61 protein-coding genes and 1 other RNA gene (2 of these 62 running past the window's edge) are annotated in these 55,915 nt (G+C 58.7%); 38 read left to right on the top strand and 24 right to left on the bottom strand.

The genetic code is table 11. The annotated features are described in order from the left end of the window. A protein-coding gene (gene uxaC, locus WA302_RS16740; RefSeq protein ID WP_336064589.1) for a glucuronate isomerase crosses the window boundary here: on the bottom strand, positions 1-1,081 show its 5' portion. 332 nt of this gene lie to the left of the window's left edge; only the first 1,081 of its 1,413 coding nucleotides appear in the window; it begins with the start codon at positions 1,079-1,081; the stop codon falls past the left edge of the window. A 284-nt stretch (positions 1,082-1,365) separates the two neighbouring features. Between uxaC and WA302_RS16735 the strand changes: the two genes are divergently transcribed. From WA302_RS16735 to WA302_RS16685, 11 genes are all read left to right on the top strand, one after another. Further along, on the top strand, positions 1,366-2,664 hold the full coding sequence (locus tag WA302_RS16735; RefSeq protein ID WP_336064588.1) for an MFS transporter: 1,299 nt from the start codon (positions 1,366-1,368) through the stop codon (positions 2,662-2,664). A 118-nt stretch (positions 2,665-2,782) separates the two neighbouring features. Continuing rightward, positions 2,783-3,559: a transcriptional regulator ExuR gene (gene exuR, locus WA302_RS16730; protein ID WP_025304350.1), complete on the top strand. Its 777-nt coding sequence runs from the start codon at positions 2,783-2,785 to the stop codon at positions 3,557-3,559. Between the two features lie 186 nt (positions 3,560-3,745). After that, positions 3,746-4,192, top strand: a complete 447-nt coding sequence (locus WA302_RS16725; RefSeq protein ID WP_336064587.1) for a hypothetical protein — start codon at positions 3,746-3,748, stop codon at positions 4,190-4,192. A gap of 136 nt (positions 4,193-4,328) precedes the next feature. After that, a complete protein-coding gene (locus WA302_RS16720) occupies positions 4,329-5,009 on the top strand; it encodes a DedA family protein (RefSeq protein WP_025304352.1) in 681 nt (226 codons plus the stop codon). Beyond that, complete coding sequence (gene mzrA / locus WA302_RS16715; RefSeq protein WP_004937130.1) at positions 5,006-5,380, top strand: EnvZ/OmpR regulon moderator MzrA; 375 nt, start codon at positions 5,006-5,008, stop codon at positions 5,378-5,380. Before WA302_RS16720 ends, mzrA begins: the two co-directional genes overlap by 4 nt. A gap of 242 nt (positions 5,381-5,622) precedes the next feature. Further along, positions 5,623-5,994 (top strand): DUF1090 domain-containing protein, encoded by a 372-nt coding sequence (locus WA302_RS16710; protein ID WP_025304353.1) that lies wholly within the window; start codon positions 5,623-5,625, stop codon positions 5,992-5,994. Positions 5,995-6,158: 164 nt separating this feature from the next. Next, positions 6,159-6,464 (top strand): DUF883 family protein, encoded by a 306-nt coding sequence (locus tag WA302_RS16705; protein WP_004937125.1) that lies wholly within the window; start codon positions 6,159-6,161, stop codon positions 6,462-6,464. Between the two features lie 2 nt (positions 6,465-6,466). Next, positions 6,467-6,868: a phage holin family protein gene (locus tag WA302_RS16700; RefSeq protein ID WP_015379160.1), complete on the top strand. Its 402-nt coding sequence runs from the start codon at positions 6,467-6,469 to the stop codon at positions 6,866-6,868. Then, a complete protein-coding gene (locus WA302_RS16695; RefSeq protein ID WP_004937121.1) occupies positions 6,865-7,152 on the top strand; it encodes a YqjK-like family protein in 288 nt (95 codons plus the stop codon). Before WA302_RS16700 ends, WA302_RS16695 begins: the two co-directional genes overlap by 4 nt. A gap of 295 nt (positions 7,153-7,447) precedes the next feature. Continuing rightward, the gene (locus WA302_RS16690; protein ID WP_004937119.1) at positions 7,448-7,843 is read left to right on the top strand and encodes a DoxX family protein; all 396 of its coding nucleotides are present in this window, start codon (positions 7,448-7,450) and stop codon (positions 7,841-7,843) included. A gap of 71 nt (positions 7,844-7,914) precedes the next feature. Continuing rightward, positions 7,915-8,901, top strand: coding sequence for a glutathione S-transferase family protein (locus WA302_RS16685; protein WP_049204378.1), 987 nt, complete (start codon positions 7,915-7,917; stop codon positions 8,899-8,901). Between the two features lie 51 nt (positions 8,902-8,952). Here WA302_RS16685 and WA302_RS16680 read toward each other — a convergent pair whose 3' ends face one another. Beyond that, on the bottom strand, positions 8,953-9,849 hold the full coding sequence (locus tag WA302_RS16680) for a LysR family transcriptional regulator (protein ID WP_025304355.1): 897 nt from the start codon (positions 9,847-9,849) through the stop codon (positions 8,953-8,955). 107 nt (positions 9,850-9,956) lie between these two features. Here WA302_RS16680 and WA302_RS16675 point away from each other — a divergent pair, with 107 nt between their 5' ends. From WA302_RS16675 to WA302_RS16660, 4 genes are all read left to right on the top strand, one after another. Beyond that, complete coding sequence (locus WA302_RS16675) at positions 9,957-10,658, top strand: pirin family protein (RefSeq protein WP_049204376.1); 702 nt, start codon at positions 9,957-9,959, stop codon at positions 10,656-10,658. Between the two features lie 355 nt (positions 10,659-11,013). Continuing rightward, positions 11,014-11,838 (top strand): abortive infection family protein, encoded by an 825-nt coding sequence (locus tag WA302_RS16670; protein WP_142591202.1) that lies wholly within the window; start codon positions 11,014-11,016, stop codon positions 11,836-11,838. A 33-nt stretch (positions 11,839-11,871) separates the two neighbouring features. Further along, positions 11,872-12,312 carry a hypothetical protein gene (locus WA302_RS16665; protein ID WP_238476091.1) on the top strand — a complete coding sequence of 147 codons (441 nt, stop codon included), beginning with the start codon at positions 11,872-11,874 and terminating at the stop codon, positions 12,310-12,312. Between the two features lie 128 nt (positions 12,313-12,440). Beyond that, positions 12,441-13,469 carry a hypothetical protein gene (locus WA302_RS16660; protein WP_142591204.1) on the top strand — a complete coding sequence of 343 codons (1,029 nt, stop codon included), beginning with the start codon at positions 12,441-12,443 and terminating at the stop codon, positions 13,467-13,469. A 31-nt stretch (positions 13,470-13,500) separates the two neighbouring features. Here WA302_RS16660 and WA302_RS16655 read toward each other — a convergent pair whose 3' ends face one another. The 4 genes from WA302_RS16655 to rsmI form a co-directional block, all read right to left on the bottom strand. After that, on the bottom strand, positions 13,501-13,734 hold the full coding sequence (locus tag WA302_RS16655) for a hypothetical protein (RefSeq protein ID WP_238476090.1): 234 nt from the start codon (positions 13,732-13,734) through the stop codon (positions 13,501-13,503). 63 nt (positions 13,735-13,797) lie between these two features. Next, positions 13,798-14,076, bottom strand: coding sequence for a hypothetical protein (locus WA302_RS16650; protein WP_238476089.1), 279 nt, complete (start codon positions 14,074-14,076; stop codon positions 13,798-13,800). Positions 14,077-14,391: 315 nt separating this feature from the next. Further along, an RNA gene (rnpB, locus tag WA302_RS16645) (RNase P RNA component class A) lies at positions 14,392-14,769 on the bottom strand. A 41-nt stretch (positions 14,770-14,810) separates the two neighbouring features. After that, positions 14,811-15,674 (bottom strand): 16S rRNA (cytidine(1402)-2'-O)-methyltransferase, encoded by an 864-nt coding sequence (rsmI, locus tag WA302_RS16640; RefSeq protein WP_004937108.1) that lies wholly within the window; start codon positions 15,672-15,674, stop codon positions 14,811-14,813. Positions 15,675-15,736: 62 nt separating this feature from the next. Here rsmI and WA302_RS16635 point away from each other — a divergent pair, with 62 nt between their 5' ends. From WA302_RS16635 to dolP, 4 genes are read left to right on the top strand one after another with little or no spacing between them, the layout of a single operon-like run. Then, positions 15,737-17,776, top strand: a complete 2,040-nt coding sequence (locus tag WA302_RS16635; protein WP_043141990.1) for a penicillin-binding protein activator — start codon at positions 15,737-15,739, stop codon at positions 17,774-17,776. Continuing rightward, complete coding sequence (locus WA302_RS16630) at positions 17,773-18,126, top strand: YraN family protein (RefSeq protein WP_015379164.1); 354 nt, start codon at positions 17,773-17,775, stop codon at positions 18,124-18,126. Before WA302_RS16635 ends, WA302_RS16630 begins: the two co-directional genes overlap by 4 nt. Positions 18,127-18,177: 51 nt before the next feature. Further along, entirely contained in the window at positions 18,178-18,768 is a 591-nt protein-coding gene (diaA, locus tag WA302_RS16625) for a DnaA initiator-associating protein DiaA (RefSeq protein ID WP_004937103.1), read from the top strand. 9 nt (positions 18,769-18,777) lie between these two features. After that, entirely contained in the window at positions 18,778-19,353 is a 576-nt protein-coding gene (dolP, locus tag WA302_RS16620) for a division/outer membrane stress-associated lipid-binding lipoprotein (RefSeq protein WP_004937101.1), read from the top strand. Positions 19,354-19,392: 39 nt separating this feature from the next. Here the strand turns inward: dolP and mtgA are convergent, their stop codons facing one another. From mtgA to WA302_RS16600, 4 genes are all read right to left on the bottom strand, one after another. Continuing rightward, complete coding sequence (mtgA, locus tag WA302_RS16615) at positions 19,393-20,124, bottom strand: monofunctional biosynthetic peptidoglycan transglycosylase (protein ID WP_197822540.1); 732 nt, start codon at positions 20,122-20,124, stop codon at positions 19,393-19,395. Beyond that, entirely contained in the window at positions 20,121-20,774 is a 654-nt protein-coding gene (elbB, locus tag WA302_RS16610; RefSeq protein WP_060448034.1) for an isoprenoid biosynthesis glyoxalase ElbB, read from the bottom strand. Before elbB ends, mtgA begins: the two co-directional genes overlap by 4 nt. Positions 20,775-21,011: 237 nt before the next feature. After that, on the bottom strand, positions 21,012-23,351 hold the full coding sequence (gene arcB / locus WA302_RS16605; protein ID WP_025304360.1) for an aerobic respiration two-component sensor histidine kinase ArcB: 2,340 nt from the start codon (positions 23,349-23,351) through the stop codon (positions 21,012-21,014). A gap of 92 nt (positions 23,352-23,443) precedes the next feature. Then, positions 23,444-24,382 (bottom strand): TIGR01212 family radical SAM protein, encoded by a 939-nt coding sequence (locus tag WA302_RS16600; protein ID WP_261456609.1) that lies wholly within the window; start codon positions 24,380-24,382, stop codon positions 23,444-23,446. A gap of 691 nt (positions 24,383-25,073) precedes the next feature. Between WA302_RS16600 and gltB the strand changes: the two genes are divergently transcribed. The 3 genes from gltB (at position 25,074) to WA302_RS16585 (ending at position 31,611) form a co-directional block, all read left to right on the top strand. Then, positions 25,074-29,534, top strand: coding sequence for a glutamate synthase large subunit (gene gltB, locus WA302_RS16595; RefSeq protein WP_049208322.1), 4,461 nt, complete (start codon positions 25,074-25,076; stop codon positions 29,532-29,534). A 14-nt stretch (positions 29,535-29,548) separates the two neighbouring features. Then, positions 29,549-30,967: a glutamate synthase small subunit gene (locus WA302_RS16590; protein WP_043141970.1), complete on the top strand. Its 1,419-nt coding sequence runs from the start codon at positions 29,549-29,551 to the stop codon at positions 30,965-30,967. 164 nt (positions 30,968-31,131) lie between these two features. Continuing rightward, the gene (locus tag WA302_RS16585) at positions 31,132-31,611 is read left to right on the top strand and encodes a hypothetical protein (RefSeq protein WP_049204372.1); all 480 of its coding nucleotides are present in this window, start codon (positions 31,132-31,134) and stop codon (positions 31,609-31,611) included. Between the two features lie 62 nt (positions 31,612-31,673). On the opposite strand, the gene sspB is transcribed toward WA302_RS16585, so the two are convergent. From sspB to zapE, 5 genes are all read right to left on the bottom strand, one after another. Continuing rightward, positions 31,674-32,174 carry a ClpXP protease specificity-enhancing factor gene (sspB, locus tag WA302_RS16580; RefSeq protein ID WP_025304365.1) on the bottom strand — a complete coding sequence of 167 codons (501 nt, stop codon included), beginning with the start codon at positions 32,172-32,174 and terminating at the stop codon, positions 31,674-31,676. 5 nt (positions 32,175-32,179) lie between these two features. Beyond that, positions 32,180-32,821, bottom strand: a complete 642-nt coding sequence (gene sspA, locus WA302_RS16575; protein WP_025304366.1) for a stringent starvation protein SspA — start codon at positions 32,819-32,821, stop codon at positions 32,180-32,182. A gap of 325 nt (positions 32,822-33,146) precedes the next feature. Beyond that, positions 33,147-33,539 (bottom strand): 30S ribosomal protein S9, encoded by a 393-nt coding sequence (gene rpsI, locus WA302_RS16570; protein ID WP_004937080.1) that lies wholly within the window; start codon positions 33,537-33,539, stop codon positions 33,147-33,149. A 15-nt stretch (positions 33,540-33,554) separates the two neighbouring features. Then, the gene (gene rplM, locus WA302_RS16565) at positions 33,555-33,983 is read right to left on the bottom strand and encodes a 50S ribosomal protein L13 (RefSeq protein WP_004937079.1); all 429 of its coding nucleotides are present in this window, start codon (positions 33,981-33,983) and stop codon (positions 33,555-33,557) included. 275 nt (positions 33,984-34,258) lie between these two features. Then, positions 34,259-35,386 carry a cell division protein ZapE gene (gene zapE / locus WA302_RS16560; protein ID WP_033644501.1) on the bottom strand — a complete coding sequence of 376 codons (1,128 nt, stop codon included), beginning with the start codon at positions 35,384-35,386 and terminating at the stop codon, positions 34,259-34,261. A gap of 231 nt (positions 35,387-35,617) precedes the next feature. Here zapE and zapG point away from each other — a divergent pair, with 231 nt between their 5' ends. The 3 genes from zapG to degS all read left to right on the top strand — a co-directional run bounded on the left by zapG (position 35,618) and on the right by degS (position 38,711). Then, positions 35,618-36,019, top strand: a complete 402-nt coding sequence (zapG, locus tag WA302_RS16555; RefSeq protein ID WP_004937074.1) for a Z-ring associated protein ZapG — start codon at positions 35,618-35,620, stop codon at positions 36,017-36,019. Positions 36,020-36,193: 174 nt separating this feature from the next. Next, complete coding sequence (gene degQ / locus WA302_RS16550) at positions 36,194-37,564, top strand: serine endoprotease DegQ (protein WP_025304368.1); 1,371 nt, start codon at positions 36,194-36,196, stop codon at positions 37,562-37,564. Between the two features lie 88 nt (positions 37,565-37,652). Continuing rightward, a complete protein-coding gene (degS, locus tag WA302_RS16545; protein WP_025304369.1) occupies positions 37,653-38,711 on the top strand; it encodes an outer membrane-stress sensor serine endopeptidase DegS in 1,059 nt (352 codons plus the stop codon). Between the two features lie 71 nt (positions 38,712-38,782). On the opposite strand, the gene murA is transcribed toward degS, so the two are convergent. The 7 genes from murA to mlaF all read right to left on the bottom strand — a co-directional run bounded on the left by murA (position 38,783) and on the right by mlaF (position 43,594). Further along, positions 38,783-40,042, bottom strand: a complete 1,260-nt coding sequence (gene murA, locus WA302_RS16540) for a UDP-N-acetylglucosamine 1-carboxyvinyltransferase (protein ID WP_004937068.1) — start codon at positions 40,040-40,042, stop codon at positions 38,783-38,785. A 55-nt stretch (positions 40,043-40,097) separates the two neighbouring features. Next, on the bottom strand, positions 40,098-40,352 hold the full coding sequence (gene ibaG, locus WA302_RS16535; protein ID WP_025304370.1) for a BolA family iron metabolism protein IbaG: 255 nt from the start codon (positions 40,350-40,352) through the stop codon (positions 40,098-40,100). 140 nt (positions 40,353-40,492) lie between these two features. Beyond that, a complete protein-coding gene (gene mlaB, locus WA302_RS16530; RefSeq protein WP_025304371.1) occupies positions 40,493-40,795 on the bottom strand; it encodes a lipid asymmetry maintenance protein MlaB in 303 nt (100 codons plus the stop codon). After that, positions 40,795-41,424: a phospholipid-binding protein MlaC gene (gene mlaC / locus WA302_RS16525; RefSeq protein ID WP_025304372.1), complete on the bottom strand. Its 630-nt coding sequence runs from the start codon at positions 41,422-41,424 to the stop codon at positions 40,795-40,797. The genes mlaB and mlaC overlap by 1 nt, the downstream gene beginning before the upstream one ends. A gap of 14 nt (positions 41,425-41,438) precedes the next feature. Then, entirely contained in the window at positions 41,439-41,987 is a 549-nt protein-coding gene (mlaD, locus tag WA302_RS16520) for an outer membrane lipid asymmetry maintenance protein MlaD (RefSeq protein WP_025304373.1), read from the bottom strand. A 4-nt stretch (positions 41,988-41,991) separates the two neighbouring features. After that, positions 41,992-42,774 (bottom strand): lipid asymmetry maintenance ABC transporter permease subunit MlaE, encoded by a 783-nt coding sequence (gene mlaE, locus WA302_RS16515; protein ID WP_004937059.1) that lies wholly within the window; start codon positions 42,772-42,774, stop codon positions 41,992-41,994. 4 nt (positions 42,775-42,778) lie between these two features. After that, positions 42,779-43,594 (bottom strand): phospholipid ABC transporter ATP-binding protein MlaF, encoded by an 816-nt coding sequence (gene mlaF / locus WA302_RS16510; protein ID WP_043141965.1) that lies wholly within the window; start codon positions 43,592-43,594, stop codon positions 42,779-42,781. Positions 43,595-43,897: 303 nt separating this feature from the next. Here mlaF and WA302_RS16505 point away from each other — a divergent pair, with 303 nt between their 5' ends. The 13 genes from WA302_RS16505 to WA302_RS16445 all read left to right on the top strand — a co-directional run bounded on the left by WA302_RS16505 (position 43,898) and on the right by WA302_RS16445 (position 52,957). Then, positions 43,898-44,875, top strand: a complete 978-nt coding sequence (locus tag WA302_RS16505) for a calcium/sodium antiporter (RefSeq protein WP_033644493.1) — start codon at positions 43,898-43,900, stop codon at positions 44,873-44,875. Between the two features lie 16 nt (positions 44,876-44,891). Further along, entirely contained in the window at positions 44,892-45,878 is a 987-nt protein-coding gene (gene kdsD / locus WA302_RS16500; RefSeq protein ID WP_025304376.1) for an arabinose-5-phosphate isomerase KdsD, read from the top strand. A gap of 17 nt (positions 45,879-45,895) precedes the next feature. After that, positions 45,896-46,450 (top strand): 3-deoxy-manno-octulosonate-8-phosphatase KdsC, encoded by a 555-nt coding sequence (gene kdsC, locus WA302_RS16495; protein WP_021505108.1) that lies wholly within the window; start codon positions 45,896-45,898, stop codon positions 46,448-46,450. Then, entirely contained in the window at positions 46,447-47,025 is a 579-nt protein-coding gene (lptC, locus tag WA302_RS16490) for an LPS export ABC transporter periplasmic protein LptC (protein WP_004937047.1), read from the top strand. The genes kdsC and lptC overlap by 4 nt, the downstream gene beginning before the upstream one ends. Continuing rightward, positions 46,994-47,533: a lipopolysaccharide ABC transporter substrate-binding protein LptA gene (lptA, locus tag WA302_RS16485; RefSeq protein WP_025304377.1), complete on the top strand. Its 540-nt coding sequence runs from the start codon at positions 46,994-46,996 to the stop codon at positions 47,531-47,533. Before lptC ends, lptA begins: the two co-directional genes overlap by 32 nt. A gap of 6 nt (positions 47,534-47,539) precedes the next feature. Then, positions 47,540-48,265, top strand: a complete 726-nt coding sequence (gene lptB / locus WA302_RS16480; protein ID WP_004937040.1) for an LPS export ABC transporter ATP-binding protein — start codon at positions 47,540-47,542, stop codon at positions 48,263-48,265. A 52-nt stretch (positions 48,266-48,317) separates the two neighbouring features. Beyond that, positions 48,318-49,751 carry an RNA polymerase factor sigma-54 gene (gene rpoN / locus WA302_RS16475; protein WP_004937039.1) on the top strand — a complete coding sequence of 478 codons (1,434 nt, stop codon included), beginning with the start codon at positions 48,318-48,320 and terminating at the stop codon, positions 49,749-49,751. A gap of 23 nt (positions 49,752-49,774) precedes the next feature. Continuing rightward, positions 49,775-50,062 (top strand): ribosome hibernation promoting factor, encoded by a 288-nt coding sequence (gene hpf / locus WA302_RS16470; RefSeq protein WP_004937038.1) that lies wholly within the window; start codon positions 49,775-49,777, stop codon positions 50,060-50,062. A gap of 155 nt (positions 50,063-50,217) precedes the next feature. Beyond that, positions 50,218-50,679, top strand: a complete 462-nt coding sequence (ptsN, locus tag WA302_RS16465; protein ID WP_016930212.1) for a PTS IIA-like nitrogen regulatory protein PtsN — start codon at positions 50,218-50,220, stop codon at positions 50,677-50,679. Positions 50,680-50,808: 129 nt separating this feature from the next. After that, positions 50,809-51,663, top strand: a complete 855-nt coding sequence (gene rapZ, locus WA302_RS16460) for an RNase adapter RapZ (RefSeq protein ID WP_015379177.1) — start codon at positions 50,809-50,811, stop codon at positions 51,661-51,663. Then, positions 51,660-51,932 carry a PTS phosphocarrier protein NPr gene (npr, locus tag WA302_RS16455; protein WP_043141958.1) on the top strand — a complete coding sequence of 91 codons (273 nt, stop codon included), beginning with the start codon at positions 51,660-51,662 and terminating at the stop codon, positions 51,930-51,932. The genes rapZ and npr overlap by 4 nt, the downstream gene beginning before the upstream one ends. A 294-nt stretch (positions 51,933-52,226) precedes the next feature. Next, a complete protein-coding gene (locus tag WA302_RS16450) occupies positions 52,227-52,538 on the top strand; it encodes a type II toxin-antitoxin system HigB family toxin (RefSeq protein WP_004937033.1) in 312 nt (103 codons plus the stop codon). Continuing rightward, a complete protein-coding gene (locus WA302_RS16445) occupies positions 52,535-52,957 on the top strand; it encodes a helix-turn-helix domain-containing protein (protein ID WP_049208318.1) in 423 nt (140 codons plus the stop codon). The genes WA302_RS16450 and WA302_RS16445 overlap by 4 nt, the downstream gene beginning before the upstream one ends. Positions 52,958-52,961: 4 nt before the next feature. Here the strand turns inward: WA302_RS16445 and WA302_RS16440 are convergent, their stop codons facing one another. Together WA302_RS16440 and WA302_RS16435 are read right to left on the bottom strand one after the other, a co-directional pair. Next, positions 52,962-54,878, bottom strand: coding sequence for a BglG family transcription antiterminator (locus WA302_RS16440; protein ID WP_049208316.1), 1,917 nt, complete (start codon positions 54,876-54,878; stop codon positions 52,962-52,964). Between the two features lie 51 nt (positions 54,879-54,929). Further along, on the bottom strand, positions 54,930-55,915 hold the 3' portion of the coding sequence (locus WA302_RS16435; protein ID WP_089181374.1) for a lactonase family protein. It continues 229 nt past the right edge of the window; 986 of the gene's 1,215 nt are visible here — the last part of the coding sequence; its start codon lies off the right edge, out of view; the stop codon is at positions 54,930-54,932.

Below are 55,915 nucleotides of genomic sequence, written 5' to 3'. Positions count from 1 at the left end.
TGCCGATCACTTCGTTATCGCGCGGATTGAGGCAATAGAGAATGGTTTTTGGCAGACCGCCCTGCCGCGCCTGAGCATCCAGCAGCCGCGACAGCGGTTCCGCCAGCGGCCGGTCGTTGATCGAGTCGAAGCCGATATCCGGCCCGACGGCGGCCAACATGCGGCTGTTGTTATTGCGCAGCGCGCCGATGTGATACTGCTGCACCCAGCCTCGGCGCCGGTATTCGCCGGCCAAAAACAGCAGCACAGCGCTTTTGAACTGGGCGCTCTGTTCCGGCGTCGGCAGCTCGCCGTTCAGGCGGCGCAGCAGGATCGCATCCAGCGCCGCTTCATCGGCCTCGCCAAACACCACCACGTCCAGCGCATGATCGGCCACTTTGCAACCGTGAGCGGCGAAGTGATCCATGCGCTTGTACAGGGCGTCGCACAGCGCGCTGAAGCGGCCGATGGCGGTGTCCGCCGCCGCCTCCAGCTGCCGCAGATAGTCGTTGAAGCCGGACGCATCGATAGTGAAAGCTTTGTCCGGCCGCCAGCTCGGCAGCACCTTGATATCGAAGCTATGATCCTCGGCGATCGCCCGATGATGGCGCAGATCGTCGATCGGATCGTCGGTGGTGCCGACCATTTTCACGTTCATTTGCTGCATGATGCCACGTGCGCGAAACGCATCCTGCGCCAGCAGCGCATTGCCGCGCTGCCAGATTTCATCCGCCGTGGCCGGCGACAACAGCGTATCCGTGATGCCGAACGGCCGGCGCAGCTCCAGATGCGTCCAGTGATAGAGCGGGTTGCCGATGGTGTGCGGCACCGTGGCGGCCCAGGCGTCGAATTTCTCGCGATCGCCCGCATCGCCGGTGCACAACCGCTCCGCCACGCCGTTGGTGCGCATCGCCCGCCATTTGTAGTGATCGCCCCGCAGCCAGATATCGTACAGGTTGCTGAAGCGGGTATTCTCCGCGATCTGCTGCGGCGGCAAATGACAGTGATAATCAAAAATCGGCTGCTGCGCCGCGTAATCGTGATACAAGCGCCGGGCAAATTCGCTGTCCAGCAGGAAATCTTCGCTCAAAAACGTCGCCATCTCGGGCTCCTTACTTGCCGTGCGGCACGGGGTTCGAATCACAAAAGTTATCACACCAATTTTTACTAACGTCCAGCAGATTTTTCCCGAGGTCTGCCGTTCATCCTCTCTCTACGCCCTTTTTCGCTCAATTTACCGGCAAAAATGCCCTGTTTCACCGGCAACAGTATTGCTCAGGCGAATAATTCCTTTTGTGATATCACTCAACTTTTAAACCTGTATGACAGGTTATTGTCTCGCCAGCCGCATCGACGGCCACACCTTCAAACGGGGAGACACTTCGGATGCGTAAAATTAAAGGGTTACGCTGGTACATGATCGGACTGGTGACCATCGGCACCGTGCTGGGTTACCTGACCCGCAACGCCATTGCCGTGGCGGCGCCGACGCTGGAAGATACGCTGCACATCACCACCCAACAGTATTCCTATATCGTCGCCGCCTACTCCGCGTGCTACACCGTGATGCAACCGGTGGCGGGCTACGTGCTGGACGTGCTGGGCACCAAGGTCGGCTACGCCATGTTCGCCATTCTGTGGGCGCTGTTCTGCATGGGCACCGCACTGGCCAACAGTTGGGGCGGGCTGGCGTTGGCGCGCGGCGCGGTCGGTATGGCGGAAGCGGCAATGATCCCCGCCGGGCTGAAGGCCAGCAGCGAATGGTTTCCGGCCAAAGAGCGTTCGATCGCCGTCGGCTATTTCAACGTGGGCTCGTCGATCGGCGGCATGATCGCCCCGCCGCTGGTGGTATGGGCCATCGTCGCGCACAGCTGGGAGATGGCGTTCATCATCACCGGCGTGCTGAGCCTGATCTGGGCCATCTGCTGGCTGCTGTTCTACAAACACCCGAAAGATCAGAAGAAACTGAGCCTGGAAGAACGCCGTTACATCCTCGAAGGCCAGGAAGCGCAGCACCAGACCTCTAACGCCAAAAAGATGTCCGCCTGGCAGATCGTGCGCAATCGCCAGTTCTGGGGCATCGCGTTGCCGCGCTTTCTCGCGGAGCCGGCGTGGGGCACCTTCAACGCCTGGATCCCGCTGTTCATGTTCAAGGCCTACGGTTTTAATCTGAAAGAGATCGCCATGTTCGCCTGGATGCCGATGCTGTTCGCCGATCTCGGCTGCATCGTCGGCGGTTATCTGCCGCCGCTGTTCCAGAAGTATTTCAAGGTCAACCTGATCGTCTCGCGCAAGCTGGTGGTGACGATGGGGGCGGTGTTGATGATCGGCCCCGGCATGATCGGCCTGTTCACCAGCCCTTACGCGGCTATCGCGCTGCTGTGCGTCGGGGGCTTCGCCCATCAGGCGCTGTCCGGCGCGTTGATCACCCTCTCTTCCGACGTGTTCGGCCGCAATGAGGTGGCGACCGCCAACGGGCTGACCGGCATGGCGGCCTGGACCGCCAGCACGCTGTTCGCCCTGGTGGTCGGCGCCCTGGCGGACACCCTCGGCTTCAGCCCACTGTTCGCCGCGCTGTCGGTCTTTGACATTCTCGGCGCCATCGTCATCTGGACGGTGTTGCAAAACCGCCCGGCCGCCGAACCGCAACCCGCCGCGCTGCAGCCCACCCCGGCGCGCAGCTGATCCCCCGCCCGGCCGCTGCGCCGGGCCCCTTGCTCCTCTGGCAGCGGTGCCGAATAAGTGGTATAACAAATCCGATGGCCACGCGCCCCTTCCCACCGCACCGTATAGAGCATTCACTATGGAATTCACTGAAACCAGACGCCTGTATCAGCAACTGGCCGCCGAGCTGAAGCAACGCATCGAAAGCGGCCGTTATCCGGTAGGCGACAAGCTGCCGGCCGAGCGATACATCGCCGAAGAGATGAATGTCAGCCGCACCGTGGTGCGCGAAGCGATCATCATGCTGGAAGTCGAAGGCTATGTGGACGTGCGCAAGGGATCCGGGATCCACGTGGTGTCCAACCAGCAAAAACACCTGGTGGTGCCGGGCGACAGCATCGAGTTCGCCACCGCCGGCCCGTTTGAGCTGCTGCAGGCGCGCCAGCTGATAGAAAGCAACATCGCCGAATTTGCCGCCACCCAGGTGACCAAGCAGGATATCGTGCAACTAATGGAGATCCAGGAGCATGCCCGCAAAGAGGATCGTTTCCGCGACTCGCAGTGGGATCTGAAGTTCCACGTGCAGGTGGCGCTGGCCACCCAGAACACCGCCATGGCCACCATCGTGGAAAAAATGTGGGTGCAGCGGGTCAACAACCCTTACTGGAAGAAACTGCACGAGCATATCGACGAACGTTCGATCGCCAGCTGGTGCGACGATCACGATCAGATCCTCAAGGCGCTGATGCGCAAAGATCCTTACGCCGCCAAACTGGCGATGTGGCAGCACCTGGAAAACACCAAGCAGATGCTGTTCAACGCCACCAGCGACGACTTCGAATACAACGCCGATCGCTACCTGTTCGCCGAGAATCCGGTGGTGCATCTGGATGGCGTGGGCCACGAGCCGAAATAGCCACGGCGGTCAAAAACCGTCGGCTTATGTCAGGTAATGTAAAATCCGCTGAATCGATGCCGGAACCGCCGTTTGCCGTGTACTATTTCACCGTCGGCAACGTAGATTTCCCTGTTGCCAATCGTGCTATTTTGGTAGAGTTAGCCCACTTTTTTACCCATTGCTGCGGGGGCGGGACGCGAATAAATGCGCTGGTTGTTTGCCATGCTGATTGCTGTTTTCTGCTGGACCGGTTCGGTCTCCGGCCCACAGCTATGCGTGGCGTCACCCAAGCCCACCCCCAGCGCGCTGAGCAGCCTGCCGCTGTTGGCGGAGCCGGCGCTTTCCCCCTATGATCAGGTGTATCGGACGCCGGCCGAAGCGCGCCGCAAAGCCCCCGGCAAGTTGCCGCTGCTGCTGCCCAGAGCGCACTCTTTCTCCGGCTCGCTGCTCGCCTCCTCCCTGCCGGTGCCGGTCTATACCCTGGCCGCAGAGCCAGGCTACCGAATTCGCTTCCCCCGCCAGGACACGCCGGCTCCCAACCGGCTTGCCCAGGTCGACGGGATGCTGGACGCCTCCAGGCAACAGAGTCGGCAGGCCGGCTGGAAAGAAAGTAACATGCAGTACCGTGGCACGCTGACTTACCACCTATGACCGGTGTCGCACCGCTTAGAAACCTTAAAGCAACGCCGTTTCATCGTTATCAGCATTCAGGATCGCCGCGCGTTTTCAGCCCACGCCCGTTCCACCGCTGAGATAAAAATAAACAATGACGTTTTAGGAACACCGGATGGATATCATTAAAGAACTGATACATGCCTTATGGCAGCAGGATTTTGAGACGCTGGCGAACCCTTCGCTGGTGTGGACCCTCTACATCCTGCTGTTCATGATCCTGTTTTTGGAAAACGGGCTGCTGCCGGCCGCTTTCCTGCCGGGCGACAGCCTGCTGATCCTGGTCGGCGTGCTGATCGCCAAAGGCACCATGGGCTTCCCATTGACCATCGTTATCCTGACCGTCGCCGCCAGCCTGGGCTGCTGGGTCAGCTATATACAGGGCCGGTGGCTCGGCAATACGCGAACGGTGCAAGGCTGGCTTTCGCATCTGCCGGCCCACTACCATCAGCGTGCGCATAACCTGTTCCACCGCCACGGCCTTTCCGCCCTGCTGGTCGGCCGCTTCCTGGCCTTCGTGCGCACCCTGCTGCCAACCATCGCTGGCCTGTCCGGCCTGAACAACGCGCGCTTCCAGTTCTTCAACTGGATGAGCGGCCTGCTGTGGGTCTTGATCCTGACGACGCTGGGCTTCGCCCTCGGGAAAACCCCGGTGTTCCGCAAGTATGAAGATCAACTGATGTTCTGCCTGATGATGTTGCCGCTGGTATTGCTGGTGGTTGGGCTGGTCGGCTCACTGATCGTGCTGTGGCGCAAGAAACGCGCCAGCGGCCAGAACCCGGGGAAAGGGGCGTGACAGCAAAGCGCCCGCGCTGGCAATACGTCTTGATGATCGCGCTCGCCCTACTGGCGTTGGCGACGCTGCTGGTGCCCTGTATGGTGCGCACCGAGAGCGAGCTGCGCATTCGCGCCAGCCAGCAAGGGCTGTCGCTGCCCGACGGCTTTTACGTCTACCAGCGCCTGGATGAGCGCGGCATCCGCATCAAAAGCATCACGCCGGAAGGTGATGGCCTGGTCATCCGTCTGGATTCGCCGGAGCAGCAGTTGCTGGCGCGCGAAGCGCTGCAAACCATCCTGCCGCCCGGTTACCACATCGCGTTGAGCGAATCCCCCGTGCCATCGCATTGGGTGCGCGAATTTGCGCGTTCCCCACTCAATCTGGGATAATCCCCCTTCAGATGAAGGGGTTTCCTTTCACTGCCATTATCTTCATTTTCATTCGCACCGATTAGCTCAAGAATTAATCAGTCAGCACTGAGTCACGGCTGATTCTTTGGGGGCACGCCGGTTTCATGACTATGCTGAAGGATAACTTCAGCCGGCGATGAACGCCCTCCTCTCGCGCTGCCGCCTTCGGCAGCCAGGAAAGCGGGTGCCTGTTCAGGTACCCCATGAAAAGGAACTGAAAGATGAAATTACGCCACTCCCTGTTACTGCTGTTGCCTCTCTGCACACTGCCGGCCCTCGCTGCGGCCGCTGAGGGCGGTTGTGCCGCCAAAGCGCAAAACATCCAACAGCAAATCGACTACGCCACCCAGCACGGTAACACCCACCGCGTGGACGGGCTAAAAAAAGCGCTGAGCGAAGTGCAGACTCACTGCACCGAAGCCGGCCTGCAAGCCGAACGCCAAAAAAACATCGCAGAGAAACAGCGCAAGGTCGACGAGCGCCGGCAGGAACTGAAAGAAACGCAGCAAACCGGCAAGCTGGACAAGGTCGCCAAGAAGCAGCAAAAGCTGGCGGAAGCGCAAGCTGAGTTGAAACGCGCCCAGGCGGAATAATTTTTTCACACCAGCGGATTTATCGATGAGAGCCCCATCATACGGGATTTCTTAAGCATATGAAATTGATGTCTGGTGTTATCTGCTGGCCATCACCCCTTTGCTCCGGCGAAAAAATCCGCTATGTTAAAAGTCTGTCGAAATAAACGTTAAGGAATAATCACATGGCACATGATTCAAATGCAGAAAACTTACGCGCTGAACTGAAGTCCTTAGCCGATACGCTGGAGGAAGTGCTGAACTCCTCCACCGACAAGCCGAAAGCCGAGCTGGAGAAGCTGCGCTCGAAAGCGGAAGGCGCGCTGAAAGAGACCCGCGCTCGCCTGAGCGACGCCGGTGACAAGCTGGCTTCGCAAACCAAGCAGATCGCCGGCCAGGCCGACGACTACGTGCGCGACAACCCGTGGACCGGCATCGGTATCGGCGCGGCGGTCGGCGTCGTGTTGGGCGTGCTGCTCGCGCGTCGTTAATCATGGCTGAACAACCGCAAGTGCGCGCGCAGGGCCCCGCTAAAGGGGTCCTGGATATCGGTCAGCGCATCATCACGATCCTGGTCGGCATGGTGGAAACCCGCGTCCGGCTGGCAGTGGTCGAGCTGGAAGAGGAGAAAGCCAACCTCATTCAGCTGCTGATCATGGCCGGCATGACGCTGCTGTTCACCGCCTTCGGTTTGATGAGCCTGCTGATCCTGATCTTCTGGGCCATCGATCCGGTCTACCGGCTGGTGGCGCTGGGCGCGACAACCGGCGTGCTGCTGTTCCTCGCCGTGGTCGGCACCATCTGGACGCTGGTCAAGGCCCGTCGCACCACACTGCTCGGTGCCACGCGCAAACAGCTGGAACTCGACCGCGCCGAACTGGAGCGCGAGCCATGAGCCGCCGCCGCTATCTGGAATGGAAAAAAGAGAGGCTGATTCGGCAGATCCAGCAACAGCGTCTGGATCTGGCCGAACACAAGTCTCTGTGGCTGGAAAAGACCGAACGCATCGACCGCGGCTGGCAAACGGTGTTTGGCCTGCGCCGCTATCTGGTGCTCGGTTCCAGCGTCATGGCGCTGTACGGCATCCGCCATCCCAGCAAGATGATCCGCTGGTCGCGTCGCGCTTTCGGCGCATGGAGCGCTATCCGTCTGTTTAAAAAGACGTTTTCCGCCAAGTAAGCCGCTTAGTCTTTCCTTCAAACCTCCTGTTGCTCTGCCCGCATTTTCTCCCTTGATACAACGCGTCCAACCCCGGGGCCGGGCAACCTGCTGATCGGCGGCATTTTATTAGCACGCTAAAGATTCAGATTTTTTGAAAAATTACGACAGTTTTACTTGCTAACAACCTGAGCACTTCCCGCTTAACATTCACTCCATCAATACGATACGGAGCGGACAGGGTCAGAGACCCGCTACGCCGCCCGTTGATATGACTACCGCCGAACAGGCGCACAAAAACACTTTGGAGTAGATGATGAAAAAATTAGAAGATACAGGTTTGTTGGTTGCTCGTATTCTGATGCCAATCCTGTTTATCGTGGCAGGCTACGGCAAAATGGGTGACGCATATGCCGGTACCCAACAGTACATGCAATCGATGGGCGTGCCTGGCTTCTTGCTGCCGCTGACCATCCTGCTGGAATTTGGCGGCGGTCTGGCGATCCTGTTCGGTTTCCTGACCCGCACCGTGGCGCTGTTCACTGCCGGTTTCACCATCCTGACCGCGCTGCTGTTCCACACTGACTTTGCGGAAGGCGTAAACCAGCTGATGTTCATGAAAAACCTGACCATTGCCGGCGGCTTCATCGTGTTGGCGGTCGCAGGCCCGGGCGGCTTCAGCATCGACCGTCTTCTGAACAAGAAATGGTAATCTAAACTGTCATTCAGGGCCCGGCATGCCGGGCTCTGTCGTTTTTTAACTCGGACACCAAGGAGATTCCCATGGGACAACTCGTCGATGGCGTTTGGCAAGACATCTGGTATGACACCAAATCTACCGGCGGCCGTTTCAAACGTTCAACCGCTCAGTTTCGCAATTGGGTGACCGCCGACGGTCAGCCGGGCGAACACGGCGTGGGCGGCTTCCAGGCCGAAGCGGGCCGTTATCACCTTTATGTTTCTCTCGCCTGCCCCTGGGCGCATCGCACGCTGCTGATGCGCAAACTGAAAGGGCTGGAGCAGATCATTCCGGTCTCGGTGGTGCACCCGCTGATGCTGGAAAACGGCTGGACCTTCGGCCAGGATTTTCCGGAAACCACCGGCGATCCGCTGTATCACGCCGACTTCCTGTACCAGATCTACCTGCGGGCCGATCCGCACTACAGCGGACGCGTGACCGTGCCGGTGCTGTGGGATAAACAGCGGCAAACCATCGTCAGCAACGAATCCGCCGACATCATTCGCATGTTCAACAGCGCATTTGACGGCGTCGGCGCTCGGGCAGGCGACTACTACCCGACCGCGCTGCGCGGCAAGATCGATGAGCTGAACGGTTGGATTTACGATCAAGTGAACAACGGCGTGTACAAAGCCGGTTTTGCCACCAGCCAGGAAGCCTATGACGAAGCAGTCAACGGGGTATTCAACGCGCTGGAGCGCCTGGAGCAGCTCCTGGGGCAGCATCGCTACCTGACCGGCGATCGGCTGACCGAAGCCGACCTGCGTCTGTGGACCACGCTGGTGCGTTTCGATCCGGTGTACGTCACCCACTTCAAGTGCGATAAACACCGCATCAGCGACTACCTCAACCTGTACGGCTTCCTGCGCGACATCTACCAGATGCCGGGCATCGCCGAGACGGTCAGCCTGCCGCACATTCGCAACCACTACTACCGCAGCCACGCCACCATCAACCCGCACGGCATCATTTCCATCGGGCCGGCGCAGGATCTGGACGAGCCGCACGGCCGCGACCAGCGCTTCGGTTAAGGCGAAAAAAATCCCCTTGCCGCCCGGCAAGGGGATGTCATCCCACCAACGTTAACGCTGTGCGAACAGGCGCGGAATTTCGCGCAGGAACCAGGCTTTCGCCTCCCCCATGCTGTCGCGCCGCCAGGCCATGATGATATCGGCTTCGCGGCTGTATTCCGGCCCCACCACGCGCAGCCGCCCGGCCTCGATATCTTTCTCCACCATCGGATACGGCATGGTCGCCACCCCCAACCCGGCCAGCAGCGCCAGACGTTTATCTTCAATGGTGCTCACCGTCAGACGCTGCTGCTTATCCAGCAGCTGTACGGTCAACACCGGGCGCTCACGAGCGGTATCCGCCACCGCGATGCCGCGGTATTTCACGCGGGTCACTTCGGAAAGCGGCTCCGGCTCCAGGTGGATAGGATGATCCGGCGCGGCGACATAAACGCTCATCACCTTATACAGTTTGCGGGTGTTGATCTCGGACGACGCGCGAAAATGCATGTCCGGCGCGATCACGATGTCGGCGCGCCCCTGCTCCAGCCGCTCCCAGGCGCCCGCCAGCACCTCGGTGAAAATCGACACCTGGGTGTTGGCCTTCAGCGCCAGCTTGTCCACCAGCGGGAACAGCAGGCTCGGCGGCGACAGCGCTTCGCTGACGATGGTCAGGTGAGTTTCCCAACCGCGCGCCAGCGCCTCGGCGTCGGTGGTCAGCTTGTCGGCCGCTTCCAGCAGCACCCGCCCGCGTTCCAGCAACATGCGCCCCACGTTGGTGAACTTGGTGCGGTGGCCCGAACGGTCGAACAGCACCACGTCCAATTCTTCTTCCAATTTTTGCATGGTGTAGCTGAGTGCCGACGGCACCCGGCCCAATTCGTCGGCGGCCGCGGCGAAACTGCCGCGCCGGTCGATTGCATCCATCACCCTTAGTGCCTCAAGCGTGAGCGCCCGATCTCTGGCCATCGCATCCCTCTGTCAGGAAATTTGAATATGCCGACCAGATTAACTGGCTAACAATCCGACGTCCAGATGCTTACCATTTGGATAATGAATTTAGAGAGCCGATTGCCATGATTACATGCAGAACAGCACAACAATGCGGGCAAGCTGACTTTGGTTGGCTGCAGGCTCGCTACACCTTTTCCTTTGGTCACTACTTCGATCCCAAACTGATGGGCTACGCGTCGCTGCGCGTGCTGAATCAGGAGGTGCTGGCGCCGGGCGCGTCGTTCCAGCCGCGCACCTATCCCAGCGTCGATATCCTGAACCTGATCCTGCAAGGCGAGGCGGAATACCGCGACAGCGACGGCAACACCGCACGCGCCAAAGCCGGCGAAGCGCTGCTGTTGGCCACCCAGCCAAGCCTGAGCTACAGCGAACAGAACGTCAGCAGCGATACGCCACTGACTCGTCTGCAGCTGTGGCTGGATGCCTGCCCGGAACGCAACAACGAGCGGGTGCAGCGTCTGACGCTGCCGGCGGCAGGCAACCTGCTGCTGGCCTCGCCTGACGGCGCGCAGGGCAGCCTGCAGCTGCGCCAGCAGGTCTGGATCCATCATCTCGATCTGCAGCCGGGCGAAGAACACACGCTGACGATTAATGGGCCGCGCGCTTATCTGCAGTCGATACACGGTACCATCGCCGCCACCGGCGAGCGCCACGAGGAACAGCGCCTGACCTGCGGCGACGGCGCCTTCGTGCGTGAGGAGAATCGCCTGACGATCCGCGCCGAGACGCCGCTGCGCGCGCTGCTGATTGACCTGCCGGTGTAAGCCGGGCCGAAAAACGAAAAACCCCGCGCAACGCCAGTTGCGCGGGGTTTTCTTTTGTCGAGGGAGTTGACCGGTAAGGCAACTAGCCAAATCCAAGAGGCTGATTCCCACCGCATTTACATGTGGTTAAACATTCATATGTATCTCGGTTTGTATCCCATTCTATCAGCTTTGGCTGTGTTATTAACACCTGAACTTTTTCTCTCTAATAGCGCGGAACTCTCACTTATGGGGAGTAATTTGTTATGGACTACTGGTTGTTGATCACAGTGCTAGGAGATAAAGTTAGTATCATTAACAGCCTCTAGCATTCCCCCGCCCGGTTTACAGGATGGTTACGCAAGGAAGAAAAGTAATGAAAGTACCTTTGACTGAAATGACCATAGCCGCCATTACCAAAATGATAGACGATGCACAGGCAGATAATCGAAGGGAGCCAAGCCATTCGGATTTAGAATTCGCAATAGCTCGAGCAGGGCTTGCAATAGCTGATCCTAAGTCTCAAGGGCAAACAGTCGGGAAAGCGAAGCGAGTTCGGGCTGTACTCTATTGGGCTTTAGAGCATGATCTTATGGCCGGTGAGAAGCTTTTCGAAACCATCTTCACCAAAGTCAAAGTTTTGGGTGGCTTTCGTGAACATTCACCCAATTATGTTGGACAAGATGCTATCAAAGGCGCTATCGAAGCCTTCAAAGTAGAAGGTTTAATCTTAGCAATAGATGGGAGCATACAAACCCAGAGCTTGGATTCGTTACACGGGCGAGCGTTAACGGATGCTCTTCGCATCTATTCGAACAGAGCAAGAAAGGGGGCTGAAGATGCCGCATTACTATCAGGGACTAGCAAAGACCTCCTAGAAGCAACCGCAGCCCATGTTTTAACTCAAAAGTATGGCTCTTACCCACAACAATCCAACTTTCAAGCGCTTATGGGACAAGCATTCATTGCACTCGGTCTAGCAACCCCGGAAGAAGAGTATAAATCTTCTGAGGCTCCTCAAAGAAGCATGGAGCGGGGATTGTATCACTCAGCGATAGGGATAAATCGGTTAAGGAATAAACAAGGCACTGGACATGGAAGACCATGGATTCCCTCAATAACCGAGACAGAAGCAAAAGCTGCAATTGAAATGGCAGGTATCATCGCTGGGTATATGCTGGATAAACTTGAAAACAAATAGCGACTTCGTGACTAGATGCTTCGGAGAATAAAAATGAGCAGTGTTAGTGTGTTAGCTAGTACAGCAGCAGCTGTTGGCATCATTGATAAAGCTGTAGGGATAGCGAAAAAGCTTGCAAACGATAGCGAGGATCTTGATAAGGCGACACTCAAACTTGAGCTTGTCGAGTTGATGAGTGAACTTGCTAGCGCCAAAATGGAAGTGATAACAACGCAAGCTTTGCTCTTTGCTTCAGAGCAAAAGAATAAGCAACTTGAAGAACAGTTAAAAGATAAAGCTGCTTTCTCCTTTAATTCAGGTGTTTATTGGAAAGCAGGTGATGATATTGCCTTTTGTCCTAAGTGTTTCGAAGGTTTAGGGAAAGCGGTTCATATGCGTTCACAATTTTACGAAGCCGAACCTGAATATGGCATACAATCCAGAACTTGCTGGCAATGTTTCCACTGCCATTTTGAAGAAAAAAGAGTGGTATAGAACTGGCTGCTTATCAATCGTGTGAAAACTGAAATATCATACATTTTGCTAGTTAATGGTTGAAATTCAAACAACCATAACCATTAGCGCCTTAATCATTAAAATGCAATGTACGGGGAAATTTGCTTATGCCTAATCTGTTGGAAACAAAAAGTGCTCGTGATTGGGTAAGCAGCGCCATTGAGCGCCACTCAAAAGGTCTTTATGGAAAACTTGTACCGGCAGTGCTTTGGACAGACGCTAGAGGTGATGATGGTGAACTCATCGTGCCAGCAGATCCTACTGAGCTTGTAGCAAAAATCAATCGAAATCCCTTCATCCTCTTGCATAACCATGATCCGGGAAGACCAAAAGGGCAAACTATTGAAAGTGCAAACTTCGTACATGAAGATGGCTCAAAATTCGTTGTTGCTATTTTAGGGTTTTATGCTGGTGGAGATATTTTAGAATTCAATCAATTAGGTATCGACACTCGTAAATTAGAGCCATCCCCCGAGGAACTTCCAGAGATACCAGATAGCGCTTGGATTGAATTTGCAACTGATCCGAGAGAAGTTGATTCGAAGTGGTTAGAACAGGTTACCGACAGTGCCCCAATACAAATAAAATACGCAGAGCTTTCACATAACACAGCGGAAGTCACACAGGAACTGATCAGAATCGGCATTAGTTTTCTGGCGATAGTATGGAATCCATTCACAACATCAATTGCTTCTGAAGCTGGCAAACGTACCTATATAGCACTTCATGAATGGGTTCGTAAGTTACTCACAAAGTTAGCTGATAGAAAGAATCCATTGCTCGACATCAGCTCATATCAAGACGGTTGTCAGGTTTCTTTCCTGTTTAGGGGAAAAAATGTGAAGCTTCTCTATGCAGCTCATGACGCCCTCCCAGAAGCCGCTGCACAAGCAAAACAGCTAATTGGAACGTTGAGAACTAGAGGTAATCCACCACGACAGCTAACATATGAATGGGATCAAGAGTCCCTTCGATGGTATCCCACTTATACAGTTTTGGATGACAAAAGGATCATTGTAGACAGTGGGACATTGATTGCTCTCGAGAAACTTCCATCAGGATTAAGTCTTGGCATACGTAAAGGGAAAACAACAACGCCTGTATTAAAGTCTGCTCCTGATGAGGAAGAAAAGTAACTATATGGCAGGATCGTCTACCGGGGCGAGGTCAGTCCATATCTAGTTTAGACACATCTACAATAGGGGTGTCTTTCCATAGAACTATTGAGATTGCCTCAAAGTACTTTTCATTTATCTGACGGGTTTTATCCGTCCAACTTGATTTATATTTTACGAAATCAGACCACGTATCAGTTAAAGTAACTTGCTTACCAACTTGAAATTCATCTTCAGGAGAAACCGTAGTCAGCAAAGCATTAGTGTTTTTTTGAATAGGTTTCAAATACTCAACTATATCGCCATAATCTTTAAAACGTTTACTAAAGAAAGCTTTTCTGGCATCTTGTCATAGCTTAGGAAAGTAATCATACTGAATCGAAGCCTCCATAAGTTGATTTTCCATTCCAACAACATCAAATTGGGAGCTTAGGCATGTTGTTATATAATCCTCAGAGAATGGTCTGGCACCATTGTAAAATCCCTCATCGAGATGCTGCCCAATAAACTCAGAAAATAGCAAACCTTCATTGATAGAAATAGCCTTACTTCCTGAAATTACTGCCGTCCTTGATTCCGATTTTTTCTTGTATGCCTCTTCGTAAATTTCCTGCTGAAGTTCTAGCAAAAAAAATATCAATATCGTTTTGAGTTAACCGTCTTATTTTTCTCACAATCATTTTAGCTGATTGCTATCTATCCTACCAAGTTTCAGCAACGAAACGTAAAACATTAATCTGGTGATTAAGAACTTAGCTCGCTTAGCATCATGGCAACCTAAAGAAGACTTGAAAAAGTGTTTATCAGATAATCGAAAGTAAAGGTAGAACGTACCGTTCCGACGAAGAGTACAAGGAAGTGAACAACGGTTGGTGTATCCCATAATGTATCTCACTCTAACGTGAAATGCAGGCGGGACACACCAACCCATGTTTTTGAAGAGGAGTGGAGTTGACCGGTAAGCCGGGTTCTGTCGTGGACAGTCATTCCTCTAGGCCAGCAATCGCTCACTGGCTCAAGCAGCCTACCCGGGTTCAGTACGGGCCGTACCATGTGAACCCCTATTTGGCCTTGCTCCGGGTGGAGTTTACCGTGCCACGAACTGTTGCCAGCCGCGCGGTGCGCTCTTACCGCACCCTTTCACCCTTACCTGATCCCGCTTGCGCGGGCCATCGGCGGTTTGCTCTCTGTTGCACTAGTCGTAGGCTTGCGCCTCCCAGGCGTTACCTGGCACCCTGCCCTATGGAGCCCGGACTTTCCTCCCCTCCATCTGTCTCCCCGAAGAGGACGGCAATGAAGCGGCGACTGTCTGGTCAACTCCGGCGCGGATAGTAGCGTCGCGGCGGCAGCAGGTCAACCGCTTTACGGCTGTTGTTGCTCCAGCGCGTGCTTATACAGCGCATTTTTCTTCACGCCGTGGATTTCCGCCGCCAGCGCCGCCGCCTTTTTCAGCGGCAGCTCTTTTTGCAGCAGCGCCAGCGTGCGCAGCGCCTCGAGCGGCAGCGCATCCTCCTGCGCCTTGTGGCCTTCGACGATCAGCACCATCTCACCGCGGCGGCGCACTTCATCTTCCTGCACCCACGCCAGCAGCTCGCCCACCGGCGCGCCGTGGATAGATTCCCAGGTTTTGGTCAGCTCGCGCGCCAGCACGACATAACGCTGCGGGCCCCAAACGGTGACCATGTCCTGCAGACTTTCCAGCAGACGGTGAGTGGATTCGTAGAAAATCAGCGTGCGCGGTTCCTCCGCCAGCGCCATCAGCGTATCCTTGCGCCCCTTGGTTTTCGCCGGCAGGAAGCCTTCGTAGCAGAAGCGGTCGGAAGCGACACCCGCAGCGCACAGCGCGGTGGTGGCGGCGCAGGCGCCCGGCAGCGGCACCACGCGAATGCCGGCCTCGCGGCAGCGGCGCACCAGGTGATAACCGGGATCGTTGATCAGCGGCGTGCCGGCGTCGGACACCAGCGCGATGCTCTGGCCTTCCTGCAGTTTCGCCAGCAGCTGATCGGCCTTTTGCTGTTCGTTGTGGTCATGCAGCGCGAACAGACGCGCGTTGATCGCGAAGTGTTGCAACAGCAATCCGGTATGGCGCGTGTCTTCCGCCGCGATCAGATCAACGCTTTTCAGTACCTCTAACGCACGGTGGGTAATATCGCCCAGATTGCCGATGGGGGTGGGCACCACATACAGCGTTGATGCAGAAATGACTGATTGTTGGTGTTGATTCATTGTTTCATCCGGGTTGCCGATTTAATATTGAGCATCTTGAAAAAAACATCACTGGATACAGTATGCTTTCCTCAACATTCGTTCGTACCAAAGCAGGGCGTTCCAAGCCTGTCCGACTTACCGCAGTCATCGCGGCCGCCCTTTTCCTGGCAGGCTGTCCAAGTCGGGCCCCGCAAACGCCGCCCGCCAATATACAGGACGAAGCGAGCGCCAGCTCCGATTACTACCTGCAGCAGTTGCAGCAAAGCAGCGATGATAACAAGGCTGACTGGCAATTACTTGCTATTCGCGCCTTGCTGCGCGAAGGAAAACTGCCGCAGGCCGGCGACCAGTTGAATCAGTTGCCGAAAAACCTCAGCGGCGCACAGCAGACTGAGCGCCAGTTGCTGACCGCCGAACTGCAGATCGCCAACAAGAGCTACGTCAGCGCCCGCAGCACGCTGGGCCACCTGGACAGCGGTGCGCTGTCGCCAAATCAGAAGGTGCGCTACTACCAGGCGCAGATCGCCGCCAATCAAGGCAAAGCGTCGCTGCCATTGATCCGCGCCTATATCGCTCAGGAGCCGTTGCTGACCGGCAAACCGCACCAGGACAATCTGGATCAAACCTGGCAGGCCCTGCTGCAGCTGACGCCGCAGGAGATGAACAGCCTGGTGATCAACGCCGACGAGAACGTGCTGCAAGGCTGGCTGGATCTGCTGCGCGTCTATCAGGACAACAAGCAGGATCCCGATCTGCTGAAGGCCGGCATCAAAGATTGGCAGAACCGTTATCCGAAGAACCCGGCAGCCAAAACGCTGCCGGCTCGCCTGAACCAGGTGCTGAACTTCACTCAGGCCTCCACCTCGAAAATCGCCCTGCTGCTGCCGTTGAACGGCCAGGCGAAAGTGTTCGCCGACGCCATCCAGCAAGGCTTCGAAGCGGCGAAAAACGGCGGTTCCATGCCGGCGCCGCAACCTCAAGCCGCGCAACCTGCCAGCGCACCGGCCCAAACGGCGCCGGCCGATCAGGCCGCAGCGGGTGACATCAACGCCAACGGCGCCGTCAGCCCTTCGGCGCAAGAGAGCCAGCCGGCCGTGACCGCCGCGCAACCCGCTGCACCGTCCAGCGCGCCGATAACGCCGCTGCAGGCCGCTAATGCGCAGGTCAAAGTGTACGACACCACCAGCCAGCCGCTGGCCGCCTTGCTGAGCCAGGCGCAGCAGGATGGCGCTACTCTGGTGGTCGGGCCGCTGCTCAAAGAGAACGTCGATCAGCTGTCCGCCAGCACCACCACGCTGAACGTGCTGGCGCTCAACCAGCCGGAAACGCCGAAGGACAACCTGAACATCTGTTACTTCGCCCTGTCGCCGGAAGATGAAGCGCGCGACGCCGCCCGCCACATCTGGGAACAGCAGAAGCGTCAACCGCTGCTGCTGGTACCGCGCGGCGCCTTCGGCGATCGCGTCGCCAAGGCCTTTAACCAGGAATGGCAGAAACAAGGCGGGCAAACCGTGCTGCGTCAGGACATCGGCTCTGCCGGCGAGCTGCGCCAGATGGTGAACAGCGGCGGCATCCGCATGACCGGCACGCCGATGTCGAGCGCCCCGGCGCCGCAGAGCGTCACCATCGCCGGGCTGACCATTCCTGCGCCGCCGAGCGACGTGCCCGCCGCCACCGGCGGCAGCGTCGACGCGGTGTATATCGTCGCTACCCAGTCCCAACTGACGCTGATCAAACCGATGATCGACATGGCCACCAGCTCGCGCGGCAAACCGGCGATGTACGCCAGCTCGCGCAGCTACCAGGCCGGCGCCGGCCCGGACTTCCGTCTGGAAATGGAAGGCCTGCAGTTCAGCGATATCCCGCTGCTGGCCGGCTCAAACCCTCAGCTGCTGCAGCAGGCCAGCGCGCGCTTCCGCAACGATTACTCGCTGGTGCGCCTGTATGCAATGGGGATGGATGCCTGGACATTGGCCAACCACTTTGCTGAAATGCGCCAGCTGCCGGGTTTCCAGGTTTCCGGCACCACCGGTACGCTGAGCGCATCGCCGAACTGCGTGATCAACCGCAAGCTGCCTTGGCTGCAATACCGTCAGGGTACGGTCGTTCCGGTCTCTTGAACCCACGCGCCTCCGGGGCGGGCTACGAGTTACTGGCCCGCCGTCACCTGGAACACGCCGGGCTCACCTTCTGCGCCGCCAACGTCGCGGTGCGCGGCGGTGAGCTCGACCTCATCATGCGCGACGGCACTACCTGGGTATTCGTCGAAGTGCGCTACCGCCGCAACGACGCCTTCGGCGGCGCGGCCGCCAGCGTCACCTTTCGCAAACAACAGCGGTTGCTGCACGCCGCCGCCGTCTGGCTGGCGGGGCGCGGAGCCAGTTTTGACACATCATCTTGCCGTTTTGATGTTTTGGCCATTACCGGTAGCCAGTTAGAATGGATACCCAACGCCTTCAATGCGGATTAATTGGGGTTTTGCGGCGCAGACCGGCCCTTTGACTTAGTGGATTAATACAACGTGCTGGATAGAATTAAAGTCTGTTTTACCGAAAGCATCCAAACCCAGATCGCGGCGGCGGAAGCACTGCCGGACGCCATTTCCCGCGCTGCGATGACGCTGGTTCAATCCTTACTCAACGGCAACAAAATCCTGTGCTGCGGCAACGGCACCTCGGCGGCCAACGCGCAGCACTTCGCCGCCAGCATGATCAACCGTTTTGAAACCGAGCGCCCCAGCCTGCCAGCCATCGCCCTCAACGCCGACAACGTGGTGCTGACGGCGATCAGCAACGATCGGTTGCACGACGAAGTGTACGCCAAGCAGGTGCGCGCACTTGGGCACACCGGTGACGTGCTGCTGGCGATTTCCACCCGCGGCAACAGCCGTGATATTGTGAAAGCGGTCGAGGCGGCCGTGACCCGCGATATGACCATCGTCGCGCTCACCGGCTACGACGGTGGCGAACTGGCCGGGTTGCTCGGCCAGCAGGATGTCGAGATCCGCATCCCGTCGCACCGCAGCTCGCGCATTCAGGAAATGCATATGCTGACCGTAAACTGCCTGTGCGACCTGATAGACAATACGTTATTCCCCCACCAGGACGATTAAGGAACTGAGATGAAGCTAAAAGCCACATTTGCAGTGCTGTCCAGCGCCCTGCTGTTGCAAGGCTGTATCGCCGGCGTCGTCGTCGGCAGTGCGGCCGTCGCGACCAAAACCGCCACCGACCCGCGCAGCGTCGGGACCCAGGTGGATGACGGCACGCTGGAAGCCAGGGTCGAAAGCGCCCTGAGCAAAGACCAGCAGTTGAAGAAAGATGCCCGGGTGGTCGCCACCGCCTATCAGGGCAAGGTGCTGTTGACCGGCCAGTCGCCTAACGCCGATCTCACCGCGCGCGCCAAGCAGATCGCCATGGGCGTGGAAGGCACGACCGAAGTGTATAACGAGATCCGTCAGGGCACGCCAGTCAGCCTGAGCACCGCGTCCTCCGACACCTGGATCACCACCAAGGTGCGTTCGCAGCTGCTCACCAGCGATACGGTGAAATCGTCCAACGTGAAGGTTACTACCGAAAACGGCGAAGTGTTCTTGCTGGGCCTGGTCACGCAGCAGGAAGGGCAGTCAGCGGCGCAGATTGCTAGCCAGGTCAGCGGCGTGAAGCACGTCACGACCGCCTTTACCTATGTGAAATAAACCGCTTGGCGGGAGCGGCACCGTGCCGCTCCCGCCCGTTTAATCCAGCTTGTTCTCGCGTAAAAACGCTTCCCCGCCCAGTTGCCGCATTTGGCGCATAATCCATTGTTGACGCTGCACCACATAGCCGGACGGCGCATCGGCCCTGAAGCGATGCGGATTCGGCAATACCGCCGCCAGCAGCGCCGCTTCGGCCGCGCTCAGACGTTTGGCCGGCTTATGGAAAAAGCGCTGTGAAGCCTCTTCCACGCCGAACACCCCGTCGCCGAACTCGACGATGTTCAGATACACCGTCAGAATACGTCGCTTGGTCCACACCAGCTCGATGCCCGACGTCAACCCGGCCTCCAGCCCTTTGCGCAGCCAGCTGCGGCCATCCCACAGAAACAGGTTTTTAGCGGTCTGCTGCGACAGCGTGGACGCGCCGCGGATGCGCGTCGGGCGCTTCTCGTTGTGGCTGAGCGCCTTTTCAATGGCCGCCACATCGAAGCCCCAATGGTCTGGAAACTTCTGATCCTCCGCCGCCATCACCGCCAGCGCCATTTGCGGCGAGATATCGTCCATCGACACCCAGTCCGAATGGGCGACGTAGCCGAAGTCGCCGCTCAGCCAGGCGCTGACTTTCCTCTCCACCATCACGGCGGAAAACGGCACCGGCAGGAAGGCAAAGAGCACAATGCCCAACACCCACAGGCCGATAATCGCGATGACGCCGCGCTTCAGCCAATACCACGGGCGCAGCCGCCGCCATCCGCCGAGCGATTTTCTCATTCAGCCAGTTCCAGCACCCGCGCCACCAGCTTATCGATGCCGAGGGCCGCCTGCGCGATCGACGGCGCCAGCATATAGGCTGGCGTAGTCACGATCTTGTGCTCGCTGTCCACCACGATGTCGTCCACCGGACAAATCACCGGCTCGCCGCCCATGGCGTCAATCACTTCCCCTAGGTCCGGATCGTTGCCAATGGTGAGCCGCGCTTGTTGATCCAGCAGTTTCGGCAACAGCGCCGGCGCGATGCACATCAGGCCAATTGGTTTGTTGGCCTTATGCATCTCGCGCGTCAGACGCGCCAAATCTTCATCGACCCAACATTCCGCGCCGGCTTCGGCGAAATTGCTAAGATTCTTGGCGGCGCCAAAGCCACCGGGCACGATCAGCGCATCCAACTGGGCGGCTTCCGCCAGCGCCAGCGGCTGCACGGCCCCGCGGGCAATGCGCGCCGATTCAATCAGGACATTGCGCGACTCCGCCATCTCCTCACCCGATAAGTGATTAATAACATGGCATTGTGGTTTATCAGGCGCAAAGCACACCGCCTGGGCGCCGGCACGGTCCAACGCCAGCAGCGTCAGCACCGCTTCATGGATCTCCGTACCGTCATAAACGCCGCTGCCGCTGAGGACTACACCCACCTTTTTCATCACTCTTACTCCTGTCGCTGCTGTCAACTGGTTCGTGCTCTGAGTTGACAAACACTAATCTACATCACACATTTTAATGAATCTTCTAACAAGAGCGCTTACATTTGCTATGTTGTTGGCTGTATGATGTTTAGGAATTCGCAACAACCTGCTCGACCAGAACACTGAAACCAATACGCAGGTTCACAATTTCCCTGGTGTTGGCGCAATATTCGCGCACCCCGGCTTAGGTCGGGGTCATTTTTTTTCAGCGTTCTCAACCCAAGCCCGCAGTACCTGCACATCGTTGCGCCACTCTTGCTTCAACTCATCCACCCAATCCTGCACGTTATCCCACCAGGCCGGCAGCGTCGGCGTTTGAATCTGCTGCGCCAGCTGCTGCAGATGGCGCAGACCGACCGAACCGGCGGCGCCCTTGATCTTGTGCCCTTCCTCGGTGATGCCTTTCTGATCGCGCGCCGTCATGTTGGAGTCCAGCACCGCCAGGTAGCCCGGCATCATCTGTTCGAACATCTCCAGGCTTTGGTGGATCAGCTGCGGGCCAACCAGATCCATGTACTGTTCCAGCATCGCGGTATCGAGTAACGACTCATTAATCTGCATCGCCTTGTGCTCCGTTTTCTTTGAAGTGTGAGAAGGTTGATGATCCCAATAGTGTTTGATGACCTGGGTCAGCGCCGGCACCGACAACGGCTTGCTCAGCACATCGTCCATGCCCGCCTCGAGATACTCTTTTTTGTCTTTCAGCACGTTGGCGGTCAAAGCCACCAGCGGCGGCAGCGCCTGCCCGGCATAGCGTTCGCGCAGCGCCCGGGCGATATCCAGCCCGGTCATGTCCGGCAGTTGGATGTCCAGCAGTACCAGATCGAACTCGTCCGGGTCGAACATCGCCAGCGCATCGTGGCCGTTCATCGCCACATCGACGCTGTTGCCCAATTTCTCCAGCACCGATCGCGCCACGATCACGTTCAGTTCGATATCCTCCACCAGCAGGATGTGCAGCGCCGGCAACGGCAGCTCCTCTTCCTCCGATACCTCGCTGACGGCTTCCTGCACCGCCGGCGCCTGGATGGTCAGAGTGAAGCAAGAACCGTGCCCCTGTTCGCTGCGCACGGTGATGTCACCCCCCATGCTCTGCGCCAACCGCTTGGAGACCGCCAGCCCGATACCGGTGCCGGTGGCCGGACGGCCGCCGCGCTGATCTTTCACCTGGTAATACATGGCGAAGATCTTGTCCTGCTCGTCCTGCGGGATGCCCATGCCCGAATCTTCCACCTCGAACACCAACTTCTCCTGCGCCTCGCGCCGCACGCGCACCACGATTTTCCCCTGCTGGGTAAATTTCACCGCGTTGCCGATCAGGTTCCACAAGATCTGCCGCAGGCGCGTGCCGTCGGTCACGATCTGCTGCGGCAGCGGCGTCTGCGGATCCATGATGAACTGCAGCCCTTTCGGCTGCGCCAGCAGGCCGGAGAGGTTCTCCAGATCTGCCAGGAAACCGGTGAAGTCCACCGGCTGGTTGTCGAGCTGCACCTTGCGCCGCTCGAGCTTATCCATTTCGATAATGTCGTTGAAGATATTGCCGAGGGTGATGGCGCTGACGTGGATGGTCTTCAGGTATTTCAGTTGCTCGTCATTCAGCTCGGTATCGAGCAGGATGCGGCTCAGGCCGACGATGCCGTTAAGCGGCGTACGCAGCTCGTGGCTGATGGTGGAGATAAAGGTGGTCTTCTCCCTGCTGGCGTTCTCCAGCGCGTCCTGGTAGCGCTTACGTTCGGTAATATCGCGGCCGAAACCCATCAGCCCGTGGCGTTTGCCCACCCGGTCGTAAAACGGGACCTTGCGCAGCTCGAAACAGGCTTTGCGGCCGTCGGGATACACCAGCCACTGTTCGTAGGTCAGCGAGACGTTGTGGCGGAACACCTTCTCGTCGGTCTCAATGACCTTTTCGGCGATCTCCTGGCCGTAGACGTCGAACGGCGTCAGGCCGATCAGCTGCTTCTCGCTTTTGCCGGTCAGCAGCTCCATCGCGCGGTTGCAGCCGGAGAACTCTTTGTCTTCGTTGCGGTAGTAGACCAGATCCGGCGAGGCATCGAGGAAGGAACGCAACAGCGCCGATTGCTGGCCCAGCTCAATCTGCGCCAGCTCGCGCTGTTCCATCTCTTCGGTCAGCTTTTCCATCACCTGCAGGCGCTCTTCTTCCGCCTTGATACGGTCGGCAATCTCCTGATTCAGCTGGCTGATATTGTCTTTGAGCTGCTGATTGAGCTCCAGATCGCGGTGGCGCATCTCTTCGAGCTTGTCCACCAGCCGCGCCAGCCGTTGGCGCGACTCTTCCAACTGTTCCACCACCACCGAGAGAAAATAGACCGCCCACGGGGTGATCAACAGGCCGAAGAAGATCGAACGCACCACGTCGATGCTTTCCACTTCGCCGCGCAGCAGCATGGTCACCGCCATCTGCACCACCATCGCCAGCACCACCAGCGCCGAGGCCAGCAGCAGCGAGAAGCGTACCAACCCCAGTTTCACCATTAAATCAACGTAGTACTGGGCCAACACCCGGATTTGCTTCATAGCGGCTCCCATCAGACACAATCTTTTGAATCATACCGTAAAACCGCGGTGAGATAAGGCGGCAAACGCCGAAGTGTGGCAAAGATTGCACTTCAGAACGGCATTCCAGGGCGGTAGCGCCACTTTTCATCCAGCGCGCTGCCCTGCCCACCGCGCTGTTGCAGATAAGCACCGACCGCCTGCATGCCACTCCAGCGGTTTTCGCACCACAGCGGCGCCAGCAGCGTCGGCCGACGGGCGCTGGCGGAAAGACGGTGATACACCACCTCGCCCGGCGTGTGGCGGATCATCTCCCCGGCGCTGACGGCGTAGTCCTCCAACGCCAGTTCGAACAAGCGCCCGGCGCGCCACGCTCGTGCCAGGGTACTGCCGGTCACGACGTGCAGCGGATGCAGTTTGATGCCATCCACGCCAGTCTCCACCACCCGCTGCAGCGTGAGCAGATGATCGCGCTGAGTTTCTCCCGGCAGCCCGACGATCAGATGGCAGCACACCTTCAGCCCGCGTTGCCGGGCCAGCCGCGCCGTCTGCTGATAACAGCGAAAATCATGGCCGCGATTGATGCGCTTCAGCGTTTTATCGTGCGCCGTCTGCAGCCCCAGCTCCAGCCACACTTCATAGCCTTGCTCGCGGTATCCCGCCAGCAGATCCAGCGCGGCGGGCGGCACGCAGTCCGGCCGGGTGCCGACGCACAGGCCGACCATGGCGCTCTGCGCCAACGCCTGCCGATACATCGACGCCAGCCGTTCGATCTGCGCATAGGTGCTGGTATAGGCCTGGAAATAGGCCAGATAGCGCCGCGCCCGATCGACCCGCGCGGCCTGCTGCGCCAGCTGTTCGTCGATGCTCTGGCGCTGCATCGCTTCATCGGCGAACGAGGCGACATTGCAGAACGTACAGCCGCCGCGCCCCAACGTGCCGTCGCGGTTAGGGCAGCTGAATCCGCCGTGCAGCGTGAGTTTATGGATCTTTTCGCCATAGCGGCGCTGGAGATCTGCGCCAAACATATTGACTAATTGCGGCAACTGCATAATCTTGGTGATTCTCTGTGTTCAAAGCCGCGATGCTAATAAGAAACGGCTTTTCCCGCGATGACAGAGATCAACGCTTTCCCCGCAAGGCGCCGCCAGGCATAACTATTCATCATAAACGCAAATCAATTCACTATAATTCTGATGAATTATTCTAATCGTCACGCAACCGTTAACGGCAATATGACAACACGGTGAAAAATAGTCATAAACATCAGCCAAGCAATATCTTATAGAATAAAATTCTGGCATTAACCCCCGCACTAGCATGGTGCAGAGATTAAGGGGTTGCACTATAGTGAGACAGCTCACACTTCTGCGGGGATCGGTGTTGCCCCACGACAGTGCAAAAATGCATTAAATTACTTATTTATCAAATAAATAAACATCATTAATTCGATAAGAATCTATCTTAAGCCCACATTTGACCTGCGAATTCTTTCTCGCTAAGTTGGAAGTCCGCTGGAAGCTTTCTGGACGGGCAAACGTCTCGTCATATTTATGCAGTAATTGAAGACTCCCTCTTAAAACAAGTCCTATACCACTTGTGAGACCGTCACGAGAGGCCATTGATGGAGGGCGGAAAAGCAGATTGGCGGGGTTAACTTGCTGATTGGACTTCTGCCTGAAATTGGGAAGCCCCCTCGCAGTAGGTTGTGAGAGTCACGCAGAGCCTGGGGAGGTTCACGATATGTTGTACGATAAATCCCAAGAGAGGGACAACTGTGGTTTCGGCCTGATCGCCCACATAGAAGGCGAACCTAGCCACAAGGTGGTGCGCACCGCCATTCACGCGCTGGCCCGCATGCAGCACCGCGGCGCGATCCTGGCCGACGGCAAGACCGGCGACGGCTGCGGCCTGTTGCTGCAAAAACCCGATCGCTTCTTCCGCATGGTGGCGGAAGAGCGCGGCTGGCGTTTGGCCAAGAACTACGCCGTCGGCATGATGTTCCTCAGCCAGAATGAAGAGGAAGCGCGCCTCAGCCGCCGCATCGTGGAAGAAGAGCTGCAAAACGAAACGCTGTCGATCGTCGGCTGGCGTGAAGTGCCGACTAACCCGGACGTGCTGGGTGAAATCGCCCTCTCCTCCCTGCCGCGCATCGAGCAAATCTTCGTTAATGCCCCGGCCGGCTGGCGCCCGCGCGATATGGAGCGCCGCCTGTTCGTGGCGCGTCGCCGCATCGAGAAACGCGTGCAGGACAACAGCTTCTACGTCTGCAGCTTCTCCAACCTGGTGACGATCTATAAAGGCCTGTGCATGCCTGCGGATCTGCCGCGCTTCTATCTCGATCTGGCGGACCTGCGCCTGGAGTCGGCCATTTGCCTGTTCCACCAGCGCTTCTCCACCAACACCGTGCCGCGCTGGCCGCTGGCGCAGCCGTTCCGCTACCTGGCGCACAACGGCGAAATCAATACCATCACCGGCAACCGCCAATGGGCGCGTGCCCGTACCTACAAATTCCAAACGCCACTGATCCCGGATCTGCAGGCCGCCGCGCCGTTCGTCAACGAAACCGGCTCCGACTCCAGTTCGCTGGACAACATGCTGGAGCTGCTGCTGGCGGGCGGGATGGATCTCATCCGCGCCATGCGCCTGCTGGTGCCGCCGGCCTGGCAAAACAACCCGGACATGGACGGCGATCTGCGCGCCTTCTTCGACTTCAACTCGATGCACATGGAGCCGTGGGACGGCCCGGCCGGCATCGTGATGTCCGACGGCCGCTACGCCGCCTGTAACCTCGATCGCAACGGCCTGCGCCCGGCGCGCTACGTGATCACCAAAGACAAGCTGATCACCTGCGCCTCCGAAGTCGGCATCTGGGATTACCAGCCGGATGAAGTGGTGGAAAAAGGCCGCGTCGGCCCCGGCGAGCTGATGGTGATCGACACCCGCAGCGGCCGTATCCTGCACTCAGCGGAAACCGACAACGATCTGAAAAGCCGCCACCCGTATAAAGAGTGGATGGAGAAAAACGTCAAACGCCTGGTGCCGTTCGAAGATCTGCCGGACGATCAGGTCGGCAGCCGCGAGCTCGACGACGCGCAGCTCGAAACCTACCAGAAACAGTTCGGCTACAGCAGCGAAGAGCTGGATCAGGTGATCCGCGTGCTGGGCGAGATTGGCCAGGAAGCCACCGGTTCGATGGGCGACGATACCCCGTTCGCCGTGCTCTCCAGCCGGCCGCGCATCGTTTACGACTACTTCCGCCAGCAGTTCGCGCAGGTCACCAACCCGCCGATCGATCCGCTGCGCGAAGCGCACGTCATGTCGCTGGCCACCAGCATCGGCCGTGAAATGAACGTGTTCTGCGAAGCCGAAGGCCAGGCGCACCGTCTGAGCTTCAAATCGCCGATCCTGCTGTACTCCGATTTCAAACAGCTCACCACGCTGGAAGGCGAATACTATCGCGCCGAGACCCTCGATCTGACCTTCGATCCGCAGCAGCAGGATCTGGAGCAGACCATTCGCGCCCTGTGCGACGAAGCGGAACGTAAGGTGCGCGAAGGCGCAGTGCTGTTGGTGCTGTCCGACCGCGCCATCGCGCCCGGCCGCCTGCCGGTACCGGCTCCGATGGCCGTTGGCGCCGTGCAAACCCGCCTGGTGGAGAAAAGCCTGCGCTGCGACGCCAACCTGATCGTTGAAACCGCCAGCGCCCGCGATCCGCACCACTTCGCCGTGCTGCTCGGCTTCGGCGCGACCGCCATCTACCCGTACCTGGCCTATGAAACCCTGGCCAAGCTGGTGGACAGCCAGGCGATCGACAAGAAATACCGCGACGTGATGCTGAACTACCGCAACGGCATCAACAAAGGCCTGTACAAAATCATGTCCAAAATGGGCATCTCGACCATCGCCTCTTACCGCTGCTCCAAGCTGTTCGAAGCGGTCGGCCTGCACCGCGATCTGGCGGATCTGTGCTTCCAGGGCGTGGTCAGCCGCATCGGCGGCGCCAGCTTCAGCGATTTCCAGCAGGATCTGCAGAACCTTTCCAAGCGGGCCTGGCTGAAACGCAAGCCGCTGGAGCAAGGCGGCCTGCTGAAGTTCGTGCACGGCGGCGAATACCACGCCTACAACCCGGACGTGGTGAACTCGCTGCAAAAAGCGGTGCACAGCGGGGAATACAGCGACTATCAGGCCTACGCCAAGCTGGTGAACGAGCGGCCGATCGCCATGCTGCGCGATCTGCTGGCCATCACGCCGAAAGGTGAACCGATCCCGGTCGATCAGGTCGAACCGGCGGAGTCGCTGTTCAAACGCTTCGACACCGCGGCGATGTCGATCGGCGCACTGAGCCCGGAAGCGCACGAGTCGCTGGCGATCGCCATGAACGGTCTCGGCGGCTTCTCCAACTCTGGCGAAGGCGGCGAAGATCCGGCGCGCTACCGCACCAACAAGGTGTCGCGCATCAAACAGGTGGCCTCCGGCCGCTTCGGCGTGACGCCGGCCTACCTGGTGAACGCCGACGTGATCCAAATTAAGGTCGCGCAAGGCGCCAAGCCGGGCGAAGGCGGCCAGCTACCGGGCGACAAAGTCACTCCGTACATCGCCAGATTGCGTTATTCAGTGCCGGGCGTGACGCTGATCTCCCCGCCGCCGCACCACGACATCTACTCGATCGAAGATCTGGCGCAGCTGATCTTCGACCTGAAGCAGGTCAACCCGAAGGCGGTGATCTCGGTGAAACTGGTGTCCGAGCCGGGCGTGGGCACCATCGCCACCGGCGTGGCGAAAGCCTATGCCGATCTCATCACCATCGCCGGTTACGACGGCGGCACCGGCGCCAGCCCGCTGTCCTCGGTGAAATATGCCGGCTGTCCGTGGGAACTGGGCCTGGTGGAAACCCAGCAGGCGCTGGTGGCCAACGGCCTGCGCCACAAGATCCGCCTGCAGGTGGACGGCGGCCTGAAAACCGGCGTGGACATCGTCAAAGCGGCGATCCTGGGCGCGGAAAGCTTCGGCTTCGGCACCGGGCCGATGGTGGCGCTGGGCTGCAAATACCTGCGCATCTGCCACCTCAACAACTGCGCGACCGGCGTCGCGACTCAGGACGACAAGCTGCGCCGCGATCACTACCACGGCCTGCCAGAACGCGTGACGAATTACTTCCAGTTTATCGCGCGTGAAACCCGCGAGATCATGGCCCAACTGGGCGTGAGCCAACTGGTGGATCTGATCGGCCGCACCGAGTTCCTGACCGAGCTGGACGGCATCTCCGCCAAGCAGAACAAGCTGGATCTGTCGCCGCTGCTGAAAACCGCCACGCCGCATCCGGGCAAAGCGGTGTACTGCACCGAAAGCAGCAACCCGGCGTTCGACAAGGGCCTGCTGAACAAAGAGCTGCTGGCGCAGGCGCAGCCGTACATCGAAGCGAAGCAGGGTAAAACCTTCTACTTCGACATTCGCAACACCGACCGCTCCGTGGGCGCCATGCTGTCCGGCGCGATCGCCGACGTGCACGGCGATCAGGGCATGGCGGCCGATCCTATTAAGGCGCACTTCTCCGGCACCGCCGGGCAGAGCTTCGGCGTTTGGAACGCCGGCGGCGTCGAGCTGACCCTGACCGGCGATGCCAACGACTATGTCGGCAAAGGCATGGCCGGCGGCAGCATCGCAGTGCGTCCGCCGATCGGCTCCGCCTTCCGCAGCCATGAAGCCAGTATCGTCGGCAACACCTGCCTGTACGGCGCCACCGGCGGCAAGCTGTTCGCTGCCGGCCGCGCGGGCGAACGCTTCGCGGTGCGCAACTCCGGCGCCATCACCGTGGTGGAAGGCATCGGCGACAACGGCTGCGAATACATGACCGGCGGCATCGTCTGTGTGCTGGGTAAAACCGGCATCAACTTCGGTGCCGGCATGACCGGCGGCTTTGCCTACGTGTTGGACGAAGATGGCGAGTTCCGCAAGCGCGTGAATCCGGAGCTGGTGGAAGTGCTGGATGTCGATCAGCTGGCGATCCATGAGGAGCACCTGCGCGGCCTGATCACCGAACACGTGCAGGCGACCGGCTCTTCCCGCGCGGAAGAGATCCTGGCCAACTGGCCGGAGTGGGCGCCAAAGTTCGCCCTGGTCAAACCGAAGTCTAGCGATGTCAAAGCGCTGTTGGGTCACCGTAGCCGCTCCGCAGCCGAGCTGCGGGTGCAGGCGCAGTAAGAGGTAGGTCATTAATGAGCCAGAACGTTTATCAATTTATCGACCTGCAGCGTGTTGATCCGCCAAAGAAACCGCTGAAGATCCGCAAAATCGAGTTCGTCGAGATCTACGAACCGTTTTCGGAAACCCAGGCCAAGGCCCAGGCGGACCGCTGTCTGTCCTGCGGCAACCCGTATTGCGAGTGGAAGTGCCCGGTGCACAACTACATCCCGAACTGGCTGAAACTGGCCAACGAAGGCCGCATCATGGAAGCGGCGGACCTGGCGCATCAGACCAACAGCCTGCCGGAGGTGTGCGGCCGCGTATGCCCGCAGGATCGCCTGTGCGAAGGCTCCTGCACTCTGAACGACGAGTTCGGCGCGGTCACCATCGGCAATATCGAGCGCTACATCAGCGATAAGGCCATCGAAATGGGCTGGAAGCCGGACATGTCTCACGTACAGCCGACCGGCAAGCGCGTGGCGATCGTCGGTGCCGGCCCTGCCGGGCTGGCCTGCGCCGACGTGCTGACCCGCAACGGCGTCAAAGCGGTGGTGTATGACCGTCATCCAGAGATCGGCGGCCTGCTGACCTTCGGCATCCCGGCTTTCAAGCTGGAAAAGGAAGTGATGGTCAAACGCCGCGGCATCTTCAGCGAGATGGGCATCGAGTTCCAGCTGAACACCGAAGTGGGCAAAGACATCAGCATGGAGACCTTGCTGAGCGAGTACGATGCGGTGTTCCTCGGCGTCGGTACCTATCAGTCGATGCGCGGCGGCCTGGAGAATGAGGAAGCGCAGGGCGTGTACGACGCGCTGCCGTTCCTGATCGCCAACACCAAGCAGCTGATGGGCTATGAAACCGAGCAGCACGAGCCTTACGTCAGCATGGAAGGCAAGCGGGTAGTGGTGCTGGGCGGCGGTGATACCGCCATGGACTGTGTGCGTACCTCGGTGCGTCAGGGCGCGACGCAGGTCGTCTGCGCCTACCGCCGCGACGAGGCCAACATGCCGGGTTCCAAGCGCGAAGTGAAGAACGCGCGGGAAGAAGGGGTGGACTTCCAGTTTAACCTGCAGCCGCTGAGCATCGAACTGAACAGCGCCGGCCGCGTGGCCGGGGTGAAAATGGTGCGCACTCAGCTGGGCGCACCGGATGCCAACGGCCGTCAGGCGGCGGAGCAGGTACCGGGTTCCGAACACGTTATCGACGCCGACGCGGTGGTGATGGCGTTCGGCTTCCGCCCACACCGTATGGACTGGCTGGCGGCGCACGACGTGCAGCTCGATAAACAGGGCCGCATCGTGGCGCCGGAAGGCAGCGACAACGCATTCCAGACCAGCAACCCGAAAATCTTCGCCGGTGGCGACGCGGTCCGCGGCTCCGACCTGGTGGTGACGGCGATCGCCGAAGGCCGCAAAGCGGCAGACGGCATCATGAACTACCTGGAAGTGTAAACCTTCCGTACCGCCAAAGGCCCGGCACGTTGCCGGGCCTTTGTTTTAACCGGCCACGCTTTGTAACAACCGCCCCTCTCCTCACTGCCTCAACGCGCTATAGTATTGAGTTAGCACCATTGCAGGGCGCGGCTGCGCCTGACACCGAGATAAGGATAGCGAACATGAAATGCTCCATTTCCCTGTTGGCCGGCGCGCTGCTGGCCGTCAGTTTCAGCGCCTCAGCCCTGGCGCTGGATTCGCAGGAGGTCGGTTACAATATCGAAGCGCGCGGCGCGCGGCCGGTCGTGGCGCAGTTGGGCAAAGCCGGGCAGTTCAGCGCCGTGGAAAACAGCATCCGGTTGGGGGACGACAACTGGATTGCTCTGGCGCCCAAGCTGGCCGGCGGCGGCAATGCCGGATTTACCGCCGGCATTAAATCTGCCCTCTCCGCGGCCCTGATCTACAACCCGGCGGCGGTATTGCAGGCGCTCAACAAAGGCAACGGTCTGCCGCTCAATGACATCTGCACCGCGCCACCGGAAGTGCAAGGCGACACCGCCATCACCAGCTTCCGTGAGCGTGCAGCCCACGCGCTGTCCACCGTGCGCGTAGGCGATCTCAGCGCGCCGCGCGATGCCTGCATTGCCGCCTTGAAAGGCTGATCCGCTTCGTCCGGGCAAAAAAAAGCACCCCACGGGGTGCTTTTTCGTTTGTTCACGCGGGCTTATTTCACCACACGCAGCGCCGGGCGGCCACCGCGCGGCGGCTGCGGCGGTTCGTCGTCCGGGCCGTCATCTTCCGCGGTATCCGGGCGATCGCCGTCGATCACTGACATCAGGGTTTCCGACGGGATCGTCTCATTGTCCAGACCTTCGAACACGCCTTCGCTCTCGTCGTAGGCGGCTTCCGGTTCGAACATCGTGCCGGCGCCGTTTTCACGCGCATAAATCGCCAGTACGGCTGCCATCGGCACCGAAACCTGACGCGGCACGCCGCCGAAACGTGCGTTAAACTGCACGTCTTCGTTGCCCAACGCCAGGTTGCCTACCGCGCGCGGCGCGATATTCAACACGATCTGGCCATCACGCGCGAACTCCATCGGCACCTGAACATCCGGGCGAGTCACGTCGACCACCAGGTGCGGCGTCAGCTGGTTATCCAGCAACCAGTCGTAGAACGCCCGCAACAGATACGGGCGACGCGGCGTCATCTGAGACATGTCCATCGCGCTTAGCCCCGGGTTTGCAGGCGCATTTCACGCTCGGCTTCGGTCAGGGAAGCCAGGAAAGCGTCGCGTTCGAAGACGCGGGTCATGTAGCCTTTCAGCTCTTTAGAGCCGGCGCCGCTCAATTCGATGCCCAGCTGCGGCAGACGCCACAACAGCGGTGCCAGGTAGCAATCCACCAGGCTGAACTCTTCGCTCATGAAATACGGCGTCTGGCCGAAGATAGGCGCGATCGCCAACAGCTCTTCACGCAGCTGACGACGGGCGGATTCCGCTTCCTGACCGCTGCTCTTCTCGATCTTGTCCATCAGCGAGTACCAGTTCTTCTCGATGCGCAGCATCATCAGACGGCTCTCACCACGGGCAACCGGGTAAACCGGCATCAGCGGCGGGTGCGGGAAGCGCTCATCCAGGTATTCCATGATGATGCGGGATTCATACAGGGTCAGTTCGCGATCGACCAGCGTAGGCACCGTCTGGTAAGGGTTGAGGTCAATCAGATCTTGCGGCAGGTTATCCATTTCGACCTGCTCGATCTCGACGCTGACACCTTTCTCCGCCAGTACGATACGTACTTGATGGCTAAAAATGTCGGTCGGGCCAGAGAACAGCGTCATTACCGAACGTTTGTTGGCAGCGACAGCCATGAAAACCTCCAAGTTATCTAGAAAATACTGCGAATAGCCAACTGACAGGCTGCTATCCTGAATAATCTTGCCGCAGGCCGGCAGCACGCAGCGCGACCCGAACCCATAAAAAACCGGCCCAGGAGGTCAACTGCACGGCGAACAGGCGCAAAAGTGGGTGATAGTTTACCAGATTTTGCTTGTTTTGTGGGGGCAGTGCGGCGAATTCATGTTGAATTGTCTGATATGCCACAGATTTTAGTCGGGGACGGCGGATTTCAGGCATAAAAAAACCCGGTGAAGCACCGGGTTTTTTGCGTAAATCGCACTGCCGAAGCAGCGAAAATTAACGCTTGGAGAACTGCGGACGACGACGTGCTTTACGCAGACCGACTTTCTTACGTTCAACCTGACGAGCGTCACGGGTGACGAAGCCAGCTTTACGCAGTTCAGAACGCAGAGTCTCATCGTACTCCATCAGCGCACGGGTGATACCGTGACGGATAGCGCCAGCTTGACCGGAGATACCACCACCTTTAACGGTGATGTACAGATCCAGTTTGCCAACCATGTCGACCAGTTCCAGCGGCTGACGAACTACCATGCGGGCAGTTTCGCGACCGAAGTACTGTTCCAGGCTGCGCTGGTTGATAACGATGTTACCGTTGCCCGGCTTGATGAAGACGCGAGCGGCGGAGCTTTTGCGGCGACCAGTGCCGTAGTATTGATTTTCAGCCATTGCCATTAATCCCGATTAAATGTCCAGAACTTGCGGTTGCTGTGCCGCGTGATTGTGCTCGGTGCCCGCGTAAACTTTCAGTTTACGGAACATAGCACGACCCAGCGGGCCCTTTGGCAGCATGCCTTTAACCGCGATTTCAATCACGCGCTCAGGACGGCGGGCAATCATCTCTTCAAAGGTCGCTTGCTTGATACCACCGATGTGGCCGGTGTGGTGGTAGTACACTTTGTCTGTACGCTTGTTGCCGGTTACAGCAACTTTGTCAGCGTTCAGAACGATGATGTAATCACCGGTATCCACGTGCGGGGTGTATTCCGCTTTATGCTTGCCGCGCAGGCGACGAGCCAGTTCAGTAGCGAGACGGCCTAAAGTTTTACCATCTGCATCAACAACGTACCAGTCGCGTTTTACGGTTTCTGGTTTAGCTGTAAAAGTTTTCATTAGAAAGCTTACCCAATAATTAGTTACACGTTGGTGAACACCCAAACGCTCGAAAACAGTTGAGGCTCACACGACCATACAAGTCCAGCAAACCTACCCCTTCGAATAGCCATTGCCGGCACTATAAAGTTTTTGGGAAAAAAAACTTTGTTGTAACGTGGGGTCGCAAGATTATAGAGAAGTCGCTCACAAAGATCGAACGGTTTTTGAATGGAAAATAAATTTATCGCCGGCGGCGGACAACCGGCGATATGGCGGCGGCAAGCCCGGCAGATTCAGGGCAGATGCGGCAGCTTGAGGTACTCTTCGCTCTGCATTTCCTGCAGGCGCGACAGGCAGCGCTGGAATTCAAATTTCAGCTGCACCCCCTGATAGATCTCGAACATCGACGCTTCGGCGCCGATCACCAGCTTGATGTGCCGTTCGTAGAATTCGTCCACCAACGCCAGGAAACGGCGCGCGGTATTCTCTTTCAGCGGCCCCATCACCCGCACATTATACAGGATCACGCTGTGATACAGCCGCGACAGCGCGATGTAGTCTAGTTGGCTGCGCGCCTCTTCGCACAACGTGTGGAAATCCACCGCCAGCACGCCGTCCACCGAACGGATCGCCTGCAGCGGCCGATGGTTGATCTGCAGCACCGGCGCGTCCTCCCCCGCCTTGCCCGCCAGCTTGACGAACATCCGATCCAGCGTCTCGCGCGTCTGGTCGCTCAGCGGCGTCAGGTAGAGGTGCGCCTGGGTCAGGGTACGCAGACGATAGTCGATGCCGGCGTCGACGTTCATCACGTCGCAGTACTCGTTGATCAGATCGATGGCCGGCAGGAAACGCGCCCGCTGCAGACCGTTGCGGTACAGATCGTCCGGCGGGATGTTCGACGTGGCCACCAGCGTGATGCCGCGCGCGAACAGCGCCTGCAGCAGCGTGGCCAGCAGCATGGCGTCGGTGATGTCGGACACGAAGAATTCGTCGAAGCACAGCACGTCGGTCTCGGCCTTAAAGCCGTCGGCGACGATTTCCAGCGGGTTTTCCCGCCCCTGCAACTCGGTCAGCTCTTCATGCACCCGCAGCATGAAGCGGTGAAAGTGCAGACGCATTTTGCGATCGCCCGGCAAACTGTGGAAGAACATATCCATCAACCAGGTTTTGCCGCGCCCGACGCCGCCCCACATATACAGCCCCTGCACCGGGCGCTGTGGCGCCGTGTCGCCGCCCTTGCCCAGCAAGCGGCTGAGCTTGCCGCGCAGCCCGCCGGCAGGCGCGCTCGCCGCCGGCTTTTGCAGCAGAGCCTGATAAATGCGATCCAGTTGAGTCACGGCCCGGCGTTGAACCTCATCGGCCTGATATTCACCCGCATCCAGCGCCTGCTGGTAGCGAGATAACGGTGATAGTGCCTGCATCTGTTCGATGTTCCCTAAGAACGCTTAGAAATTATTTAGCCAACGTTGGCGGCAAGTTGATGCCGATTCGCACCGTTATCGCCACAAATACCCGCTGCGGGCGCCGCTGAAAACCCTGTAAAAATTAGGTGGAAGCGCATCAGGATTCCACTCGGACAAGGTTAACGGTTATAGTGGATATTATTAAGTGAAAAATCCCTGCGGAACAACGAAGTCAAAATAGGAGTCATCATGACCTGGGAGTATGCGCTGATTGGTTTGGTCGTCGGTATCGTGATTGGTGCGGTGGCGATGCGTTTTGGCAACCGTAAATTACGTCAACAACAAGTCCTGCAGAACGAGCTGGACAAGAGCAAAACCGAGCTGGAAGAGTACCGTCAGGAGCTGGTCGGCCACTTTGCCCGCAGCGCCGAGCTGCTGGACAACATGGCGCGCGATTATCGTCAGCTGTATCAGCACATGGCGAAAAGCTCGAACAACCTGCTGCCGGATCTGCCGATGCAGGAAAATCCGTTCCGCTATCGCCTGACCGAAGCGGAAGCAGACAACGATCAAGCGCCGGTGGAAATGCCGCGCGACTATTCGGAAGGCGCCTCCGGCCTGCTGCGCGGGCAAAGCGCGCGCCGCGACTGATCCCCTTCGCCCGCGGGGCCACCCGCGGGCTTCCTCGCGTTTACCGTCTTGACCTTCCCTCGCATTACCTTTACTGAACTTTGCACGCAAATTCACGGTCTTACCCTTCACTATGACAAGGTGATTGCCTTATCATCAAATTTTCATCGGCAGGTATTGAGAGAGTTATAATCAATGAAGAAAAAGTCGTTAATTCTTAGTGCATTGGCAATGAGCCTCGGCCTGACGCTCAGCTCCGTACCGGTGGCCAACGCGGCCCTGCCCGTCGCCGTTCAGGGGCAGCCGCTGCCGAGCCTGGCGCCGATGCTGGAAAAAGTCTTGCCGGCCGTAGTGAGCGTGCATGTCGCCGGCACTCAGGTGCAGCGTCAACAGCTGCCGGAAGAGTTCAGACGCTTCTTCGGCCCTAACTTCCCCGGCCAACAGCAGAGCTCCCGCCCGTTTGAGGGGCTGGGTTCCGGCGTGATCATCGATGCCGCCAAAGGCTACGTGCTGACCAACAACCACGTCATCAACAACGCCGATAAAATTCGCGTGCAGTTGAACGACGGGCGCGAGCTGGACGCCAAGCTGGTTGGCCGCGATGAGCAATCCGATATCGCCTTGCTGCAGCTCAGCGACACCAAAAACCTGACCGCCATCAAGATGGCCGACTCCGATCAGCTGCGCGTCGGCGACTTTGCCGTCGCGGTCGGCAACCCGTTCGGCCTGGGCCAAACCGCTACCTCCGGCATTATCTCGGCGTTGGGGCGTTCCGGCCTGAATCTGGAAGGGCTGGAAAACTTCATTCAGACCGACGCCTCGATCAACCGCGGTAACTCCGGCGGCGCGCTGGTTAATCTGAATGGTGAGCTGATCGGCATCAATACCGCCATTTTGGCGCCGAGCGGCGGCAACGTCGGCATCGGCTTCGCTATTCCGAGCAATATGGCGCAGAACCTGAGCCAGCAGCTGATTGAATTCGGCGAAGTGAAACGCGGCCTGCTGGGCATCAAGGGCAGCGAAATGACCCCGGATATGGCCAAAGCCTTCAACACCGACGCGCAGCGCGGCGCCTTCGTCAGCGAAGTGCTGCCGAAATCCGCCGCCGCCAAGGCGGGCATCAAGGCTGGGGATATCCTGGTCTCCGTCGACGGTAAACCGGTGAGCAGCTTCGCCGAACTGCGCGCCAAGGTGGGCACCACCGCGCCGGGCAAAACCCTCAAGGTGGGCCTGCTGCGCGATGGCAAACCGCAGGAAGTCTCGGTCACGCTGGACAACAGCGAGAGCGCCTCGACCAATGCCGAAACGCTGTCGCCAGCGCTGCAGGGCGTCTCCCTCAGTAACGGCGCGTTGCCGAGCGGTGACAAGGGTGTGAAGGTGGAGAACGTGGATAAAGGGTCAACGGCGGCGCAGATCGGCCTGCAGAAAGGCGACGTGATCATCGGCGTCAACCGTCAGCGCGTGGACAACATCACTACGCTGCGCAAAGTGCTGGAGGCCAAGCCACCGGTGATGGCGCTCAATATCGTGCGCGGTAACGAAACCATTTATCTGCTGCTGCGTTAATTTGTGCAAAAACCGGGCTCGGTGACATACTGCGCCCGGTTAACTCATGCTATCCTCCGAACATCGTTCACCACACCACGAAAACTCCATGTTTGCTAAGCTCTTGCGTTCTGTCGTTATCGGTCTCATCGTTGCCGGCCTGCTGTTGGTCGCTCTGCCCATGCTGCGCTCTTCCAACGGCCTGTTTGCAGAGAAAACCGAGAATACCAGCGACGAAACGCCGGTGAGCTACAACAAGGCGGTGCGCCGCGCCGCGCCCGCCGTGGTGAACATCTACAACCGCAATCTGAACGGCGCCGCCAACGTGCTGTCGCTCGGTTCCGGCGTGATCATGAACGAACGCGGCTATATCATCACCAACCGCCACGTGATCAAAGACGCTCAGCAGATCACCGTGGTGTTGCAGGATGGCCGCCGCTACGAAGCGCTGTTGGTCGGCTCCGACGGCCTGACCGATTTGGCGGTGCTGAAGATCGATCCCGGCAATTTACCGGTGATCCCGACCAATAAAAATCGCGTTGCCCACGTCGGCGACGTGGTGCTGGCAATCGGCAACCCGTATAACCTGGGGCAAACCGTGACTCAGGGCATTCTCAGCGCTACCGGGCGCATCAGTATGAGCACCACCGGCCGCCAGACGTTCCTGCAGACCGACGCCTCAATCAACCGCGGCAACTCCGGCGGCGCGCTGGTCAACTCGCTGGGTGAGCTGATCGGCATCAATACCCTGACCTATGACAAAATCACCGACGGCGAAACGCCGGAGGGTCTCGGTTTTGCCATTCCGATCGAGCTGGCCACCAAAATCATGGACAAGCTGATCCGCGACGGCCGCGTGATCCGTGGCTATTTCGGCATTCAGGGCAAAGAGATCATTCCGCTGCGCTCCTCCAATTCCGGCATCGATCGCCTGCAGGGCATCATCGTGACCGAAATTACGCCGAACGGCCCGGCGAGCAGCGCCGGTTTCCAGATCAACGACATCATCATCAACGTGGATAACAAACCGGCGGTGTCCGTGCTGGAAACCATGGATCAGGTAGCAGAGATCAGACCGGGCACCGAGATACCGGTCATCGTGCTGCGCGACGGCAAACGCATTACGCTGAAAATGACGGTGGGTGAATTCCCGGAAGACAGCAATTAAAAAAGGGCCGGCATTGATAGCCGGCCCTTTGATTTTCATCCTGCCGATGCAGCCGCGCCGGCGCTAATGCCTTACTCGCCTTTCACACGCTCGATGTTCGCACCCAGCGCGCGCAGCTTGTCTTCAATACGCTCATAGCCGCGATCGATGTGATAGATGCGATCGACGACGGTCACGCCGTCGGCGATACAGCCGGCGATCACCAGGCTAGCGGAAGCGCGCAGATCGGTCGCCATCACCTGAGCGCCGGACAGCTGCTCAACGCCATGGCAGATCACGGTATTGCTCTCGATTTCCGCGTGTGCGCCCATGCGGATCAATTCCGGCACGTGCATGAAGCGGTTTTCGAAGATGGTCTCGGTGATAACGCCGGTGCCTTCCGCCACCAGGTTCAACAGGCTGAACTGGGCCTGCATGTCGGTCGGGAAGCCCGGGTGCGGCGCGGTGCGCACGGTGACCGCTTTCGGGCGTTTACCGTGCATGTCCAGGCTGATCCAGTCTTCACCCACTTCGATATCGGCACCGGCTTCGCGCAGCTTGGCCAGCACCGCATCCAGCGTATCCGGGCGGGTGTTGCGGCACATCACTTTGCCACCGGAAACCGCGGCGGCGATCAGGAAGGTCCCGGTCTCGATGCGGTCAGGCAGCACGCGATACACGCCGCCGCCCAGACGCTCGACGCCTTCGATGGTGATCTTGTCGCTACCGGCGCCGCTGATCTTCGCGCCCAGCGTATTGAGGAAGTTGGCGGTATCGACAATTTCCGGCTCACGTGCGGCGTTCTCGATAACGGTGGTGCCGGTCGCCAGAGTCGCGGCGCTCATGATGGTTACGGTCGCGCCCACGCTCACCTTATCCATGACGATGTGCGCGCCCTTCAGACGGCCCTCGACGGACGCCTTAACGTAGCCTTCTTCCAGCTTGATCTCGGCACCCAGTTGCTCCAGGCCGGTGATGTGCAGATCGACCGGACGCGCGCCGATCGCGCAGCCCCCCGGCAGGGAAACCTGACCGCGGCCGAAGCGCGCCACCAGCGGCCCCAGCGCCCAGATGGAAGCGCGCATGGTTTTCACCAGATCGTAAGGGGCGCAGAACTCGTTCACGCCGCTGGCGTCCACGAAGACCGAACCGTTACGCTCAATCTTGGTACCCAACTGGTTGAGTAGTTTAATGGTGGTGTCGATGTCCTTCAGCTTCGGGACATTCTGCAGCTCGACCGGCTCTTCCGCCAACAGGGCGGCGAACAGGATCGGCAGGGCGGCGTTTTTGGCCCCGGAAATAGACACTTCACCGCTCAGGCGGGTCCGACCCTGCACACGAAATTTATCCATCTGACTACTCTCTGTTATCTAATCTGAAGCTGCCCGCCCAGCAGGGCAAACAGCCTTAAAATCCGTTGAGTTTGCGGTCTCGCTGCCACTCTTCAGGGGTGTACGCCTTGATAGACAAGGCATGAATGCGGTTGTCAGCAATGTATTCCATCAGCGGTGCGTAAACCGTCTGCTGTTTTTTGACGCGGCTCATGCCGGCGAACAGTTCACCGACCACGATCGCTTGAAAATGGCTGCCGTCGCCCGTCACATGTGCTTCATCCAGTGCCAATGCCTGCATCAGCACGTCTTTAATCTCGTTGGTTTCCATAGTATCCAGTTCTGCCGCTAAAGGATCATAAACAGCCTAGTATCTTAGTGGAATACGATGTTTTCTTAAACTAAAGAAAAAGCCCCTGCATAACAGGGGCTTTGTATCGTTTTACCACGCAATGGCGGCGTAAAACGCCGCTAACCGACGGTATCGACAGGCATTATCGCCTGCAGGTTGTAGAGCGCGATCAGCGTTTTCAGGCGCTCGGTGGCGCCGAAAATTTTCAGCGCTACGCCGCGTTGGCGCTGCTCTTCCTGCAGATGCAGCAACAGCGCCAGCCCGGCGGAGTCCACGCGCTGCAGTTGCGCCACGTCGATCGCGGTTTTATCCGCCATCAGCGCGTCGCGCTGCCGCCACAGCGGCTGCAGCGTTTCCCGATCCAGTTCACCGCGCAGGATCAGCGTCTGCTGCTCTGATTCGAAGCTGAGCGCTGCCGACATCAGTTTTTCTTGTCCAGCGTGATAGGCTGCGCGGCGGCGGCCTGCAGCTGTTTGGTCAGGCCGTCGATGCCCTGAGTACGCAGCGTAGACGCCCACTCGTTCTGCTTGGTGGTGATCATGCTGACGCCTTCGGCGATCATGTCATACGCCTGCCAGTAGCCGGTTTTGCTGTTCTTGCGCCATTGGAAATCCAGACGCACCGGCGGACGGCCGCCGTTGTCGATGATGGTGACGCGAATAGCCACGATGTCGGCATTGCCCAGCGGTTGTTCAGGCGCGATCTGGTAAGTCTGGCCGTGATACATCGCCAGCGCCTGGCCGTAAGCCTGCTCCAGGTAAGCCTGGAAGGCGGTGAAGTAAGCTTCGCGCTGCGCAGGCGTTGCCTCTTTGTAGTAACGCCCCAGCACCAGCGCGCCGGCGTATTTCACCTGCACGAACGGCATCAGTTCCTGATGCACGATGGCACGCAGGTAGTTCGGGTCCTGCTTGATCTTCGGCTGTTCGTTCTTCAAACGGCTGAAAGTCTTCTGCGCCGCGTCTTGCATCATGCTGTAAGGATTGGTTTGGTCGGCTGCGCTCGCCAGCGGTGCAACCACCAGCAGAGCCACCATCAGTAAACGTTTAAACATGCAGGTATCCTCTCTTAATGATTTGGAACAGCGGGTTGCGGTGCGGCGCCGGCAGCCGGCTCAGCGGCCGCGTCTCCCGATTTGGCGCTGTCCTGACCGCCGCTTTTATACAGGAACTGGCCGATCAGGTCTTCCAGAACCATGGCTGATTTGGTGTCCTGAATGGTACCCCCGTCTTTCAGGATGGTGGTACCCATCTCAGGATCTTCAAAGCCCACGTTAAGCGCCAGGTATTGCTCGCCCAGCAGGCCGGAGGTGCGGATCGCCAGCGAGCTGGTATCTGGGATTTGGTCGTACTTTTTCTGGATATCCAGCGCCACGCGCGGCGTGTAGGTTTTCGAATCGAGTTCGATGTCAGCAACGCGGCCGATCACCACGCCGCCAATCTTCACCGGCGAACGCGGTTTCAGGCCGCCGATGTTGTCGAACGTTGCGTAAATGCGGTAGGTCGGCTCGCTGCCGATCGATTTAAGGTTCGCCACCTGCAGGCAGATAAACACGATGGCGCACAGCGCGATCAGCATAAATGCCCCAACCCAGATTTCACTCTTCTTCGTTTGCATCGAATCAATTCCCAAACATCAGTGCTGTCAGCACGAAATCCAATCCCAACACCGCCAGTGACGAATGCACCACGGTACGCGTCGTCGCCCGGCTAATCCCTTCAGAGGTAGGCACGGCGTCGTACCCGTTGAAAATGGCAATCCAGGTTACGGTAATGGCGAATACCACACTCTTGATCAGGCAGTTGAGCAGATCTTTTTTCCACTCTACGGCGCCCTGCATCGCCGACCAGAAGAAGCCGCTGTCGATGCCTTTCCAGTCCACGCCGACCACCGAGCCGCCCCAAATGCCGATCGCCACGAAAATGATGGTCAACAGCGGCATGCTGATCAGCCCCGCCCAGAAGCGCGGCGCCACGATGCGCCGCAGCGGATCGACCGCCATCATTTCCAGGCTGGAGATCTGCTCCGTCGCCTTCATCAGGCCGATTTCCGCCGTGAGCGCGGAACCGGCGCGGCCGGCGAACAGCAGCGCCGTGACCACCGGCCCCAGTTCGCGCAGCAGCGACAGCGCCACCATCATGCCGAGGCTGGCCTCGGCGCTGTAGGTGGTGAGCACGATATAGCCCTGCAGGCCCAGCACCATGCCGATAAACAGCCCGGAAACCATGATGATCAGCAGCGACTGCACGCCGACGCTGTAGAGCTGTTTCAACAACAGCGGCCACTGCTTGCCGGGTTCCGGCCGGCCAATCAACGCGTTGAACAGCATCAACCCGGCGCGGCCGAAGCTGGCGCTGGTGTTGATGCCACTGCGCCCCAACGACGCTAACGCTCTTAATAACATGAGCTTATTTACTCCCTAAGCCTAGCAGTTCGGCCTGATAATCCCCGGCCGGATAGCGGAACGGCACCGGCCCATCCGCTATACCATCCAGGAACTGGCGCACGCGCGCATCAGGATTGTTCTGCAATTGCTGCGTGGTGCCTTCAGCGATCACCCGGTGATCGGCCACGATGTAAGCGTAGTCAGCGATGCTCAGCACCTCCGGTACGTCGTGCGACACCACGATGCAGGTAATGCCCAGCGCATGGTTCAGCTCGTCGATCAGCTTGACCAGCACCCCCATGGTGATCGGATCCTGGCCAACGAAAGGTTCGTCGAACATGATCATTTCCGGGTCCAGCGCGATCGCACGCGCCAACGCCGCCCGGCGCGCCATACCGCCGGAAAGCTCATTGGGCATCAGCTGAGCCGCGCCGCGCAGCCCCACGGCTTCCAGCTTCATCAGCACCGTGCTGCGCAACAAAGGCTCCGGCAGGTTGCTGTGCTCGCGCAGCGGGTAAGCCACGTTTTCGAATACGGTCAAATCGGTAAACAGCGCGCCCGACTGGAACAGCATGCTCATCTTTTTGCGCGCGTCGTATAACTGACGGCGGGACAACGCGGGAATGTTGTCGCCGTCGAACCAAATCTCCCCGCTGTCCGGCGCCAGCTGGCCGCCTATCAGGCGCAGCAGCGTGGTTTTGCCGATGCCCGATGGCCCCATGATCGCCGTGACCTTACCGCGAGGCACCGTCAGGTTGATGTCTTCAAATATCCGTCGGTCGCCGCGCGAGAAGCTCATGTCGCGCACTTCGACCAAATTATCTGCCTTTTGGAGCATGTTAATGGACCCTTTACGACTCATCTTTTGCTGAATCTACCCGTGATGTTAAAGCAATGGGCGCAATCCGTCTCATCTTTACAAAAACTTACTGCCATTTCGCAACCAATGGTGCCATTGGTTTTACTTTTCCGCGCCACCCGGTCAAAATTGGCGCCATAACGAAAAAAAACGAAACTGTTCAACAATTAGCCGGGAAAAACCGTTGCTGCGGCTCAAACGCGCGCAACGGAGGGCAAGCAATACCGCCGCATTGACGGCTTTAACCAACGAACCGGGATAATACCCGACAAAGGACCCTGCATGTTTCTCGCGATAGCATTATTAATCGTTGGTTTATTTCTACTGGTGTATGGTGCAGACCGCTTAGTTTATGGTGCTGCCGTGATTTCCCGCTCGCTCGGCGTACCGCCGTTGATCATCGGCATGACTATCGTCGGCATCGGCACGTCGCTGCCGGAGCTGATCGTGTCCACCACCGCCGCGTTGAACGGGCAGATAGATATGGCCGTTGGCAACGTATTAGGGTCCAACATCACCAACATCTTATTGATCCTGGGGGTGGCGGCGCTGATTCACCCGCTGGCCGCGCGCTCCGAGATACTGCGGCGCGAACTGCCGCTGATGTTAGCGGTCACAGTATTGTGCGGTTTCGTGTTGATGGACGGTACTCTGAGCAGGCTGGACGGCGTGCTGCTGCTGACCGCCGCCGCCGGCTTCATCTTGTTGATGCTGAAAATCGCGCGGCTGGCGCAGCGCGAGGGCAGTGACAGCCTGACCATGGAGCAGATCGCCGAACTGCCGCAGGACAGCAGCAATACCGTGGCGGTGCTGTGGCTGGTGCTGGCGTTTATCATTCTGCCGCTCTCTTCCAGAATGGTGGTCGATAATGCGACGGTGATTGCACACTATTTCGGCCTGAGCGAACTGGTGGTCGGTTTGACCATTATCGCCATCGGCACCAGCCTGCCCGAACTGGCCACCTCCATCGCCGGGGCGCTGAAGGGCGAGGATGATATGGCGATTGGGAATATCATCGGCTCCAATATTTTCAACACGGTGATCGTGCTGGGCGTACCCGCCCTGCTGTCGCCGGGCAGCGTGGATGCCGCCGCCTTCCAGCGCGATTACTGGGTGATGCTGGCGGCCAGCGTGCTGCTGAGCGTGCTGTGCATCGGCCGCAAACATCGCATCGGCCACCTGGCGGGCGCGCTGTTATTATGCGGCTTTATTGCGTATCTTGCGGTGCTGTTCTTTAACCCTTTCAGTACTTTCGGCTAAACCGACGGGAATGAGTATGTCGAACATTGAGTTGCAACCGGGCTTCGATTTTCAACAGGCCGGCAAAGAAGTGCTTCAGATAGAGCGTGAAGGGCTGGCTCAGCTCGACAGCTACATCAACGCAGACTTCACTCGCGCCTGCGAAACGATCGCCGCCTGCGGCGGCAAAGTGGTGGTGATGGGCATGGGCAAATCCGGCCATATCGGCTGCAAGATCGCCGCGACCTTCGCCAGCACCGGCACCCCCTCATTCTTCGTTCACCCGGCGGAAGCCAGCCATGGCGATTTGGGCATGGTCACCCCGCAGGACATCGTGCTCGCCATCTCCAACTCTGGCGAGTCCAGTGAGATCCTGGCGCTGATCCCGGTGTTGAAACGCCAACAGATCACCCTCATCTGCATGACCAACAATCCGGAAAGTTCGATGGGCAAAGCAGCGGATATCCACCTGTGCATCAAGGTGCCGCAGGAGGCCTGCCCGCTGGGGCTGGCGCCGACCACCAGCACCACCGCCACGCTGGTGATGGGCGATGCGCTGGCCGTCGCGCTGCTGAAGGCGCGCGGTTTCACGCCGGAAGATTTCGCGCTGTCGCATCCTGGCGGCGCACTCGGCCGCAAACTGCTGCTGCGGGTTAGCGATATCATGCACAGCGGCGACGAAATGCCCCACGTCAGCGCCGACGCCTCGTTGCGCGACGCGCTGCTGGAAATCACCCGCAAAAATCTGGGCCTGACGGTTGTCTGCGACGACCTGATGAAAATCGCCGGCATCTTCACCGACGGCGACCTGCGCCGGGTGTTCGACATGGGCATCAACCTGCACGAGGCGAAGATCGCCGATGTCATGACGCCGGGCGGCGTGCGGGTGCGCCCCAACATCCTGGCGGTCGATGCATTGAACCTGATGCAACAACGCCACATCACCGCGCTGCTGGTTGCCGATGGCGACCAACTGCTGGGTGTGGTACATATGCATGACATGCTGCGCGCCGGCGTCGTTTAATTAAGGAATAGAACGGAATGGGTATGGTAGAAACCTGCTACGGGCCGGTAGAACAAGAGGTTATGGCGCGTGCCGGTAACATCCGCCTGTTGATTTGCGACGTTGACGGCGTGCTGTCGGACGGCCTGATCTTCATGGGCAACAACGGTGAAGAACTGAAGGCGTTCAACGTGCGCGACGGCTACGGCATCCGCTGCTTGAAAACCTCGGACATCGAGGTGGCGATCATTACCGGACGCTCCGCCAAGCTGCTGGAAGACCGTGCGCAAACGCTCGGTATCACCCATCTGTATCAGGGGCAATCCGATAAGCTTTTGGCCTTCCGTGAACTGTTGGATAAACTGTCGTTAACGGCGGATCAGGTCGCCTATATCGGCGATGACCTGATCGACTGGCCGGTGATGGCGCAGGTCGGCCTGGCGGTCGCGGTGGCGGACGCCCACCCGCTGCTGACGCCGCGCGCCCACTACGTCACCCGCATTGCCGGCGGCCGCGGTGCGGTACGCGAACTGTGCGACATCATTCTTTTGGCTCAAAATAAGCTGGAGGACGCCAAAGGGCTGTCGATATGAGTAAAACCAAACTGTGGATCACCATCCTGTTGACGGTGATCGTTCTGGCGCTGATCGGCTGGAACATGACGGACTTCAGCGACGACACGGCCCCGGGCCCGGTCAACGATCAGGATCCGACTTACCAGAGCCAGCACACGGTCACTGTGGTGTACAACCCAGCCGGCAAGCTGAATTATAAACTGGTGGCGGAAGACGCGAAGTATTACACCGCCGGCGAGCTGAGCTGGTTCACCCAGCCGGTGATGACGCTGTTCGATGAGAATGCGGTGGCCACCTGGTCAGTTCGCGCCGATCGCGCCAAACTGACTAAAGACCGGATGCTGTATCTGTATGGTCACGTCGAGGTTAACAGCCTGACCACCACCTCGCAGCTGGAAAAAATTAAGACGGACAACGCTCAGGTAAACCTGGTCACCCAGGACGTCACCTCCGATGACGAAGTCACGCTTTACGGGACCAATTTTACCTCTAACGGCATGAAAATGCGTGGGAACCTGCGGACCAAAACCGCTGAGCTGATTGATAAGGTTAAGACCAACTATGAAATTCAGAACCAAAAACCAACTCCGTAACCTGTTGCTCGGCAGCTTAGTTTTGGCCGCCAGCGCCCCCGCTCTGGCGCTGAAATCCGACTCCAGCCAGCCGGTCAGCATCGACTCGCTCAAGCAGTCGTTGGACATGCAAAGCAACGTCAGCACCTTCACTGACAACGTGGTGATCAAACAGGGCACCATCGATATTCGCGCCGACAAGGTGGTCGTCACCCGCCCGGGCGGAGATCAGAATAAGACCTATATTGAAGCGTTCGGCAACCCGGTAACCTTCTACCAGATGCAGGACAGCGGCAAGCCGGTCAAAGGCCACGCGCAAAAAGTGCGCTACGACGTGGCGACCCAGCTGGTGACCCTGACGGGCAACGCCTATCTGGAGCAGCTCGACAGCAACGTGAAAGGCGATCGCATCACCTATCTGGTGCAACAGCAGCAAATGCAGGCGTTTAGCGACAAAGGCAAACGCGTGACAACGGTTCTGGTACCGTCGCAGTTGCAAGACAAAAACGGGCAAAAAAAGAGTAACTAATCACTTATGGCAACACTCATCGCAGAAAACCTGGCGAAAGCCTACAAGGGCCGTAAAGTTGTCGAAGACGTCAGCCTGAAAGTGAAATCCGGCGAGATCGTCGGCCTGCTCGGGCCGAACGGCGCCGGTAAAACCACCACCTTCTACATGGTGGTCGGCATCGTGCCGCGCGACGCCGGGCGCATCGTGATCGACGAAGAAGACATCAGCCTGCTGCCGCTGCACGCCCGCGCGCGCCGCGGCATCGGCTATCTGCCGCAGGAAGCGTCGATCTTCCGCCGCCTGAGCGTGTACGACAACCTGATGGCGGTGCTGGAGATCCGTCCCGATCTCACCAGCGAACAGCGCGAAGACCGCGCCAAAGAGCTGATGGAAGAGTTCCATATCTCCCATCTGCGCGACAGCCTCGGCCAGGCGCTGTCCGGCGGCGAACGCCGCCGCGTCGAAATCGCCCGCGCGCTGGCGGCCAACCCGAAATTCATTCTGCTGGACGAACCCTTTGCCGGGGTGGATCCGATTTCCGTTATCGATATCAAGAAAATCATCGAGCACCTGCGTGACAGCGGCCTGGGCGTGCTGATCACCGACCACAACGTGCGCGAGACGCTGGACGTGTGTGAACGCGCCTACATCGTCAGCCAGGGCAAACTGATTGCCCACGGCACGCCGGATGCTATTCTGGCCGACGAGCAGGTTAAACGCGTTTATCTGGGCGAAGAGTTCCGCCTCTAAGCGCCGGCGCGCCCTGCGGGGCGACACCGTTAACGGAAGTAGACAGAAAACTATGAAGCAAGGTTTGCAACTCAGGCTCAGCCAACAGCTGGCCATGACACCTCAGCTCCAGCAGGCGATCCGCCTGCTGCAGTTGTCCACGCTTGAGCTTCAGCAAGAGATCCAGCTGGCGCTGGAGAGCAATCCGCTGCTTGAACAGACCGATCTGCACGACGAAATCGACGCCAAAGAAACCCAGGAGACCGAGGGGCTCGATACCCGCGAGGCGCTGGAACAGAAAGACATGCCGGAAGAGCTGCCGCTGGACGCCACCTGGGATGAGATCTACACCGCCGGCACACCGTCCGGCACCGGCACCGACTACAGCGACGACGAGCTGCCGGTCTATCAGGGCGAGACCACCCAAACGCTGCAGGATTATCTGATGTGGCAGGTGGATCTGACGCCGTTCTCCGATACCGACGCCGCCATCGCCACTTCCATCGTCGACGCGGTGGATGACACCGGCTATCTCACCGTCCCGCTGGAAGACATTCTGGAAAGCCTGGGCGACGAGAACGTGACCCTCGAGGAAGTCGAGGCGGTGCTGAAGCGCGTGCAGCGTTTTGATCCGATCGGCGTCGCCGCGCGCGATCTGCGCGATTGCCTGCTGGTGCAGCTCTCCCAATACGCCAAAGATACGCCTTATCTGGCCGAAGCGCGGCTGATCATCAGCGAGCATCTGGATCTGTTGGCCAACCACGACTTTCGCAGCCTGATGCGATCAACCCGGCTAAAAGAAGATACACTGAAAGAAGCGATGCTGCTGATTCAGTCGCTCGACCCGCGCCCGGGGCAGTCGATCAATACCGGCGAATCGGAATACGTGATCCCGGACGTGCTGGTACGCAAGACGCAGAACAAATGGACGGTCGAGCTCAACGGCGACAGCGTGCCGCGTTTGAAGATCAATCAGCAGTACGCCGCGCTGGGCAACAGCGCCCGCAGCGAAGCCGACGGCCAGTTTATCCGCAGCAACCTGCAGGAAGCCAAGTGGTTGATTAAAAGCCTGGAGAGCCGCAACGAAACGCTGCTGAAGGTCACCCGCTGCATCGTCGATCAGCAGCAGGCGTTCTTCGAGCAAGGCGAAGAGTTTATGAAACCCATGGTGCTGGCGGATATCGCCCAGGCCGTGGAGATGCATGAATCGACGATCTCGCGCGTTACCACGCAGAAGTTTCTGCACAGCCCGCGCGGCATTTTCGAATTGAAATATTTCTTCTCCAGCCACGTGAATACCGACAGCGGCGGCGAAGCCTCCTCGACGGCGATCCGCGCGTTGGTGAAGAAATTGATTGCGGCGGAAAACCCCGCCAAACCACTCAGCGACAGCAAGCTGGCCACCCTGCTCGCCGATCAGGGGATCATCGTGGCCCGGCGCACCGTCGCCAAGTACCGAGAGTCTTTGTCCATCCCGCCGTCGAACCAGCGTAAACAGTTGGTTTGACCTCTATTGAGAAGGAAGACACTATGCAGCTCAACATTACCGGACACCACATCGAAATCACCGATCCGTTGCGCGAGTTCGTGAACAACAAGTTCGCCAAACTCGAACAGTATTTTGATCGCATCAATCAGGTGTATGTTGTATTAAGTGTGGAAAAAGTGCAGCAAATTGCGGAAGCAACGGTGCACGTGAATGGAGGCGAGTTGCACGCCACCTCGGAAGACGAGAATATGTATGCCGCAATTGATACGCTGATCGATAAATTGGCACGTCAATTGAACAAACATAAAGACAAATTGAAGCAACACTGACACCCTAACCCATTCCGTGAGGTTGCCTCCGTCGCAGCCTCGCCCTTCGGCGCGTGACCCGCATGGGTGACGCGCCGAACGGTAATCAGGGTTAAAACCGACGAAAAACCGCCTTGCCGGGTGCGCCCGGCGGCGCGGTTTTAAGTGAAGATGAGATGAACAACGAATATATGCAATTAAGCTCGGTGTTAAACATCGAGTGCACCAAAAGCTCGGTACACTGCACCAGCAAGAAGCGGGCTTTGGAAATTATCAGCGAACTGGCCGCCAAACAGCTCAATCTGCCTTCGCAGGTGGTGTTTGACGCGGTTCTCACCCGGGAACGCATGGGCAGCACCGGTATCGGCAACGGTATCGCCATTCCCCACGGCAAACTGGAAGAGGACACACTGCGGGCCGTTGGCGTGTTTATCCGTCTCGACCAACCCATCGCTTTCGACGCTATCGACAACCAGCCGGTCGACCTGCTGTTCGCGCTGCTGGTGCCTGCCGATCAGTGCAAAACCCATTTGCATACCCTGTCGCTGGTCGCCAAACGCCTGGCCGACAAAACCGTATGCCGCCGCCTGCGCGCCGCGCAAAGCGACGAAGAACTTTACCAAATCATCACCGAGTGATACCCGGTCGGCGTGACTTCCAGCCCGGATAACGTTACTGTTTCACGATGATGGATCCGGCCTCGGCCGGAATAACAAAGTTTACACCGGTGGCGATGAACGCCGCCGCGATGCCAGGGGAGTTGCCACATGGTGCTGATGATTGTCAGCGGCCGTTCCGGTTCCGGAAAATCCGTCGCCTTGCGGGCGCTGGAAGACATGGGTTTTTACTGCGTTGACAACCTGCCGGTGGTTCTGCTGCCGCAGCTCGCCAATACGCTGGCGGAACGCAATATCTCCGCGGCGGTCAGCATCGACGTGCGCAACATGCCGGAATCGCCGGAAGTGTTCGAATACGCGATGACTCAACTGCCGGACAGCTTCTCGCCGCAGCTGCTGTTTCTCGACGCCGATCGCAACACGCTGATCCGCCGTTACAGCGACACCCGCCGCCTGCACCCGCTCTCCAGCAAAAACCTGTCGCTAGAAAGCGCCATTGACGAAGAGAGCGATCTCCTCGAACCGCTGCGCTCCCGGGCCGACCTGATTATCGACACCTCGGAAATGTCGGTGCACGAACTGGCCGAAATGCTGCGCACCCGCCTGCTCGGCAAGCGCGAGCGCGAACTGACGATGGTGTTCGAATCCTTCGGCTTCAAGCACGGTATTCCGATCGACGCCGACTACGTGTTCGACGTGCGCTTCCTGCCGAACCCGCACTGGGATCCGAAGCTGCGGCCGATGACCGGTCTGGACAAGCCGGTGGCGTCGTTCCTCGATCGCCATACCGAAGTGCACAACTTCATCTACCAGACCCGCAGCTACCTGGAACAATGGCTGCCGATGCTGGAAACCAACAACCGCAGCTACCTGACGGTCGCCATCGGCTGTACCGGCGGTAAACACCGCTCGGTGTACGTGGCGGAACAGCTGGCCGATTACTTTCGCTCGCGCGGCAAGAACGTGCAGTCGCGCCACCGCACGCTGGAAAAGCGTAAACAATGACGGTCAAACAGACGGTTGAAATCAAAAACAAGCTGGGCATGCACGCACGCCCGGCGATGAAACTGTTCGAGTTGGTGCAAAGCTTCGACGCCGAAGTGATGCTGCGCAACGAAAGCGGCACCGAGGCTGAAGCCAGCAGCGTCATCGCACTGCTGATGCTGGACTCCGCCCAGGGCCGGCATATCGAAGTCGAAGCGACCGGCCCCGACGAAGTCAACGCGCTGACGGCGGTGGTCGAGCTGTTCAACTCCGGGTTTGATGAAGATTAGTCGCTGAGACTCTCCCCATGCGTCGCCTCGGCGCATGTGTTGCCTCCGCCCCACCCATAACGTAGCCCTCCCGTTTCTCACTTTGCGAATCCGCTTCCAGAATCAGCCGTAACCGCCTGTAAATTCACGTCATGGATTTACCCCCACCGCGGTAATCGCAATAGTGTGTAACGCAAAAACAGACAACTGGCGGGAGTTTCCCCACGCTTTGCTGGCGGGACAACGAAAAGTTTACAATTTGTGAACTTCACCGACAGTCGCTATAATGTTCACCGGGTAGGAATCGAAGGAACGATGCATATCATTTCCAGGGAACCGTTCAATAACGCAACGAAGCAATATCCCAATGAAGCCACTGCTCTCGAGGCCATTTATAAAGCGTTGCGACGGGGCGAGTTCCGCACGCCGGACGAGTTAAAAGCGCTTTTTCCTTCGCTCGATCGTATGAAATACAAAGAGAAATGGTGGGTCATTGACGTCGGCGGCAACCACCTACGGATCTTGTTCTTTGCCAGCTTCGAGACACAGAAAGTCTTCATAAAGCATATCGTTAGCCACGCCGAATACGACAAGCTGATGCAGCACTATCGAAGGAGTTCGTCATGATTACAGATGCCATTAAGGCGGCCGATGCGCTACTGCGCGCCGTACCCTTATTGCAGGGCAGCCACGCTCAGCAAGACTACCGAGAAGCGCTCGAATTGGTGGAATATCTGCTGGAAAACGATGAACACCATCCGCTGATTGACATGTTGGCAAAAAAAATCGCCGAATATGAAGACAACAGTGCCGAATTTACTGCATTCAACCAGCGTATCGCCCAACTCCCGCAGGGGGTGGCCGCGCTTCGCGTATTGATGGAACAGCACCAACTCAGCCAAAGTGATTTTGAACATGAGATCGGTAAAAAGTCGTTGGTTAACCAAATCCTGAACGGCAAAAGATCGCTGACCATTCCGCACATTATGGCGCTGGCCAAACGTTTCAATCTGCCCCCGGCCCTGTTCCTGCCGGAAGCGGATTAGCCCCTCAACTCCGGCTCAGGCAGTCCAGCGCCACCGCTTTGAAGCTGTCGAAGCTGTCGCTGCCCAGCAGGCGGCTCATTGAGCGTTCACGCACGAAGGTGACGAACAGCTCGTAGATCGCCATCGCCTCTTCATAGTCGCTCTTGCTGATCGCCAGCAGGAAAATCACGTGCGCGATCTCACCTTCCCCCCAGGCGACCCCCTGCGGCGCCAGCAGCGTCACTACCACGGTCTTTTTCGCCAGCAGCCCCAGCGAGTGCGGCAGCGCGATGCCTTCACCCAGCAGCGTGGAGACGATCGCCTCACGTTCGACCAGCGACGGATAAAAGTCCGCGCCGACGTACCCTTCCTGCTCCAGCTGGCCGCACACCCGGCTGAACAGCTCCGCCTGCGTCAGCGGCTCGTTGAGCACCATGAAATGCTCGGCGTCGAAAAACTTCTCCAGCATGTACGGTTTGGTGCGATCCACCAGCACCAGCTTGCCCAGTTGCTCCAGCTGATAATCGGTCGGGAACGGCGACATTACCACCACCGGCTTGTTCTTTTCGCCGATGCGGGCGTTGGAAATCACGAAGTCTTCGTCGATGTGCGCAAGCATCTCGTAATCGCGCAGCGAGACGATGCGCGTCATCACCAGCTGCGGGTACTTGCGCGCAATCTGCGCCTGGATCATCCGCACCGTTGAGTTGCCGGTATCGCACACCAGCATCACCTGCGGGTGGCGTTCATAACCGATGTTGTAATGCCGCTCCAGCCCCACGCCAATATGTAACACCAGATAGCCTATCTCGTTCTCACTCAGGGTATAGGGGGTGTATTTGCCCCAGCTGGAGACCGCCGCCAGCGTCACGTCGTAAGCCATCGGATAGTGCTGCTTGATATTGGCCAACAGCGGATTGGGGATATTGATCTGGTATTTCACCCGCGTAATCATGGTCTTGATATGGGTGAGCAGGTCGGCCCGCAGCTGCTCGTCGCCCTGCAGGTTGTAGTTATAGTGTGCGTTGATGTAGGACAGGATGTAGTCCACCAACGCTTCTTCATCGTCGGCATTGATCTCGGTCGGTTGCACGTCCTGCACGCGGCGCGCGGCGATGTTGACCCGCAGATAGGCCTCTTCGGCCATCGAGATCTCTTTGCCGGAGGCCGCACGCAGCTCCGCCGCCAGGCGGGTCGACACCTGGCGCACCGCGTCGTCGCCGTCCTCCACCTCGAAGTCCGGCAGCGGATAGCCGTCGTTGATGCGCCGCAGCGCCACCGCGCAGTAGAAAATCAGGTACTGTTCGCCCTCATCGGTCAGGCGAATGGCATATTGCGACAACAGCGGATGCAGCAATCCGGCGAACGCCGCTACCTGCGGCTGCAGCAGGATCTCGTTGTTGAGCAGCGGGTTCTCGGCATCGGCCAGCTGCAGCTGGAACAGCAGATCGGTGAGGCAGGCGCGGATCGCCATCTCGGCGCCGAACAGCTTCATGCCGTAGCGCGGTTTGGTTTCGATCGTCAATTGATAGTGCGCCAGACGTTCCCTCACCTCAGCCATGTCGTTTTGCAACGTACCGCGGCTGACGAACCATTCGTCGGCCAGATCTTCCAGTTTAAGGGAGAAGGCTGAGGTCAAAAAACGCACCAGCAGATAATGCACCCGCTCTTGCGCGCTGCGCGGGGTAGCATGCTTGCGGCGCTCCTGATGCTGCAGGGCGCTGAACAGCGCGGCGTTATCGACCTGCAGGCGATAGCCGGCCCCACGGCTATGCACGAAACGCGCGCCGTACTTGTCCAGGATCTCGTTCAGCGCGGTGATATCCGCCCGCACCGTGCGGGTGGACACGGCGAAACGCTTCGCCAGCTCATCCTGCGGCAAAGTCTCGGTTTGCAAAGCATCGAACAAGTAAGCCAAACGCGGGTAAGGAAATCGCACCATTCTGTATCCGTCAATCAGGCGGCCCACCCGGCGAACCGGGCGGGCCACGGGTTACTTCGCCGGCGGCAGAAACGCCATTTGCGAGGGGCTGCCGATCGGCAGATAGCCGCCCACAAAGCTGAGCTTGCCGTCCGTCGGGTTGACGCTGAAGCGAGTGACGTTATCGCTGCGCTGGTTCAACGCATACAGATAGCGGCCATCCAAGCTCAGCGTCAGCGAACGCGGGTAATCGCCGCGGGTCCAGGTTTCCGCCACCGGTTTCAACTTGCCGCCGGCGCCCACGCTGAACTGGGCAATGCTGTTATGCAGCCGGTTGGCGACGTACAACGTGTCGCCGTTCTTGCTGAGCGCCAGCCCCGAAGCGAAGCTGGTACCCTGATAGTCGGCGGGCAGCGCGGAAACTGCATGCAGTTGTTTCAGAGTACCTTTTTGGCGATCAAAACGGTAGCTGGTCAACGTCGAAGCCTCTTCGTTCACCAGCAGCACGGTGTCGCCATCCGGATGAAACACAAAGTGACGCGGGCCGGCGCCGGCGGACGAGGCAGCGATCCACGGTGGATCGTTCGGCGTCAGCCGGCCGCTCGCGGCGTCAAAGCGCCATTGGTAGATACGATCCAATCCCAGATCGGTAGAGAACACAAACTTGCCGCTTGGATCGCTGGCGATCATATGGGCATGCGGGCCGTTGTGATCGCTGATGGCGAAGCTGCCGTTCACCGCCGCCGCCGGTTTGGCAGCGCCCGCCGGGCCCTGTTGTTGCTGCACCGAGCTGGCGGTGCCCAGGCGGCCGTCCGCTTCGATCGGGAAAGCCGCCACGCTGCCGCTGACGTAGTTCGCCACCAGCAGATGCCGCCCGTCCGGCGTCGATGAGAGATACACCGGCCCCGCCCCCTGCGAATCCACCTGGTTGAGCTGCGTCAGGCCGCCGTCGGCCGGATTGACCCGGTAGGCGGTGATGCCGCCGTGCTTACCGCCGTTGAAATCGTCCACTTCGCTGGCGACATACAGCGTTTTGCCGCCGACGCCCAGCGTCAGCT

The organism is Serratia sp. 201 (assembly GCF_037027545.1).
Classification (GTDB): Bacteria; Pseudomonadota; Gammaproteobacteria; order Enterobacterales; family Enterobacteriaceae; genus Serratia; species Serratia bockelmannii.
Note: the sequence above shows the minus strand (reverse complement) of the source record. Positions and strands in the feature narration are given on the sequence as shown.

Coding starts and splice junctions, on each gene's coding strand:
- WA302_RS16705 (WP_004937125.1), top strand. CDS start 6,159: ATGGCACATGATTCAAATGCAGAAAACTTACGCGCTGAACTGAAGTCC.
- WA302_RS16600 (WP_261456609.1), bottom strand. CDS start 24,382: ATGCAGTTGCCGCAATTAGTCAATATGTTTGGCGCAGATCTCCAGCGC.
- WA302_RS16585 (WP_049204372.1), top strand. CDS start 31,132: ATGAAATGCTCCATTTCCCTGTTGGCCGGCGCGCTGCTGGCCGTCAGT.
- rpsI (WP_004937080.1), bottom strand. CDS start 33,539: ATGGCTGAAAATCAATACTACGGCACTGGTCGCCGCAAAAGCTCCGCC.
- ibaG (WP_025304370.1), bottom strand. CDS start 40,352: ATGGAAACCAACGAGATTAAAGACGTGCTGATGCAGGCATTGGCACTG.
- mlaE (WP_004937059.1), bottom strand. CDS start 42,774: ATGTTATTAAGAGCGTTAGCGTCGTTGGGGCGCAGTGGCATCAACACC.
- degQ (WP_025304368.1), top strand. CDS start 36,194: ATGAAGAAAAAGTCGTTAATTCTTAGTGCATTGGCAATGAGCCTCGGC.
- WA302_RS16690 (WP_004937119.1), top strand. CDS start 7,448: ATGAAAAAATTAGAAGATACAGGTTTGTTGGTTGCTCGTATTCTGATG.
- WA302_RS16710 (WP_025304353.1), top strand. CDS start 5,623: ATGAAATTACGCCACTCCCTGTTACTGCTGTTGCCTCTCTGCACACTG.
- murA (WP_004937068.1), bottom strand. CDS start 40,042: ATGGATAAATTTCGTGTGCAGGGTCGGACCCGCCTGAGCGGTGAAGTG.
- rapZ (WP_015379177.1), top strand. CDS start 50,809: ATGGTGCTGATGATTGTCAGCGGCCGTTCCGGTTCCGGAAAATCCGTC.
- elbB (WP_060448034.1), bottom strand. CDS start 20,774: ATGAAAAAGGTGGGTGTAGTCCTCAGCGGCAGCGGCGTTTATGACGGT.
- mtgA (WP_197822540.1), bottom strand. CDS start 20,124: ATGAGAAAATCGCTCGGCGGATGGCGGCGGCTGCGCCCGTGGTATTGG.
- WA302_RS16670 (WP_142591202.1), top strand. CDS start 11,014: ATGAAAGTACCTTTGACTGAAATGACCATAGCCGCCATTACCAAAATG.
- WA302_RS16720 (WP_025304352.1), top strand. CDS start 4,329: ATGGATATCATTAAAGAACTGATACATGCCTTATGGCAGCAGGATTTT.
- mlaB (WP_025304371.1), bottom strand. CDS start 40,795: ATGTCGGCAGCGCTCAGCTTCGAATCAGAGCAGCAGACGCTGATCCTG.
- mlaD (WP_025304373.1), bottom strand. CDS start 41,987: ATGCAAACGAAGAAGAGTGAAATCTGGGTTGGGGCATTTATGCTGATC.
- zapG (WP_004937074.1), top strand. CDS start 35,618: ATGACCTGGGAGTATGCGCTGATTGGTTTGGTCGTCGGTATCGTGATT.
- sspB (WP_025304365.1), bottom strand. CDS start 32,174: ATGGACATGTCTCAGATGACGCCGCGTCGCCCGTATCTGTTGCGGGCG.
- dolP (WP_004937101.1), top strand. CDS start 18,778: ATGAAGCTAAAAGCCACATTTGCAGTGCTGTCCAGCGCCCTGCTGTTG.
- rsmI (WP_004937108.1), bottom strand. CDS start 15,674: ATGAATCAACACCAACAATCAGTCATTTCTGCATCAACGCTGTATGTG.
- WA302_RS16680 (WP_025304355.1), bottom strand. CDS start 9,849: ATGGCCAGAGATCGGGCGCTCACGCTTGAGGCACTAAGGGTGATGGAT.
- WA302_RS16735 (WP_336064588.1), top strand. CDS start 1,366: ATGCGTAAAATTAAAGGGTTACGCTGGTACATGATCGGACTGGTGACC.
- kdsC (WP_021505108.1), top strand. CDS start 45,896: ATGGGTATGGTAGAAACCTGCTACGGGCCGGTAGAACAAGAGGTTATG.
- exuR (WP_025304350.1), top strand. CDS start 2,783: ATGGAATTCACTGAAACCAGACGCCTGTATCAGCAACTGGCCGCCGAG.
- lptB (WP_004937040.1), top strand. CDS start 47,540: ATGGCAACACTCATCGCAGAAAACCTGGCGAAAGCCTACAAGGGCCGT.
- hpf (WP_004937038.1), top strand. CDS start 49,775: ATGCAGCTCAACATTACCGGACACCACATCGAAATCACCGATCCGTTG.
- WA302_RS16700 (WP_015379160.1), top strand. CDS start 6,467: ATGGCTGAACAACCGCAAGTGCGCGCGCAGGGCCCCGCTAAAGGGGTC.
- kdsD (WP_025304376.1), top strand. CDS start 44,892: ATGTCGAACATTGAGTTGCAACCGGGCTTCGATTTTCAACAGGCCGGC.
- lptA (WP_025304377.1), top strand. CDS start 46,994: ATGAAATTCAGAACCAAAAACCAACTCCGTAACCTGTTGCTCGGCAGC.
- ptsN (WP_016930212.1), top strand. CDS start 50,218: ATGAACAACGAATATATGCAATTAAGCTCGGTGTTAAACATCGAGTGC.
- zapE (WP_033644501.1), bottom strand. CDS start 35,386: ATGCAGGCACTATCACCGTTATCTCGCTACCAGCAGGCGCTGGATGCG.
- WA302_RS16675 (WP_049204376.1), top strand. CDS start 9,957: ATGATTACATGCAGAACAGCACAACAATGCGGGCAAGCTGACTTTGGT.
- rpoN (WP_004937039.1), top strand. CDS start 48,318: ATGAAGCAAGGTTTGCAACTCAGGCTCAGCCAACAGCTGGCCATGACA.
- WA302_RS16685 (WP_049204378.1), top strand. CDS start 7,915: ATGGGACAACTCGTCGATGGCGTTTGGCAAGACATCTGGTATGACACC.
- WA302_RS16635 (WP_043141990.1), top strand. CDS start 15,737: ATGCTTTCCTCAACATTCGTTCGTACCAAAGCAGGGCGTTCCAAGCCT.
- mlaF (WP_043141965.1), bottom strand. CDS start 43,594: ATGCTCCAAAAGGCAGATAATTTGGTCGAAGTGCGCGACATGAGCTTC.
- WA302_RS16665 (WP_238476091.1), top strand. CDS start 11,872: ATGAGCAGTGTTAGTGTGTTAGCTAGTACAGCAGCAGCTGTTGGCATC.
- rplM (WP_004937079.1), bottom strand. CDS start 33,983: ATGAAAACTTTTACAGCTAAACCAGAAACCGTAAAACGCGACTGGTAC.
- npr (WP_043141958.1), top strand. CDS start 51,660: ATGACGGTCAAACAGACGGTTGAAATCAAAAACAAGCTGGGCATGCAC.
- lptC (WP_004937047.1), top strand. CDS start 46,447: ATGAGTAAAACCAAACTGTGGATCACCATCCTGTTGACGGTGATCGTT.
- arcB (WP_025304360.1), bottom strand. CDS start 23,351: ATGAAGCAAATCCGGGTGTTGGCCCAGTACTACGTTGATTTAATGGTG.
- WA302_RS16450 (WP_004937033.1), top strand. CDS start 52,227: ATGCATATCATTTCCAGGGAACCGTTCAATAACGCAACGAAGCAATAT.
- WA302_RS16505 (WP_033644493.1), top strand. CDS start 43,898: ATGTTTCTCGCGATAGCATTATTAATCGTTGGTTTATTTCTACTGGTG.
- mlaC (WP_025304372.1), bottom strand. CDS start 41,424: ATGTTTAAACGTTTACTGATGGTGGCTCTGCTGGTGGTTGCACCGCTG.
- degS (WP_025304369.1), top strand. CDS start 37,653: ATGTTTGCTAAGCTCTTGCGTTCTGTCGTTATCGGTCTCATCGTTGCC.
- WA302_RS16445 (WP_049208318.1), top strand. CDS start 52,535: ATGATTACAGATGCCATTAAGGCGGCCGATGCGCTACTGCGCGCCGTA.
- WA302_RS16725 (WP_336064587.1), top strand. CDS start 3,746: ATGCGCTGGTTGTTTGCCATGCTGATTGCTGTTTTCTGCTGGACCGGT.
- WA302_RS16590 (WP_043141970.1), top strand. CDS start 29,549: ATGAGCCAGAACGTTTATCAATTTATCGACCTGCAGCGTGTTGATCCG.
- WA302_RS16440 (WP_049208316.1), bottom strand. CDS start 54,878: ATGGTGCGATTTCCTTACCCGCGTTTGGCTTACTTGTTCGATGCTTTG.
- gltB (WP_049208322.1), top strand. CDS start 25,074: ATGTTGTACGATAAATCCCAAGAGAGGGACAACTGTGGTTTCGGCCTG.
- WA302_RS16695 (WP_004937121.1), top strand. CDS start 6,865: ATGAGCCGCCGCCGCTATCTGGAATGGAAAAAAGAGAGGCTGATTCGG.
- WA302_RS16660 (WP_142591204.1), top strand. CDS start 12,441: ATGCCTAATCTGTTGGAAACAAAAAGTGCTCGTGATTGGGTAAGCAGC.
- sspA (WP_025304366.1), bottom strand. CDS start 32,821: ATGGCTGTCGCTGCCAACAAACGTTCGGTAATGACGCTGTTCTCTGGC.